The sequence below is a fragment of the Diaphorobacter sp. LR2014-1 genome (genome assembly GCF_002916785.1).
Classification (GTDB): Bacteria; Pseudomonadota; Gammaproteobacteria; order Burkholderiales; family Burkholderiaceae_C; genus Diaphorobacter; species Diaphorobacter nitroreducens.
Window position 1 is genome coordinate 114,125 of record NZ_MTBE01000002.1, and the last position, 53,712, is coordinate 167,836.

Annotated in this window: 59 protein-coding genes (2 of these 59 only partly in view); 26 read left to right on the forward strand and 33 right to left on the reverse strand. The window is 68.1% G+C overall.

Annotation, left to right across the window (positions count from 1 at the left end):
* From prpR to BV908_RS02450, 6 genes are all read left to right on the forward strand, one after another.
* Positions 1-1,806: the 3' portion of a propionate catabolism operon regulatory protein PrpR gene (prpR, locus tag BV908_RS02425; protein ID WP_047349783.1), read on the forward strand. Its footprint begins 204 nt before the window's first position; 1,806 of the gene's 2,010 nt are visible here — the last part of the coding sequence; its start codon lies beyond the left edge, outside the window; it ends in the stop codon at positions 1,804-1,806.
* A gap of 39 nt (positions 1,807-1,845) precedes the next feature.
* Positions 1,846-2,049 carry a DUF3460 family protein gene (locus tag BV908_RS02430; protein ID WP_020230703.1) on the forward strand — a complete coding sequence of 68 codons (204 nt, stop codon included), beginning with the start codon at positions 1,846-1,848 and terminating at the stop codon, positions 2,047-2,049.
* A 62-nt stretch (positions 2,050-2,111) separates the two neighbouring features.
* Positions 2,112-2,939, forward strand: coding sequence for a ScpA family protein (locus BV908_RS02435; RefSeq protein ID WP_103737112.1), 828 nt, complete (start codon positions 2,112-2,114; stop codon positions 2,937-2,939).
* Positions 2,940-2,988: 49 nt separating this feature from the next.
* Entirely contained in the window at positions 2,989-4,578 is a 1,590-nt protein-coding gene (nadB, locus tag BV908_RS02440) for an L-aspartate oxidase (RefSeq protein ID WP_103737113.1), read from the forward strand.
* Positions 4,579-4,605: 27 nt separating this feature from the next.
* On the forward strand, positions 4,606-4,986 hold the full coding sequence (gene panD, locus BV908_RS02445) for an aspartate 1-decarboxylase (RefSeq protein ID WP_011806592.1): 381 nt from the start codon (positions 4,606-4,608) through the stop codon (positions 4,984-4,986).
* A gap of 31 nt (positions 4,987-5,017) precedes the next feature.
* Positions 5,018-5,380: a 5-carboxymethyl-2-hydroxymuconate Delta-isomerase gene (locus tag BV908_RS02450; RefSeq protein ID WP_011806593.1), complete on the forward strand. Its 363-nt coding sequence runs from the start codon at positions 5,018-5,020 to the stop codon at positions 5,378-5,380.
* A 338-nt stretch (positions 5,381-5,718) separates the two neighbouring features.
* Here BV908_RS02450 and BV908_RS02455 read toward each other — a convergent pair whose 3' ends face one another.
* From BV908_RS02455 to nadC, 3 genes are all read right to left on the reverse strand, one after another.
* Complete coding sequence (locus BV908_RS02455) at positions 5,719-7,518, reverse strand: chorismate-binding protein (protein WP_103737114.1); 1,800 nt, start codon at positions 7,516-7,518, stop codon at positions 5,719-5,721.
* Between the two features lie 69 nt (positions 7,519-7,587).
* Positions 7,588-8,712, reverse strand: a complete 1,125-nt coding sequence (gene nadA / locus BV908_RS02460) for a quinolinate synthase NadA (protein WP_103737209.1) — start codon at positions 8,710-8,712, stop codon at positions 7,588-7,590.
* Positions 8,713-8,791: 79 nt separating this feature from the next.
* Positions 8,792-9,670 carry a carboxylating nicotinate-nucleotide diphosphorylase gene (gene nadC, locus BV908_RS02465; protein ID WP_103737115.1) on the reverse strand — a complete coding sequence of 293 codons (879 nt, stop codon included), beginning with the start codon at positions 9,668-9,670 and terminating at the stop codon, positions 8,792-8,794.
* Positions 9,671-9,735: 65 nt separating this feature from the next.
* Between nadC and panB the strand changes: the two genes are divergently transcribed.
* On the forward strand, positions 9,736-10,617 hold the full coding sequence (panB, locus tag BV908_RS02470) for a 3-methyl-2-oxobutanoate hydroxymethyltransferase (protein WP_011806597.1): 882 nt from the start codon (positions 9,736-9,738) through the stop codon (positions 10,615-10,617).
* A 16-nt stretch (positions 10,618-10,633) separates the two neighbouring features.
* Positions 10,634-11,503 carry a pantoate--beta-alanine ligase gene (panC, locus tag BV908_RS02475; protein WP_103737116.1) on the forward strand — a complete coding sequence of 290 codons (870 nt, stop codon included), beginning with the start codon at positions 10,634-10,636 and terminating at the stop codon, positions 11,501-11,503.
* Between the two features lie 304 nt (positions 11,504-11,807).
* On the opposite strand, the gene BV908_RS02480 is transcribed toward panC, so the two are convergent.
* From BV908_RS02480 to BV908_RS02495, 4 genes are all read right to left on the reverse strand, one after another.
* Positions 11,808-12,800 (reverse strand): NAD(P)H-dependent glycerol-3-phosphate dehydrogenase, encoded by a 993-nt coding sequence (locus BV908_RS02480; RefSeq protein ID WP_103737117.1) that lies wholly within the window; start codon positions 12,798-12,800, stop codon positions 11,808-11,810.
* A 72-nt stretch (positions 12,801-12,872) separates the two neighbouring features.
* Complete coding sequence (gene secB, locus BV908_RS02485) at positions 12,873-13,325, reverse strand: protein-export chaperone SecB (RefSeq protein ID WP_011806600.1); 453 nt, start codon at positions 13,323-13,325, stop codon at positions 12,873-12,875.
* Between the two features lie 101 nt (positions 13,326-13,426).
* Positions 13,427-13,684, reverse strand: coding sequence for a glutaredoxin 3 (gene grxC, locus BV908_RS02490; protein ID WP_011806601.1), 258 nt, complete (start codon positions 13,682-13,684; stop codon positions 13,427-13,429).
* Between the two features lie 49 nt (positions 13,685-13,733).
* The gene (locus BV908_RS02495) at positions 13,734-14,141 is read right to left on the reverse strand and encodes a rhodanese-like domain-containing protein (RefSeq protein ID WP_047349768.1); all 408 of its coding nucleotides are present in this window, start codon (positions 14,139-14,141) and stop codon (positions 13,734-13,736) included.
* 73 nt (positions 14,142-14,214) lie between these two features.
* Between BV908_RS02495 and gpmA the strand changes: the two genes are divergently transcribed.
* The 4 genes from gpmA (at position 14,215) to BV908_RS02515 (ending at position 17,861) form a co-directional block, all read left to right on the forward strand.
* Entirely contained in the window at positions 14,215-14,958 is a 744-nt protein-coding gene (gpmA, locus tag BV908_RS02500) for a 2,3-diphosphoglycerate-dependent phosphoglycerate mutase (RefSeq protein ID WP_103737118.1), read from the forward strand.
* A 115-nt stretch (positions 14,959-15,073) separates the two neighbouring features.
* Positions 15,074-16,510 carry a S41 family peptidase gene (locus BV908_RS02505; RefSeq protein WP_011806604.1) on the forward strand — a complete coding sequence of 479 codons (1,437 nt, stop codon included), beginning with the start codon at positions 15,074-15,076 and terminating at the stop codon, positions 16,508-16,510.
* Between the two features lie 67 nt (positions 16,511-16,577).
* On the forward strand, positions 16,578-17,342 hold the full coding sequence (gene moeB, locus BV908_RS02510; RefSeq protein WP_103737119.1) for a molybdopterin-synthase adenylyltransferase MoeB: 765 nt from the start codon (positions 16,578-16,580) through the stop codon (positions 17,340-17,342).
* A gap of 108 nt (positions 17,343-17,450) precedes the next feature.
* Positions 17,451-17,861, forward strand: coding sequence for a response regulator (locus BV908_RS02515; protein ID WP_015914142.1), 411 nt, complete (start codon positions 17,451-17,453; stop codon positions 17,859-17,861).
* A gap of 115 nt (positions 17,862-17,976) precedes the next feature.
* Here the strand turns inward: BV908_RS02515 and BV908_RS02520 are convergent, their stop codons facing one another.
* Positions 17,977-18,609, reverse strand: coding sequence for a response regulator transcription factor (locus BV908_RS02520; RefSeq protein WP_103737120.1), 633 nt, complete (start codon positions 18,607-18,609; stop codon positions 17,977-17,979).
* A 153-nt stretch (positions 18,610-18,762) separates the two neighbouring features.
* Between BV908_RS02520 and BV908_RS02525 the strand changes: the two genes are divergently transcribed.
* The 6 genes from BV908_RS02525 (at position 18,763) to BV908_RS02550 (ending at position 23,060) form a co-directional block, all read left to right on the forward strand.
* A complete protein-coding gene (locus tag BV908_RS02525) occupies positions 18,763-20,106 on the forward strand; it encodes a CHASE3 domain-containing protein (RefSeq protein ID WP_015914144.1) in 1,344 nt (447 codons plus the stop codon).
* A 167-nt stretch (positions 20,107-20,273) separates the two neighbouring features.
* Complete coding sequence (locus tag BV908_RS02530) at positions 20,274-20,438, forward strand: DUF1328 domain-containing protein (RefSeq protein ID WP_011806609.1); 165 nt, start codon at positions 20,274-20,276, stop codon at positions 20,436-20,438.
* Positions 20,439-20,493: 55 nt separating this feature from the next.
* The gene (locus BV908_RS02535; protein ID WP_103737121.1) at positions 20,494-20,886 is read left to right on the forward strand and encodes a hypothetical protein; all 393 of its coding nucleotides are present in this window, start codon (positions 20,494-20,496) and stop codon (positions 20,884-20,886) included.
* Positions 20,887-20,908: 22 nt separating this feature from the next.
* Positions 20,909-21,454 (forward strand): ferritin-like domain-containing protein, encoded by a 546-nt coding sequence (locus BV908_RS02540; protein WP_011806611.1) that lies wholly within the window; start codon positions 20,909-20,911, stop codon positions 21,452-21,454.
* Positions 21,455-21,553: 99 nt separating this feature from the next.
* Complete coding sequence (locus BV908_RS02545; RefSeq protein WP_103737122.1) at positions 21,554-21,868, forward strand: BON domain-containing protein; 315 nt, start codon at positions 21,554-21,556, stop codon at positions 21,866-21,868.
* 91 nt (positions 21,869-21,959) lie between these two features.
* Entirely contained in the window at positions 21,960-23,060 is a 1,101-nt protein-coding gene (locus tag BV908_RS02550) for a putative zinc-binding peptidase (RefSeq protein ID WP_103737123.1), read from the forward strand.
* On the opposite strand, the gene coaD is transcribed toward BV908_RS02550, so the two are convergent.
* The 4 genes from coaD to BV908_RS02570 all read right to left on the reverse strand — a co-directional run bounded on the left by coaD (position 23,061) and on the right by BV908_RS02570 (position 27,176).
* A complete protein-coding gene (coaD, locus tag BV908_RS02555; protein WP_103737124.1) occupies positions 23,061-23,558 on the reverse strand; it encodes a pantetheine-phosphate adenylyltransferase in 498 nt (165 codons plus the stop codon).
* Positions 23,559-23,703: 145 nt separating this feature from the next.
* A complete protein-coding gene (gene rsmD / locus BV908_RS02560; RefSeq protein WP_103737125.1) occupies positions 23,704-24,327 on the reverse strand; it encodes a 16S rRNA (guanine(966)-N(2))-methyltransferase RsmD in 624 nt (207 codons plus the stop codon).
* Complete coding sequence (locus tag BV908_RS02565) at positions 24,324-25,706, reverse strand: pitrilysin family protein (RefSeq protein WP_103737126.1); 1,383 nt, start codon at positions 25,704-25,706, stop codon at positions 24,324-24,326. Before BV908_RS02565 ends, rsmD begins: the two co-directional genes overlap by 4 nt.
* A gap of 15 nt (positions 25,707-25,721) precedes the next feature.
* Positions 25,722-27,176: a pitrilysin family protein gene (locus tag BV908_RS02570; protein ID WP_103737127.1), complete on the reverse strand. Its 1,455-nt coding sequence runs from the start codon at positions 27,174-27,176 to the stop codon at positions 25,722-25,724.
* A gap of 29 nt (positions 27,177-27,205) precedes the next feature.
* Here BV908_RS02570 and ftsY point away from each other — a divergent pair, with 29 nt between their 5' ends.
* On the forward strand, positions 27,206-28,354 hold the full coding sequence (gene ftsY / locus BV908_RS02575; RefSeq protein WP_103737128.1) for a signal recognition particle-docking protein FtsY: 1,149 nt from the start codon (positions 27,206-27,208) through the stop codon (positions 28,352-28,354).
* A 50-nt stretch (positions 28,355-28,404) separates the two neighbouring features.
* Here ftsY and cutA read toward each other — a convergent pair whose 3' ends face one another.
* Positions 28,405-28,767, reverse strand: coding sequence for a divalent-cation tolerance protein CutA (gene cutA / locus BV908_RS02580; RefSeq protein ID WP_011806619.1), 363 nt, complete (start codon positions 28,765-28,767; stop codon positions 28,405-28,407).
* A 190-nt stretch (positions 28,768-28,957) separates the two neighbouring features.
* Between cutA and rpoH the strand changes: the two genes are divergently transcribed.
* The 3 genes from rpoH to BV908_RS02595 all read left to right on the forward strand — a co-directional run bounded on the left by rpoH (position 28,958) and on the right by BV908_RS02595 (position 32,042).
* Positions 28,958-29,893, forward strand: coding sequence for an RNA polymerase sigma factor RpoH (gene rpoH, locus BV908_RS02585; protein WP_103737129.1), 936 nt, complete (start codon positions 28,958-28,960; stop codon positions 29,891-29,893).
* A gap of 127 nt (positions 29,894-30,020) precedes the next feature.
* Entirely contained in the window at positions 30,021-31,031 is a 1,011-nt protein-coding gene (locus BV908_RS02590) for a tripartite tricarboxylate transporter substrate binding protein (RefSeq protein WP_103737130.1), read from the forward strand.
* A gap of 228 nt (positions 31,032-31,259) precedes the next feature.
* A complete protein-coding gene (locus tag BV908_RS02595) occupies positions 31,260-32,042 on the forward strand; it encodes a Crp/Fnr family transcriptional regulator (RefSeq protein ID WP_015914155.1) in 783 nt (260 codons plus the stop codon).
* Positions 32,043-32,063: 21 nt separating this feature from the next.
* Here the strand turns inward: BV908_RS02595 and BV908_RS02600 are convergent, their stop codons facing one another.
* The 6 genes from BV908_RS02600 to BV908_RS02625 all read right to left on the reverse strand — a co-directional run bounded on the left by BV908_RS02600 (position 32,064) and on the right by BV908_RS02625 (position 38,304).
* A complete protein-coding gene (locus BV908_RS02600; protein ID WP_103737131.1) occupies positions 32,064-33,887 on the reverse strand; it encodes an EAL domain-containing protein in 1,824 nt (607 codons plus the stop codon).
* Between the two features lie 215 nt (positions 33,888-34,102).
* On the reverse strand, positions 34,103-34,666 hold the full coding sequence (locus tag BV908_RS02605) for an SCO family protein (protein WP_015914157.1): 564 nt from the start codon (positions 34,664-34,666) through the stop codon (positions 34,103-34,105).
* A gap of 57 nt (positions 34,667-34,723) precedes the next feature.
* Positions 34,724-35,644 carry a heme o synthase gene (cyoE, locus tag BV908_RS02610; protein WP_011806625.1) on the reverse strand — a complete coding sequence of 307 codons (921 nt, stop codon included), beginning with the start codon at positions 35,642-35,644 and terminating at the stop codon, positions 34,724-34,726.
* Entirely contained in the window at positions 35,641-36,840 is a 1,200-nt protein-coding gene (locus BV908_RS02615) for a COX15/CtaA family protein (RefSeq protein WP_210433983.1), read from the reverse strand. Before BV908_RS02615 ends, cyoE begins: the two co-directional genes overlap by 4 nt.
* The gene (locus BV908_RS02620) at positions 36,837-37,586 is read right to left on the reverse strand and encodes a hypothetical protein (RefSeq protein WP_011806627.1); all 750 of its coding nucleotides are present in this window, start codon (positions 37,584-37,586) and stop codon (positions 36,837-36,839) included. The genes BV908_RS02615 and BV908_RS02620 overlap by 4 nt, the downstream gene beginning before the upstream one ends.
* Positions 37,528-38,304 carry an SURF1 family protein gene (locus tag BV908_RS02625; RefSeq protein WP_103737132.1) on the reverse strand — a complete coding sequence of 259 codons (777 nt, stop codon included), beginning with the start codon at positions 38,302-38,304 and terminating at the stop codon, positions 37,528-37,530. Before BV908_RS02625 ends, BV908_RS02620 begins: the two co-directional genes overlap by 59 nt.
* Before the next feature lie 15 nt (positions 38,305-38,319).
* Here BV908_RS02625 and BV908_RS02630 point away from each other — a divergent pair, with 15 nt between their 5' ends.
* Positions 38,320-38,544 (forward strand): twin transmembrane helix small protein, encoded by a 225-nt coding sequence (locus BV908_RS02630; protein ID WP_015914161.1) that lies wholly within the window; start codon positions 38,320-38,322, stop codon positions 38,542-38,544.
* A 177-nt stretch (positions 38,545-38,721) separates the two neighbouring features.
* Here the strand turns inward: BV908_RS02630 and BV908_RS02635 are convergent, their stop codons facing one another.
* The 7 genes from BV908_RS02635 to BV908_RS02665 form a co-directional block, all read right to left on the reverse strand.
* Positions 38,722-39,603, reverse strand: a complete 882-nt coding sequence (locus BV908_RS02635) for a cytochrome c oxidase subunit 3 (RefSeq protein ID WP_103737133.1) — start codon at positions 39,601-39,603, stop codon at positions 38,722-38,724.
* 58 nt (positions 39,604-39,661) lie between these two features.
* Positions 39,662-39,871 (reverse strand): DUF2970 domain-containing protein, encoded by a 210-nt coding sequence (locus BV908_RS02640; protein ID WP_011806631.1) that lies wholly within the window; start codon positions 39,869-39,871, stop codon positions 39,662-39,664.
* Positions 39,868-40,488, reverse strand: coding sequence for a cytochrome c oxidase assembly protein (locus BV908_RS02645; RefSeq protein ID WP_103737134.1), 621 nt, complete (start codon positions 40,486-40,488; stop codon positions 39,868-39,870). Before BV908_RS02645 ends, BV908_RS02640 begins: the two co-directional genes overlap by 4 nt.
* A gap of 15 nt (positions 40,489-40,503) precedes the next feature.
* Positions 40,504-40,614 (reverse strand): cytochrome oxidase small assembly protein, encoded by a 111-nt coding sequence (locus tag BV908_RS22590; RefSeq protein ID WP_011806633.1) that lies wholly within the window; start codon positions 40,612-40,614, stop codon positions 40,504-40,506.
* 17 nt (positions 40,615-40,631) lie between these two features.
* Positions 40,632-42,266, reverse strand: a complete 1,635-nt coding sequence (ctaD, locus tag BV908_RS02650; protein WP_103737135.1) for a cytochrome c oxidase subunit I — start codon at positions 42,264-42,266, stop codon at positions 40,632-40,634.
* Positions 42,267-42,298: 32 nt separating this feature from the next.
* Complete coding sequence (gene coxB / locus BV908_RS02655; protein ID WP_015914165.1) at positions 42,299-43,468, reverse strand: cytochrome c oxidase subunit II; 1,170 nt, start codon at positions 43,466-43,468, stop codon at positions 42,299-42,301.
* A 423-nt stretch (positions 43,469-43,891) separates the two neighbouring features.
* The gene (locus tag BV908_RS02665; protein ID WP_103737136.1) at positions 43,892-44,800 is read right to left on the reverse strand and encodes a biotin synthase; all 909 of its coding nucleotides are present in this window, start codon (positions 44,798-44,800) and stop codon (positions 43,892-43,894) included.
* A 35-nt stretch (positions 44,801-44,835) separates the two neighbouring features.
* Between BV908_RS02665 and BV908_RS02670 the strand changes: the two genes are divergently transcribed.
* Complete coding sequence (locus tag BV908_RS02670) at positions 44,836-45,564, forward strand: ComF family protein (RefSeq protein ID WP_047349750.1); 729 nt, start codon at positions 44,836-44,838, stop codon at positions 45,562-45,564.
* A gap of 89 nt (positions 45,565-45,653) precedes the next feature.
* On the forward strand, positions 45,654-46,142 hold the full coding sequence (locus BV908_RS02675) for a tRNA (cytidine(34)-2'-O)-methyltransferase (protein WP_088888407.1): 489 nt from the start codon (positions 45,654-45,656) through the stop codon (positions 46,140-46,142).
* A gap of 31 nt (positions 46,143-46,173) precedes the next feature.
* On the opposite strand, the gene BV908_RS02680 is transcribed toward BV908_RS02675, so the two are convergent.
* The 3 genes from BV908_RS02680 to BV908_RS02690 form a co-directional block, all read right to left on the reverse strand.
* Positions 46,174-46,638 (reverse strand): MaoC family dehydratase, encoded by a 465-nt coding sequence (locus BV908_RS02680; protein WP_103737137.1) that lies wholly within the window; start codon positions 46,636-46,638, stop codon positions 46,174-46,176.
* Between the two features lie 82 nt (positions 46,639-46,720).
* Positions 46,721-47,341 carry a ParA family protein gene (locus BV908_RS02685; protein WP_103737138.1) on the reverse strand — a complete coding sequence of 207 codons (621 nt, stop codon included), beginning with the start codon at positions 47,339-47,341 and terminating at the stop codon, positions 46,721-46,723.
* Positions 47,342-47,488: 147 nt separating this feature from the next.
* Positions 47,489-48,127, reverse strand: a complete 639-nt coding sequence (locus BV908_RS02690) for a LysE family transporter (RefSeq protein WP_103737139.1) — start codon at positions 48,125-48,127, stop codon at positions 47,489-47,491.
* Positions 48,128-48,413: 286 nt separating this feature from the next.
* Between BV908_RS02690 and kefC the strand changes: the two genes are divergently transcribed.
* Positions 48,414-50,285, forward strand: coding sequence for a glutathione-regulated potassium-efflux system protein KefC (gene kefC / locus BV908_RS02695; protein ID WP_103737140.1), 1,872 nt, complete (start codon positions 48,414-48,416; stop codon positions 50,283-50,285).
* A 122-nt stretch (positions 50,286-50,407) separates the two neighbouring features.
* Here kefC and BV908_RS02700 read toward each other — a convergent pair whose 3' ends face one another.
* The 4 genes from BV908_RS02700 to BV908_RS02715 all read right to left on the reverse strand — a co-directional run.
* Positions 50,408-51,400, reverse strand: coding sequence for a tripartite tricarboxylate transporter substrate binding protein (locus BV908_RS02700; protein WP_103737141.1), 993 nt, complete (start codon positions 51,398-51,400; stop codon positions 50,408-50,410).
* Between the two features lie 88 nt (positions 51,401-51,488).
* A complete protein-coding gene (pcaD, locus tag BV908_RS02705) occupies positions 51,489-52,289 on the reverse strand; it encodes a 3-oxoadipate enol-lactonase (protein ID WP_103737142.1) in 801 nt (266 codons plus the stop codon).
* Between the two features lie 27 nt (positions 52,290-52,316).
* A complete protein-coding gene (gene pcaF / locus BV908_RS02710) occupies positions 52,317-53,528 on the reverse strand; it encodes a 3-oxoadipyl-CoA thiolase (RefSeq protein WP_103737143.1) in 1,212 nt (403 codons plus the stop codon).
* A 75-nt stretch (positions 53,529-53,603) separates the two neighbouring features.
* Positions 53,604-53,712, reverse strand: the 3' end of a protein-coding gene (locus BV908_RS02715) for a 3-oxoacid CoA-transferase subunit B (protein WP_103737144.1). 545 nt of this gene lie beyond the right edge of the window; only the last 109 of its 654 coding nucleotides appear in the window; its start codon lies off the right edge, out of view; the stop codon is at positions 53,604-53,606.

The window sequence follows — 53,712 nt, forward strand, 5'->3', positions numbered from 1 at the left end:
GCGGGCTCCAACGCCAGCATCCTGCGCGCTGGGCTGCATGCGCCGGTGGCGACCATCCAGCTCACGGGCTTCGACCTGCTGCAGGCGCTGATCAAGGCGCGGCGCGTCGCCGACCGCGTGGGCGTGGTGATGTACGGCCACACCATTCCCGAGCTGGACGCGGTGAAGGACCTGCTGAACATCGAGATCAGCCAGCACGCCTACCAGACGCCCGACGACGCGCGCCAGCGCTTCGAGGCGCTGCGGCGCGCGGGCTACCAGGTGATCGTGGGGTCCAGCCTGGTGGTGGAACTGGCGCAGGAGGCCGGCCTGCATGGCCTGCTGGCCTATTCGCTGGCCAGCATCCGCAAGGGCTTCGACGACGCGCTGGAACTGGCGCGCCTGGCACGCCTGGAGGCGGGGCGCTACGAGCAGTTGCAGAGCGTGCTGCACAACCTGCAGGAGGCCGTGGTAGCGGTGGACCAGCGCGGCCGCATCATCGCTGTCAATCCGCCCATGCAGCAGTTGCTGGGAGCGGCCGGCCGGCGGCTGGAAGGCCAGACGCTGGAGGCGCTGGAGCCTGCGCTGTCGCTGCGCGCCACGCTGGAGACTGGGCAGGAAGATCGCGCCGTGGCCACGCGCCTGGCACAGCGCGACTGGGTGGCACACCGCACGGCGATCCGCGAGCACGGCGAGATCGTGGGCGCCGCCCTCACCCTGTACGACGCGCGCACCATCGAAGCGGCCGACACCAGCCTGCGCATGCTGCAGCGCCGCCAGCAGCACGCGGCGCGCCACAACTTCGCCAGCCTGCAGGGCGACAGCCCGGCGCTGCACGAGGCCGTAGCCAGCGCGCGGCGGTTTGCGCGCACCGACCTGAACGTGCTGGTCACGGGCGAGAGCGGCGTGGGCAAGGAGGTGTTTGCCCAGGCCATGCACAACGAGAGCCCGCGCGCGGGCCGGCCCTTCGTGGCGGTGAACTGCGCGTCCTTCCCCGAATCTCTACTGGAGAGCGAGCTGTTCGGCTACGACGAGGGCGCATTCACCGGCTCGCGCCGCGGCGGCAAGCGCGGCCTGTTCGAGGCGGCGCACACCGGCACCCTGTTCCTGGACGAGATCGGAGACATGCCGCTGCCGCTGCAAACGCGCCTGCTGCGCGTGCTGCAGGAGCGCGAAATCATGCGCCTGGGCGGCACCGCACCTATCCCCATCGACATCCGCGTGATAGCCGCTACGCACCAGCCGCTGCCCGAGCTGATCGCGCAGCAGCGCTTTCGCCAGGACCTGTACTACCGACTGAACACCCTGCGCCTAGCGCTGCCACCGCTGCGTGCGCGGCCCGAAGATATTCCCGCCCTGGCAACGCCTCTTGTCGAGCGCTGCCTGTCACGCCTGGGATCGCAAATCGACGCCTCCCAAGCACTGGCCCCGCTGCTGCCGCGCCTGACGGCCTACAGCTGGCCTGGCAACGTGCGTGAACTGGAGAACCTCGCCGAACGCATCGCCGTCTTCCTGTCCCAATACGACGCCCACCACGGCATCCCCTATCAATTGCTGCGGCGTGACTGCCCAGAGCTGTATGCGCACGACTCCACGCCGGCGGCGGCGAACGTGCCCGTTGCCGCCCTCGCCCTGCCCCACGCTTCGGCCGCCCGCCCTCCACCCCTGGCGCCCCGCAGCACGCCGGCTGAGCGCGTGCGCGAGGCGCTGCGGCGATCGAACGGCCGCCGCGCCGAAGCCGCGCTCCTTCTGGGAGTCAGCCGCGCCACCCTGTGGCGCTGGCTGCGCGCCATGCAGGAAGCGGAGGATTTCACGCCCGGCGGCTAAAATACCCGGTTGCCATAAGAACACCCGCCCACCAGAACCATGTCCTTCTTCCGCCGCCCGGACTACGAGTCCGACACCACCCAGTTCATCAACCAGCTCAAGGCCACCAAGCCCGAGCTCGACGCGCAGCAGCGCGCCGGCCGCGCCCTGTTGTGGGACAAGCAGGTGGACCGCGACATCTGGCAGGAATACAACGCGGGCCGCGTGGCGCAGCAGCCCTACGTGTACCAGTCGAAATCCTAGCCAAAATAGCCTCCAGTGCCCGTCCAGCAAGCGCAACCAGCTATTGAATCCATAGCAAACGCATGACAGCGGCTCCGCAGGACGAAGCGCCCATGCCCGAGGTGGTGGACCAGGTGGCGCTGGCGCGCCTGTACGGCGAGCCCCTGTTCGCGCTGCCGCAGGACCTGTACATCCCCCCCGACGCGCTGGAGGTGTTCCTGGAGGCCTTCGAAGGCCCGCTGGATCTGCTGCTGTACCTGATCCGCAAGCAGAACTTCAACATCCTGGACATCCCCATGCTGGATGTCACGCGCCAGTACCTGGGCTACGTGGAGGAGATCCGCAGCCGCAACCTGGAGCTGGCGGCCGAGTACCTGCTGATGGCGGCGATGCTCATCGAGATCAAGTCGCGCATGCTGCTGCCGCCCAAGAAGCAGGAAGGCAGCGCCGAGCCCGAGGACCCGCGCGCCGAACTGGTACGCCGCCTGCTGGAGTACGAGCAGATCAAGCTGGCCGCCATGCACCTGAACCAGGTGCCGCAGTACGGCCGCGACTTCCTCCGCGCGCAGGTCACCATCGAGCAGAGCCTGCAGCCGCGCTTTCCGGACGTGAGCCTGACCGACCTGCAGGAAGCCTGGCGCGACATCTTGAAGCGCGCCAAGCTGGTGCAGCACCACAAGATCACGCGCGAGGAACTCTCGGTGCGCGAATACATGAGCCATGTGCTCAAGGCGCTGCAGGGCCGGCGCTTTGTGGAATTCGAGGAACTGTTCCAGCCCGAGAAGGGCGGCACCGTGCTCGTGGTGACCTTCATCGCGCTGCTGGAACTGGCCAAGGAAACCCTCATCGAGATCACCCAGGCCGAGGCGTTCGCACCCATCTACGTGCGCCTGGCCTATACGCCTGTCTGATCGCCCCCATCCCCCTCGCCACGGCCGCGTGGCTGCGGCGCACATTGCCATGACCTCACACGACTTCGACGTACTCATCGTAGGCAGCGGCCTCGCGGGGCTGACCGCCGCGCTGCAGCTGGCGCCCACCCACCGCGTGGCCGTCCTCACCAAGCGCCAACTGGCCGACGGCGCCAGCGGCTGGGCCCAGGGCGGCATCGCCGCGGTGCTGGCGGAGGGCGACAGCTTCGAGTCGCACGTGCAGGACACGCTGGTGGCCGGCGCCGGCTTGTGCGACCTGGCGGCCACACGCTTCGTGGTGGAGAACGCGCCGCAGGCCATCCGCTGGCTGCAGGGCCTGGGCGTGCCGTTCTCGCAGGAAGAGGGCGCCCTGCACCTCACGCGCGAAGGCGGCCACAGCGCGCGGCGCATCGTGCACGCCACCGACGCCACGGGCGCGGCCGTGCAGCGCACGCTGATCGACGTGGTGCGCGCCACGCCCGGCATCACGCTGTTCGAACACCACACCCTGGTGGACCTGATCACCAGCGCCAAGCTGGGACTGGCTGGCGCGCAGCGCTGCCTGGGCCTGTACGCGCTGGACGAGGCCACCGACGAGGTGCTCACCTTTCGCGCACCGCACACCATCCTGGCCACGGGGGGCGCGGGCAAGGTGTACCTGTACACCACCAACCCCGACACGGCCACGGGCGACGGCATTGCCGCGGCCTGGCGCGCGGGCTGCCGCGTGTCCAACCTGGAGTTCATCCAGTTCCACCCCACGTGCCTGTACCACCCGCATGTCAAGAGCTTCCTCATCACCGAGGCCGTGCGTGGCGAGGGCGGGCAACTCAAGCTGCCGCCGCAGGCCGGCGGCACGCGCTTCATGCCCCAGCACGACGCGCGCGCCGAGCTGGCGCCGCGCGACATCGTGGCGCGCGCCATCGACTTCGAGATGAAAAAGCACGGCCTGGACTGCGTGCATCTGGACATCTCGCACCAAAGCCCCGCGTTCCTGCAGGAGCACTTTCCCACCATCCTCGCGCGCTGCGCGGAGCTGGGCATCGACATCACGCGCGAGCCCATCCCCGTGGTGCCCGCCGCGCACTACACCTGCGGCGGCGTGCTGACCGACCTGGCGGGCCGCACCGACCTGCACGGCCTCTTCGCCATTGGCGAGACCGCCTGCACCGGCCTGCACGGCGCCAACCGCCTGGCCAGCAATTCGCTGCTGGAATGCATGGTGTTCGCGCGCGCCGCGGCCGCGCACATCCAGCAGGCGCAGCGCGCGGACCTGCCCGCGCTGCCCGCGTGGGACGACAGCCGCGTGACCGACGCCGACGAGTGCGTGGTTATCTCCCACAACTGGGACGAGCTGCGCCGCTTCATGTGGGATTACGTGGGCATCGTGCGAACCACCAAGCGGCTGGAGCGCGCGGCGCACCGCATCGCGCTGCTGCAGGGCGAGATCCAGGAGTTCTATGCCAACTTCCACGTCACGCGCGACCTGCTGGAACTGCGCAACCTGGTGCATGTGGCCGACCTGATCGTGAAAAGCGCGCAGATGCGCCATGAAAGCCGCGGCCTGCACTTCAGCCGCGACTGGCCCGACGTGGCCGCCCCCGCCGCGCCCACCATCCTGGTGCCGCCCGCACGCTGACCCCTTTTCACAATCCAAGGAGATTCCATGTACCGCACCCTGCTCAAGTCCAAGATCCACCGTGTGAAGACCACGCACTGCGAGTTGCACTACGAAGGCTCGTGCGCCATCGACGAAGACCTGCTGGAGGCCGCCAACATCTGCGAGAACGAACAGGTGCACATCTGGAACGTGGACAACGGCGAACGCTTCGTCACCTACGCCATCAAGGGCCAGCGCGGCAGCGGCATGATCTCGGTGAACGGATCGGCCGCGCGGCGCGCCTGCGTGGGCGACCTGCTCATCATCGCGGCCTTCGCCCAAGTGGCAGAAGCCGACGTGGCCGCACACCAGCCGCAACTGGTGTTCGTGAACGACCAGAACCGCCAGGTGGAACTGCGCCACCACGTACCCACGCAGGCACTTTGATCCATCACCCTTCCACCACCGGGAACACACCATGCCCCATCTGACCATCGAATACTCCAGCAACCTGCCCGGCTATCCCGAGGCCCAGGCACTGGCCGATCTCAACGCATCCCTGTGCGCCAGCCCTGAGATCCTGGACGAAGCCGACCTCAAGTCGCGTTTCGTGCGCACCAGCGGCAGCTTCCAGATCGGCACGCAGCCCGCCAACCGCGCGTTCGTGCATGCGCAGCTGCGCCTACTGTCCGGCCGTAGCCCCGAAGCCAAAAAGGACCTGGCGGGGCGCATCGCCGAGGTGTTGCGCCGCCACACCCCGCACCCTGCGGGCGTGCTGGTACAGCTCAGCGTGGAGATCGTGGACATGGACCGGCCGAGCTACGTGAAGGAACGCCTGTAAGCACCTGGGGATCCGGAACGTAAAAAAGAAACCGCTGTGCTCTGAGAGTCACAGCGGTTGGGGTGCCTGCCCGGCCCGGCCGTTCCTCACCGGGAGAACGCGGCCGAGGCACGGCGCACGGCATGTGCAGGCTGCTTACGCACGCCCCCGCGCTGCCTCCGTGCGCACGTCCCCACTACCCGGCCAGTCCCTGCGGTGGGGCCGAGCCTATGGAACAAACAACTTCGCGCAATCCTGCACCAGGTGGGACATCCGGCGGGTTCAGCAGGTTCAGCGGGTTTTGCCGTAAACGCCGATATGCGCGGGTGCGGAACCACCGCCTTAGCAGGGGGCCCCGCTTAAGGCGCCCCGTCCAACGTCGCGTCCAGCCAACCGCGCAGGCTGTTGATGAAGGCCCAGCCCTGCACGCGCGGCAGATCCTGCAAGCGCACCACGGCTTCCACCATGCGTCCCTCACGCAGGGCGACGGCGCGGCCCACACCGGGCAGCAGGCCGCAGGCCAGCGGCGGCGTGACCCAGCGACCGTCCAGCAGCAACGCCAGGTTGCCGAAGGTGCCCTCGGTGATCTCACCCGCAGCGTTGTAGAGCACGGTGTCGAACACACCGCCGCCCGCCGCCGGTGCGAAAGCGGCGTAGTGCGCGCGGCGCGTGGTCTTGTGCCGCGTGAATTCGCTGTGCGCCCGGGTGAAGGGGCGATCGGCCAGTGCCAGCCGCACGGGCATGGGCGTCGCGGCCAACGCGAAGGCTTCGGCGCGCGGCACGCCGTGTGCGTTCAGCAGCAGGCGCACGCGCCAGTCGCCCTGCGCATGGGAAGCGGCCAGTGCATCCAGGCAGGCCTGCACGCGCGCGGCATTCCAGGGATAGCCAAAGTGCACGGCGGCGGCCTGCATGCGCGCCAGGTGCTCTGCGCGGTGGCGCAGCACGCCGGCATGCAGCCCCAGCGTTTCCAACAGGTCGAACGGCGCGCTGGCTCGATCCACGAAGGCGCGCTTGGCCGCCCACTCGCCCCACTCGGCCGCCGGGTCGGCGCCCCAGACGATGCCGCTGCCGATGCCGCAGCGCGCGTGGCCGCCCCGCAGCTCCACGGTACGGATAGGGACGTTGAAGGTGGCGGCGATGGCGCCCGCGCCCGCCGCCAGATCGGGCCGCACCACGCCCACCGCGCCGCAGTACACGCCGCGCGGGCCGGTCTCCAGCGCGGCAATCGCGCGCATGGCCTCCACCTTGGGCGCACCCGTGACCGAACCGCAGGGAAACAGTGCGCCGAACACGTCGGCCAGCCGCGTGCCGGTGCGCGTGCGCGCCACCACGTCGGAGGTCATCTGCCAGACAGTGGGCAACTGCTCGGTGTGGAACAGCGCCGGCACGCGCACGCTGTGCGGCGCGGCGATGCGCGAGAGGTCGTTGCGCAGCAGATCCACGATCATCACGTTCTCGGCGCGTTCCTTGGGGCTGCCGCGCAGCGCTGCGGCCTGCGCCGCATCGGCCTCGGGCGTGGCGCCGCGCGCGGCCGTGCCCTTCATGGGACGGGTGAGGATGCCGCCCGCGCCCGTGGACCCGGAGCGCCAATCGAAGAACAGCTCGGGCGACACCGACAGCACCTGCGTGCCTACGCCGTCGTCAAGGTGCGCCGCGTAACCGCCGGGCTGCGCGCGGCGCAACGCCGCGAACAGTGCCTGTGCGTCGCCTTGCCATGTGCCCATGAGCGGTGCGGTGTAGTTGACCTGGTAGTAGCGTCCCGCCGCGATGCCCTGCTGGATCTGCGACAGCGCTGCATCGAATGCGGCGCGTGGCAGCGCCTGCGTCCAGTCGATGGACGCCGTTCCCGCGGCCTCGTGCGCGGGCCAGGGCGCGGGGGCGTCGTACACCGCGAACCAGGCGAGCGCGGGCGCGCCCTCCCCTTGCGCGTCGGCATGCACCGCCAATGCCGGGTCGAACGCGGGCGCGGCCTCGTAGCGCACCCAGCCCACGCACCAGTGGCCGGCGCGCGCCGCGGCTTCCACCGCATGCAACACACCCGTCACTTCCTGCAGACGTGCAGCCACCAGCACCTGGCGCGGCGACGCGAAGGCGTGGCGCAGGCGCGGCGCGGCGGCGTCGCGCGGGTCGGCAAAATCGATCAGCGATGTGGTGGGCATGAAAACAGGCCTTAGCGCTTATCCATCAAGCGCGAACAGCTACTCAATTTATAGCAATCAAACACCCCGTCAGGCCGCCCCGAAATGCGGCACCAGCGCACCCGCGGGCTGCCCGCTCTTGAGCGCCGCGGTGAAGGCCAGCATGCGGTCGATGGGTTGGCGCGCGCGCGGGATCAGCGCGGGGTCCACATGGATGGCGTTGGCGCCGGTCTCCAGCACGCGCGCCACGTCAGCCAGCCCGTTCATGGCCATCCAGGGGCAATGCGCGCAGCTCTTGCAGGTGGCGCTGTTGCCGGCAGTGGGGGCCTCGTGGAAGGTCTTGCCGGGGTTGAGCCTGCGCAGCTTGTGCATCATGCCGTTGTCGGTGGCGACGATGAACTCGCGCGCGTCCATTTCACGCGCAGCCTGGAGGATGGCGGACGTCGAACCCACGGCGTCGGCCAGGGCCACGACCTCGGGCGGGCTCTCGGGGTGCACGAGCACCTTGGCTTGGGGGTGTTCCTTCTTGAGCAACTCCAGCTCCAGCGCCTTGAACTCGTCGTGCACGATGCATGCACCGTTCCAGAACACCATGTCGGCGCCCGTTTCGCGCTCGATGTAGGCGCCCAGGTGGCGGTCGGGGGCCCACAGGATCTTGTGGCCCGCATCCTTGAGCGCACGCACGATGTCCAGCGCGCAGCTGGACGTGACCAGCCAGTCGGCACGCGCCTTCACGGCGGCGCTGGTGTTGGCGTAGACCACCACCGTGCGGTCGGGGTGCTGGTCGCAGAAAGCGCTGAACTCGTCGATGGGGCAGCCCAGGTCCAGCGAGCAGGTCGCGTCCAGGTCGGGCATGAGCACGGTCTTCTCGGGGCTGAGGATCTTGGCCGTCTCGCCCATGAAGCGCACGCCGCTCACCACCAGTGTCTGCGCCGCGTGGTCGCGGCCAAAGCGCGCCATCTCCAGCGAATCGCTGACGATGCCGCCGGTTTCCTCGGCCAGGTCCTGCAGGTCCGGGTGCACGTAGTAGTGCGACACCATCACCGCGTTCTTCTCTTTCAGCAGGCGGCGGATCTTGTCCTTGAGCGCGGCACGCTCGGCGGGCGATAATTCGGGCGGCACACGCGCCCAGGCGTGCTTGGTGGAGCAGGTGGCGCCGTCCGCGCCCGCGAGGGGCTGTTCGTACTCGACGTCCTTGATGGCGGTCGTATTCATGGCAATGCTCTGGCCGCCGGGGCGCGACGGCTTCACGAGGGGGAATCGATTGTCGCGCCTTGGAAGACGCTACGCCGTGTCAGGCCAAATCCTGCAGGCGCATGGAGAAATCCGTGGCCTTCACATCCTTGGTCAGCGTGCCGATGGAGATGCGGTCCACGCCCGTCTCGGCCAGCGCACGCAGGCCTTCCAGCGTGACGCCGCCCGAGATCTCCAGGATGGCGCCCCCGCCGGCATGCGCCGCGTTGATGCGCACGGCCTCGCGCAGTTGTGCCAGCGGCATGTTGTCCAGCAGCACCATCGTCGCGCCCGCATCGAGCGCCTCCTGCAGCTGCGCCAGCGTTTCCACCTCGATCTCGATGAATGCAGCCTGCGCAGCCACCGCCTGGGCGGCCCGCAGCACCGCCGTCACGCCGCCCGCGGCAGCGATGTGGTTTTCCTTGATGAGCACGGCATCGTGCAGGCCGATCCGATGGTTGGTGCCACCGCCTGTGCGCACGGCGTACTTCTGCGCCAGGCGCAGGCCCGGCAACGTCTTGCGCGTGTCCACGATGTGGGCGCGGGTGCCGGCCACGGCATCCACATAGGTGCGCGTCTTGGTGGCCACGGCCGACAGCAGCTGCAGGAAGTTGAGCGCCGTGCGCTCGGCGCTCAGCAGCGCGCGCGCCTGGCCTTCGATCTCCAATACCACCTGGTCGGTAGCGCAGCGCGCGCCCTCGGCCACATGCCAGGTCAGCGTCACACCGGGGTCCAGCGCACGCAGCGCAGCCTCGACCCAAGGAGCGCCGCAGATCACGGCGGCTTCGCGCGCCAGGATGCGCGCACGCACGCGGCGCGCGGGGTCGATCAGGCCGGCCGTCAGGTCGCCGCTGCCCACGTCTTCCTGCAGGGCGCGGTCCACATCGGCACGGGCCAGCGCCGCGAGTGCGTCGGCGCCAAACAAGTCTCTCGTCGTCATGGGGCAAGCATAGCCGCATCGCATAGACTCGCCGCACTTTTGCAACCCGACGGATCCCAAGCGCCATGACCGACTCCCCCACCGCCGGCACGCCCTATGGCACGCTGCCGCCCGCGTCGCCGCTGCCCCAGAGGCGCCCCGTGAGCCTGCCCCGCCTGGCGCAGATGCGCGAGGCGGGCGAGAAGATCACCATGCTCACCGCTTACGACGCCACCTTCGCAGCCGTGGCCGACGCCGCGGGCGTGGAGTGCATCCTGGTGGGCGATTCGCTGGGCATGGTCTGCCAGGGCCTGCCCAGCACCGTGGGCGTGACGCTGGAGCACATGGCCTACCACACGGCCAGCGTGGCACGCGGCCTGCACCGCGTGCAGGGCACGGCCTGGCTGATCGCCGACCTGCCCTACGGCAGCTATGCCGAGAGCCGCGAGCAAGCGCTGCGCAGTGCCTGCCAGCTCATGCAGGCGGGCGCCCACATGGTCAAGCTCGAAGGCGGCGGCTGGACCGCGCCCACGGTGCAGTTCCTCGTGGAGCGCGGCGTGCCCGTGTGCGCGCACCTGGGCCTCACCCCGCAGACGGTGCACGCCCTGGGCGGCTACCGTGTGCAGGGCAAGGGCGATCAGGCCGCCCAGCAGCTGCGCCGCCAGGCACTGGAGCTGCAGGACGCCGGCGCCGCCATGCTGGTGCTGGAGATGGTGCCGACTCCCCTGGCACGCGACCTCACGCAGGCCCTGCCACGCTGCCACACCATCGGCATCGGCGCGGGCAGCGGCACGGCCGGCCAGGTGCTGGTGATGCACGACATGCTAGGCATCAACCTGGGCAAGAACCCGAAGTTCGTGCACGACTTCATGCGGGACGCGGGCAGCGTGCGCGGCGCCATCGAGGCCTATGTACAGGCCGTCAAGCAAGGGCGCTTTCCCGACGACGCACTGCACGCCTGGAACTGACCAAACACCTTCACCCATGATCACCGTCCGCACCATTCCCGAACTGCGCGCCGCCATCGCCGCGCATCCCGGCGCAGGCCGCCCTGGCAAGCGCCCCGCCTTCGTGCCCACCATGGGCAACCTGCACGACGGGCACATCGCCCTGGTGCGCCAGGCCCGGCCGCTGGGCGACGTGCTGGTCGCCAGCATCTTTGTGAACCGCCTGCAATTCCTCCCGCACGAGGACTTCGACAGCTACCCCCGCACCTGGGAGGCCGATTGCGCCAAGCTGGAGGCCGCGGGCTGCGACATCGTCTTCGCGCCGCGCGAGAGCGACCTCTACCCCGAGCCCCAGACCTTCAAGCTGCAGCCCGACCCGCAACTGGCCGACATCCTGGAAGGGCATTTCCGCCCAGGCTTCTTCACGGGCGTGTGCACCGTGGTCATGAAGCTGTTTTCCGCAGTGTTCTTCGCCAGCGGCGGCGGCACGGCCGTGTTCGGCAAGAAGGACTACCAGCAGCTCATGGTGATCCGCCGCATGGTGCAGCAGTTCGCGCTGCCCGTAGAGGTGGTGGCAGGCGAGACGGCCCGCGCCGACGATGGGTTGGCCCTGAGCTCACGCAACGGCTACCTGAGCACCGCCGAGCGCGCCCAGGCCGTGCAACTGTCCGCGGCGCTGCGCGCGCTGGCCCAGGCGGCGCAGGCACCCGGCGCCCCCCCGCTGGCCGCCCTGGAACAACAGGCCCTGCAGACCCTGGCGCAGCAAGGTTGGGCGCCCGACTACCTCACCGTGCGCCAGCGCCACGATCTTCAGCCCCCCGCTGCAGGCGCAGCCGCCGGTACGCTGGTGGCGCTGGGCGCGGCACGCCTGGGCAGCACGCGGCTGATCGACAACCTGGAGTTCTGAGACCGCGCGCGGCGACAGTCCGTGCGTAGGCGCACACGCACAAGCACAGGACCGCGATGACCTACGCGGCGTGGCAGCCTGGACGGACATCGGGGCGTCTGGCCCATCGCTAAGGTGAAGGCATGTTTCAACCATCCCTATAGGAGGCGTACATGCCGATCATTCTTTGGCTTCTGGGTGTCCCGCTGAGTATCGTTTTGCTGCTGATGCTGTTCGGTGTCGTGTGACCCAAGCACCCTGAACCGCGCACGACAAAAAGCGGCCTGCGGGCCGCTTTTTGCAGTTCACGGGAGATGCGTGCGCATCAATGGCGCTCGACGGTAGGCTCGCGCTCCATGAGCCGGGCCACCGCCTCGGCAGCGCGCAGTTCACCGTCGAGCAGCGCCACGACGCACTCCGCAATGGGCATCTCAACGCCCACCGCGCGCGCGCGCTGTACCACGGTGCGGGCGCTGTACACCCCCTCAGCCACATGGCCCAGCGACTCCACCGCCTGTGCCAAGGTCCGCCCCTCGGCCAGCAACAACCCCACACGGCGGTTGCGCGACAGGTCGCCCGTAGCAGTCAACACCAGATCCCCCAGGCCCGACAGGCCCATGAAGGTCTCGGGCCGCGCGCCCAGGGCAAGGCCTAAGCGGGTCATTTCCGCCAAACCGCGGGTAATCAATGCCGCACGCGCATTCATCCCCAGTTGCAGCCCGTCGCACAGGCCGGTGGCAATCGCCAATACGTTCTTGACCGCACCGCCGACTTCCACGCCTACGATGTCCTCGCTGGCGTATACGCGCAATGCGGGCCCGTGGAAGGCTTGCACCAGCGCATCGCGCACCGTGACGCGGGGGCTGGCGGCCACCATGGCCGTGGGCTGGGCGGTGGCGACCTCCTGGGCGAAGCTGGGGCCGCTGAACACGCCACTGTGCAGCCGCGGTGCGACCTGCGCGCACACTTCATGCGCCATCAGCCCCGTGCCGGCCTCGAAGCCCTTGCACAGCCACGCGATGGGCGCCGCACAGCCGTCCAGCCGTTCCAGCATGCCGCGCAGCGCAGCCATGGGCGTGCCGACGACGACGAGGTCGGCGTCAGCGGCCAGCGCGCCCATGTCACCCGACGCCACGTGCAGCCCGGGCGGGAACGCAAGGCCGGGCAGGTAGCGCTGGTTCTGCCGCTTCGCCTGCATGGCCTGCGCCTGCTGTGCGTCACGGGCCCACAGCGTCACCTCATGGCAGGCTGCGTGCGCAGCCGCGCTCATGGCCAGGGCAGTGCCCCAGGCGCCTGCGCCAAGGACTACTATTTTCATAGCTACTCGCGCTTATCAGGCGGGCGCTAGAGCCTTAAATGGCTCTAACACCCGTTACGACCAAGAAGCCGTTTACTGGGCCGTGCTGGTGGCAGCCTCGGCGGCTGCGGCCTGTTGCTGCTCGTACATGGCCTGGAAGTTGATCTCGGCCAGGTGCACGGGCGGAAAGCCCGCACGCGTCACGGTGTCGGCCACGTTGCCGCGCAGATAGGGGTAGATGATCTGGGGGCAGGCAATGCCGATGATGGCGCCCATCTGGTCCTCGGGCACGTTGCGGATCTCGAAGATGCCGGCCTGCTTGGCCTCCACCAGGAACACGGTCTTGTCCTTGATCTTGGTCTGCACGGTGGCGGTCACGGCCACCTCGAAGATGCCTTCGACCACGGGTGTGGCCTCGACCCCCAGCTGGATGTCCACGCTGGGCTGCTCCTGCTCCAGCAGGATCGCGGGCGAATTGGGCTGCTCCAGCGACAGGTCCTTCAGGTACACGCGCTGAATCTGGAACACGGGGGTTTCTTCGGCCATGGTGGTCTCGGTCTTTCGGTCAAAACAAAGCCCGCCCGGGAGAGGCTCCCGCAGCGGGCAACATGGGGCGCATTATGCAACGCGCCAATGGCGGCAAAGGCTCAGGCGCCCAGCAGCGGCACCAGGCCGCCACGGCTGTCCAGGGCCACGAGGTCGTCGTGTCCGCCGACGTGGGTGTCGCCAATGAAGATCTGCGGCACGGTGCGCCGGCCGGTGATCTCCATCATGTGCTGGCGCGCGGCGGGGTCGGTGTCCACGCGGATTTCCTCGATCTGCTCCACACCCTTCAGCTTCAGCAACTGCTTGGCGCGGATGCAATAGGGGCACACGGCGGTGGTGTACATCTTCACGGCTTGCATGGACGGCGACCTTTCTGCGTAACGAACAATGCTGGTAGATGCGGGCGCCTCAGGCCTTTTCAACCGGCAGGTTGGCCTCGCGCCAAGCGGCCAGGCCGCCGGCCAGCGCCTGCGCCTTCTCGTAGCCCAGGCCCTTGGCGATGCCTGCAGCCCGCGAGGCGCGGGCGCCCTTGGCACAGACGAGGATGATGGGCACGGCCTTGTTCTTGGCCACCTGCGGCAGGCGCTCCTGCAACTGCCCCAGCGGGATGTTCTTGGCGCCACCCACGTGGCCCGCGGCGAACTCCTCAGGCTCGCACACGTCGATCACCACCGCCTTCTCACGGTTGATGAGCTGTACGGCCTGCGCCGTGCCCAGGGTACCGGCCCCGGCCCCCTTGAGGGCCGGCAGCAGCAGCATGACGCCCGAGGCCAGCGCGAGGAAGATCAAATACCAATTGTCGAGAACGAAATTCACGGGGTTCCTTGGGGTATGCAAACCGCGCAATTCTAGAATGTCGGGTTTTTGACCTGAAGCCCCAAGGGACACCATGCACAAACTCGTTCTGATCCGCCACGGCGAATCCACGTGGAATCTGGAAAACCGCTTCACCGGCTGGACCGATGTGGATCTGACCCCCACGGGCATCGAGCAGGCCAAGAATGCCGGCCGCCTGCTCAAGGCCGAGGGCTACGATTTTGACCTGGCCTACACCAGTGTGCTCAAGCGCGCCACGCGCACGCTGTGGCACTGCCTGGACGAGATGGACCGCACCTGGCTGCCCGTGGAGCACAGCTGGCGCCTGAACGAGCGCCACTACGGCGCTCTGCAGGGCCTGAACAAGGCCGACATGGCCAAGCAGTATGGCGACGCGCAAGTGCTGGTCTGGCGCCGCAGCTACGACACGCCGCCGCCGGCCCTGGAGCCCACCGACCCGCGCTGCGAGCGCGGCGACATCCGCTACGCGGGCCTGGCGCCCGAGCAGGTGCCGCTGACCGAGTGCCTCAAGGACACGGTGGCGCGCGTGCTGCCCTACTGGAACGAAGCCATCGCGCCAACGATCCGCTCGGGCAAGCGTGTGCTGATCGCCGCGCACGGCAACTCCATCCGTGCGTTGGTCAAATACCTGGACGGCATTTCCGACCAGGACATCGTGGGCCTGAACATTCCCAACGGCATTCCGCTGGTGTACGAGCTGGACGCGGAACTCAAGCCCCTGCGCAGCTACTACCTGGGCGACGCCGAGGCCGCCGCCAAAGCCGCAGCCGCGGTGGCATCGCAAGGCAAGGCCTGAGCCGCCGCCTTCTGGAAAGCGTAGCGCGGTCTTGCTTGAAAAATAGGCAGATCCTGAAGGAACTGCCCAGGCCGCAGCCCTTCCAAGGTGTATATTGAATCGGTAGAGGTGTTCTATGGGCCACAAACTCAAAATTGCTGGATGGATATCGGTGGGCGTGGTGGCCGGAGCGCTCACGACCGTCTCGCTGCAGACCGTGGCACGCGGCGCCATGACCCCGCTGCCGCTGGAGGAAATCCAGCAGCTCTCGGCCGTGTTCGGCCTGATCAAGACCGACTATGTAGAGCCGGTCGATGACCGCAAGCTCATCACCGATGCCATCGGTGGCATGGTCGCCAGCCTCGACCCGCATTCGCAGTACTTCGACAAGAAGTCGTTCAAGGAATTCCGCGAAGGCACCACCGGCCGCTTCGTGGGCGTGGGCATCGAAATCACCCAGGAAGACGGCCTGATCAAGATCGTCTCGCCCATCGAGGGCTCCCCCGCCGACCGCGCGGGGCTCAAGACCAACGACCTCATCACGAAAATCGACGATACGGCCGTGAAGGGCCTGTCGCTCAACGACGCGGTCAAGCGCATGCGGGGCGAGCCGAACACGCAGGTGACGCTAACCATCCTGCGCCGCGACGAGAGCCGCAGCTTTCCCGTCACGATCACGCGCGAGGAGATCAAGACCCAATCGGTCAAGGGCAAGATCGTCGAGCCGGGCTACGCCTGGATCCGCCTGTCGCAGTTCCAGGAACGCACGGTGGACGACTTCGTGCGCAAGGTCGAAGAGGTCTACAAGCAGGATCCCCGCCTCAAGGGGCTGGTGCTGGATCTGCGCAACGACCCCGGCGGCCTGCTGGATGCAGCCGTGGCCGTGTCGGCAGCCTTCCTGCCGGAGAACGTGACGGTGGTCTCCACCAACGGCCAGCTGGCCGAGAGCAAGGCCACCTTCAAGGCCTCGCCCGAGTTCTATCTACGCCGGGGCAGCGGCGACCCGCTCAAGCGCCTGCCCGCCGCCATCAAGACGGTGCCCCTGGTGGTGCTGGTCAACGAAGGCTCGGCTTCGGCCAGCGAGATCGTCGCGGGGGCGCTGCAAGACCACAAGCGCGCCACCATCATGGGCAGCCAGACCTTCGGCAAGGGCTCGGTACAAACCGTTCGGCCGCTGGGCCCCGACACGGGCATCAAGCTCACGACGGCGCGCTACTACACGCCATCGGGCAAATCGATCCAGGCCAAGGGGATCGTGCCAGACGTCATGCTCGACGAGACCGCCGAGGGCGACATCTACGCATCGCTGCGCATGCGCGAAGCCGACCTGGAAAAACACCTGACCAGCGGCCAGGGCGAGGAAGCGAAGGACGCCGGCCGCGAGAAGGCGCGCGAGGAGGCCCGCAAGCGCCTCGAGGAAGAGGCCAAGAAGCCCGTGTCCGAGCGCAAGCTGCCCGAGTACGGTTCGGACAAGGACTTCCAGCTCAGCCAGGCACTCAACCAGCTCAAGGGCCGCACCGTGCTGGCCAGCAAGACCCTCACGGAACGCAAGGAAGAGAAAAAGGACAACTGACGCTGTCTTTCTTGGCAACCAGGCCGGGACTCCCGCGGAGCCCGGCCTTTTTCACGCCCACCACCCCATGAACGACGATCAACTGCTGCGCTATTCCCGCCACATCCTGCTCGACGAGATCGGTATCGAGGGACAGGAGCGCATCCTGGCAGCCCACGTACTCGTCATCGGTGCCGGCGGTCTGGGCTCGCCGGCCGCGCTGTTTCTCGGCTCCGCAGGCGTGGGGACCCTGACGCTGGTGGACGACGACGTGGTGGACCTCACGAACCTGCAGCGCCAGATCGCCCATACCACGGCGCGCGTCGGCACGCCCAAGGTCGACTCCGCGGCCCAGGCCGTGCAGGCCATCAACCCCCTGGTTTCAGTGCGCACCGTGCGCCAGCGTGTGGACGCCGCCGCGCTGGATGGGCTGGTCAGCGCCGCAGACGTGGTGCTCGACTGCACGGACAACTACCAGACGCGCCAGGCCATCAACGCCGCGTGCGTACGCCAACGCAAGCCCCTGGTGGCAGGCGCGGCCATCCGCTTCGACGGGCAGATTTCCGTGTACGACCCCCGCCGGGATGACACGCCCTGCTATGCCTGCCTGTTCTCTCCCGAGGCGCAGTTCGAGGAGGTGCAGTGCGCCACCATGGGCGTGTTCGCGCCCATGGTCGGCATCATCGGCACCATGCAGGCGGCCGAGGCGCTCAAGCTGCTTGTGGGAGTCGGAAGCTCGCTCGCAGGCCGGCTGCTGATGCTGGACGGGCGCGACATGCAGTGGACCGAAGTGCGCACCGAGCGCGACCCGGCCTGCCCCGTGTGCGGATCCCTGCACGCGCCAGCCGGGTAGGAATGCACCTACGGGCACTGCACCCGGCTGCTGGCAGAACCCGCCAGCCTGTTTTCATACAGTAGCGCCGATGCCCTATTTTTCGTTCCCGGCCGAACAGGAAGCACCGTGAAACTGCGCACGTACATCGTCGAAGACAACGCCACCATCCGCGAAAACCTGATCGGAACGCTCGAAGAACTGGCGGAGGTGGAAGCCGTCGGCATCGCCGAGACGGAGGACGAGGGCAAGGAGTGGCTTACCTCGCACACCTCCCAGTGGGATCTGGCGATCGTGGACCTGTTCCTGCGCCAAGGCAGCGGGCTGGGCGTGTTGGCCGCCTGCCGCAACCGCCTTTCAGCGCAGAAGATGGTGGTGCTGAGCAACTACGCGACACCTGACGTGCGCATGCGCTGTGCGCAGCTGGGGGTGGACGCCGTGTTTGACAAATCCAACGAGATCGAGGCGCTGGTGGACTATTGCATCGAACACAGCAACAGCACGCAGCGGGCAGCCGCTAGTTCAGCGGCCACCAATTGAAGGCGCTGCGCGAGCCCATCTGCACTTTGACACGCGCCCATCCTTACTCTCAAACCTCTGCACAAAGCACAAGGGCCAGTCAGTGACTGGCCCTTGTGCTTTGTGCGCTTTGCGCTCAATCGATGAGCTTGTTCTTGAGCGCGTAGTACGTCAGATCGCTGTTGGAGGACAGCCCCATCTTTTCCATGAGCCGCGTGCGGTAGGTGCTCACGGTCTTCACGCTCAGCGAAAGCGACTTGGCGATGTCACCCGCCGTCTCGCCCTTGGCCAGCTTGAGGAACACCTGGAACTCGCGCTCCGACAGCTGCTCGTGGGGCGGCGCATCGTCCTTGCGGTTGAGCTGCTGGGCCAGCAGGTCGGCCACGGACGGGGTTAGGTAGCGGCGACCCAGGGCGATGGTGCGGATGGCCTCCACGATCTCCTTGGGCTCGCATTCCTTGTTCAGATAGCCGCTCGCACCCTGGCGGATCAGATTGATCGCATAGTGCTCCTCGGGGTAGCCGCTGAGGATAAGAATGCCCATGTCGGGCGCCTTGGCGCGCAGCATGGCCAGCGCATCCAAGCCGCTCTGGCCGGGCATGGACAGGTCCATCACCAGCACGTCGATCTCGTGAACGCGCACCAGATCGATGGCTTCCCTGCCGTTGCTTGCCTCGCCAACGATCCGCAGGTCCACATGTTCCGAGAGAAATTGGCGCAGCCCGGCACGGACTATCGCATGGTCATCCACAATGCCAATCTTGATCATTGAGCCTTCTTTCAAGAGGAGAGCGCCTTGCTCCCCGGTAAGGTATGGTCTGAAGATCTGCCCATCTGCTCTGCATTGCACTAGCATGGCAGCGCAAGCCGATGATATGCATTTTCAACCGTGCCCTGCCAGTCCCCGTGGAGAAGCCCAAGCATGAGTTGGTCCCGTTTGCGCAAGATCGCCGTCAGTCTGCCGCTGGCATTGCTGGCTGTGGCCCTGCTGGTCGGCATCAACGAAACCGGGTACATGCGCTCGCACGCGGCCGTGGGCGACCTGGCTCGCTCGCACGCCACGCGCGCTGCGCTCGACCGGCTGCTGCAGAACATGCTCAACGCCGAGACGGGGCTGCGCGGCTACCTGCTCACTGGCGACGAGCGCTATCTGCAGCCCTACGAGCAGGCGGTCGCCACCATCAATACCAACCTTGATGAGCTGCGCCAGACCTACCGGCACGCACCGCAGGACCTGGACGACTTTTCCCAGCTGTCGCAGCAGATCACGCGCAAGCTTTCCGAACTCGACCTCAGCCTCAAACTGCGCCGCCAGGACAACGACGACGCCTGGAAGTTCGTGCTCTCCACCGACGTGGGCAAGGAGAACATGGATGCCATTCGGGCGATCGCAGCCCGACTGGTGGCGCGCAGCGCCCAGCAAACGGAACACAGCACGCAGGAGATCCTGCATTCGCTGATGCTCTCGCGCATCGGCATCGCCGCCGTGGCGGTGGTGGGGCTGCTGGCGTTCTACCTGTACCTGCGCCAGACCAGCGCCTTGCAGGCTGCGCATGCGCGCGAGCAGGAGGTGTTGGCGCGCGAACGCGACCGACTGGAGCAGTTGGTACGTGAACGCACTGCCGCGCTCTCCGAGTTGGCCAGCCATCTGCAGCAAGTACGCGAGGAGGAGCGCGCACACCTGGCGCGCGAGCTGCACGACGAGCTGGGTGCTTTGCTCACGGCCGCCAAGCTGGACGTGGCGCGCCTGAAGTCGCGCATCGATTTGCACACCCCCGAGAACGCCGAGCGCGTGCAGCACCTCACCGAGACGCTCAACAGCGGCATCGCGCTCAAGCGGCGCATCATCGAGGACCTGCGCCCTTCGTCGCTCTCCAATCTCGGGCTCACCACGTCGCTGGAAATCCTCACGCGCGACTTCGCGCAGCGCAGCAACCTGCAGATAGACACCAGCCTGGAGTCCGCCAAGCTGTCCGACGCAGCGCAGCTCACCGTCTACCGGCTGGTGCAGGAGTCCCTGACCAACATCAGCAAGTACGCCAACGCGCGCAAGGTGCTGGTGTCGGTGCACAGCTATCCCAACCATGTATCGGTACAGGTGCGGGATGACGGCGACGGGTTCGACATCTCAAGCATCGCCCCCGACGCGCATGGTCTGTTCGGCATGCGCCACCGTGTCGAGGCGGCGGGCGGCAAGCTCACGGTCACGTCCACGCCCGGCGAGGGCACCCTGGTCAGCGCCGTGCTGCCGCACACGCTGACCTGACGCGTTCGCAGCCCTGCGTCCGGGCTGCTCATCTGATCGGTGGCGTCCTACAGCGGGGTGCGCCAGCCACCGGCACTCATGCAACGCCAGCCTCCCTACAGTCAAGCCATGTGCTCAGGCGCATTCGCAACCACCCGGCGCACCGCGCCGAAAACAAGGAGCTGGTTATGTTGCATTACGCAGTGGTATTCCTGGTCATCGCGTTGGTGGCCGCCCTGTTCGGATTTGGCGGCATCGCCGCCGGTGCCGTGGGCATCGCGAAGATCCTGTTCTTCGTGTTCGTGATCATGGCTGTTGTGACCTTCGTGCTCAGCTTGTTGAAGAGGGGCTGACGCCCCATCAACCTGGCCCGCCAGGCAGATGCCACCACAGAAAGGAAATCCCCCAATGACGATCCAAACCACCACCCAGAAGGCGGCAGAGACGGCGCACAACGTGGCCGAAGGCGTGTTCGACAAGGCGTCCGAAACACTGCAGTCCACCCGCCGGATGACCAATGAATCCATCGACAAGGCCGAGACCCGCATGCAGCGCATGCAAGAGGGCGTGGACCCGATGATCGACGACCTGGCCGCCAAGGCGCAGGATCTGGCCACGCGCGGCATTTCGTACTGCGCGCACACCGGCGAACGCGCGCGGCGCCAGTTCCACCAGGCTGCGGACGCCACGAACCGCTACGTCACCGAACAACCCGGCAAGTCCCTGCTGATCGCCGCAGCCGCGGGCGCCGCCTTTGCCACTGCGTTGATGTGGACACGCCACCGCAGCGAGCGTTATTGAGACCACCGCAGGAACCGACCCGATGATGCACAGCGATACCCACGCCAGCGCGCTTCAGCTTGACGAAGCCGCGCTGCGCCAGGCAGCCACCGCGGATCTGGACGAAGGCGCCGTGACGCCCGCGTACGGCCCACACCGCGATGCCATCATTGCCTTGCTCAACGACGCTCTGGCGACCGAATTGGTCTGCGTGCTGCGCTACAAGCGGCACTATTTCACGGCGGACGGCCGCGAGTCGCCGGCGATCGCCGCAGAGTTCCTGGTGCACGCCAACGAGGAGGCAGCCCATGCCGATCTGCTCGCCCAACGCATCGTGCAGTTGGGCGGATCGCCGGACTTCTCCCCTTCTACGCTGCTGTCGCGCAGCCATGCGCAATACGATGAGTCGTCCGATTTGCAAGACATGGTGCGCGCCAACCTTGTGGCGGAGCGCATCGCCGTGGAGGCCTATCGCCAGATGATCCAGCTGATCGGCGACAAGGATCCCACCACGCGGCGCATGCTCGAAGGCATCCTGGCCGACGAGGAGGAGCATGCGGATGAACTGAAGGACTGGCTGCACCGCTAGCCTCCCCTTCCCAACCGTTGAGGCCACCGGAGGGTGCAACAGGCCGCAGCGGGGTTATCCCAGCACCCGTGTTTTCAACCATAACCCAAGGACACAACCATGAAATACGCACGTGCCATCGCCTTTTCCCTGCTTGCAGGTGCCACCATCGTTTCCACCGGTTGCTCGGTAGCACGCAACCAGCAAACCGTGGGCTCCTACGTGGACGACGCGGGTATCACCACCGCCGTGAAGGCCAAGATGGCAGAGGACAAGAGCGTCTCTGCCACCGCCATCAGCGTGGAGACGCTGAACGGCACCGTCCAGCTCTCGGGCTTTGCCAAGACCCAGGCCGAGAAGGACCGCGCCGAAGCCATCGCGCGCAACACCAAGCATGTGCGCGAGGTGCGCAACAGCATCGTCGTGCGCCCGTGACGCACACGACTGCGCAGGAACGCCGCCCTCTGGGCGGCGTTTTTTTTTCACTGGCAGGTGACGCGCACTACCTGCGTCAGAATCCCTACGCATGCGACTGTTCCACTGCGGCCAATGCGGCTCCCTCGTGTTCTTCGAGAGCGTGCAATGCGTGCACTGCGGCTGCACGCTGGCGTTCTCTCCCGAAGACATGTCCATGTTGGCGCTCGCGCCTGCGGACGAGGGCGACAACGCCCTGTCGCGCACCTGGCAGCGCGTTACTACACGCGGCAGCGACGGTGCTGCGCCGCCGGCCCAGTACCAGCTATGCACCAACCGCACCACCTATGGCGCCTGCACCTTTGCGCTACCGGCCGCAGATGCCCAGGCGCATGGCGGACTGTGCGCCGCCTGCCGCCAGACGCGCGTGCTGCCGGACCTGTCCGTGCCCGACAACCTGCGCCGCTGGTCGCAGATCGAGAGCGCCAAGCGGCACCTGTTCTACACGCTGGCGCGCCTGGGACTGTTGAGCACGCAGCAGCCCGGGCCAGTGTATGAATTCCTGGCGGACGTGGCGGGCGCGCCGCCCGTCATGACGGGGCATGCCCAGGGTGTCGTGACCCTCAACGTGGCCGAGGCCGATGACGACGAGCGCGCGCGCCGGCGCCAGGCCATGCATGAGCCCTACCGCACGCTGCTGGGTCATCTGCGGCATGAATCCGGCCACTACTACTGGGAAGAGTTGGTGCTGCGCGCCGGGCATGTGGACGCCTTCCGCGCACTCTTCGGCGACGAGCGGCGCGACTACGCCCAGGCGCTGCAGGCGCACTACCAGCGTGCCCCCCTGCCCGCTGCGCAATGGCAGCCGCAGCACGTCAGCGCCTATGCCGCCGCGCACCCCTGGGAGGACTGGGCCGAGACGTGGGCGCATTACCTGCACCTGGTCGATCTGCTGGAGACGGCCGCCAGCTTTCAGACCCGCATGGCCATTCCCGGCACGACACCCGATCACGCGCAGCACTACGCCATGCCCGACCCGTTTGCACAGCCGGCGCCCGGTTTTGATGCCATGGTCTCGGCGTGGATGCCGCTGACGCTGCTACTCAACAGCCTGAACCGCAGCATGGGCCAGCGCGATGCCTATCCGTTTGCCCTGTCCACGGGCGCGCTGCGCAAGCTGCGCTTCGTGCACGACACCGTGGCGCGGCGCTGATCACGCCGCGGCGGTGCGGCCCAGCTTGTGCAAGAGGCGCTCGTGCACGCCGGGCGAGACAAACTGCGCCACGTCGCCGCCCAGCGTGCCGATCTCGCGCACCAGCGTGCTGCTGATGAACTGGCACTGGCTCGCGGGTGTGAGAAACACCGTCTCGACACCGGGCACCAGCGCGCGGTTCATGCCGGCAAGCTGGAACTCGTAGTCGAAGTCCGTGCCCGAGCGCAGCCCGCGCACCATGGCCGTGCCGCCGCGCGCGGCAGTGAACTCCGTCACCAGCCCCTCGAAGGACTCGACCTGCACCTGCGGACAGTCGGCAAGCGCCTGGCGCGCCATTTCCATGCGCTCGTCCAGGCTGAACAGGGTTTTCTTGTGGTGGGCAATGGCCACGGCCACGATTACGCGGTCGAACAGTCTTGCCGCGCGGCGCACCAGATCCTCATGCCCCAGCGTGATGGGGTCGAAGGTTCCGGGATAAATGGCGAGCACATGCGCCATGGCGTGGGGTCTCCTTGCAGTGGCGGAGCCCGCACGGGCTCCGTGGGGCGGATTATGCAGCGCAGGCCTGTCCATGGGCCATTGAAGCCAAATCAGCCTCCAGCGCCCTACCAACAAGCGCGAGCAGCTCCTATATCAATAGCAATCAGGCTTTGTGGAGCAGGTGCGCATGCACGGCCCCGGCCTTCAGGTGCCGGTGCAGCGCCAGCCCCAGCGGGCCGAGCTGCTCCTGCGTCCAGGCTGCGGGCGCCTCCAGGTAGATGAAGCCGTCGGGCGCCACGGCCTGTGCGGCGGCCTGCAGCGCAGGGGCGAACAGCTCGCCGCCAAACGGTGGGTCGATGAGCAGCAGGTGCATGCTGGCCGGCGCGCACTGGCGCAGCGCGGCCACGCCGTCGCCACGCTGTACGCGCACGGCGCTCGTCTGCAGGCGCTGGCGCAGCGTCTCCAGTTGCGCGGCCAGTGCGGCGTCGCCCTCCACCAGCAGCACGCTGGCCGCCCCGCGCGAGGCGGCCTCGAAACCCAAGGCGCCGGTGCCGGCGAAGGCATCCAGGCAGCGCCAGCCCGTCAGGTCCTGGCCCAGCCAGTTGAAAAGTGTCTCGCGCACGCGATCGGGCGTGGGACGCAGGCCGGGCTTGTCCAGCACGGGCAGGCGCGTGCGTTTCCACTGCCCGCCGATGATGCGCACCTCGCCGGCGCCCTTGGCGGGCGCACGCACTGCAGTACGTGTGGCTATGCGCGGGGCGGCTGGCGCCGCGGCACGCCGGTTCATGGCCGGGCCTTTGCCGTGGCGGCCGGCTGCGCGCCCACGATAACGGTCACCATGCGCTCGGGCTGCAGCTTGCGCTGCAGGGCGGCGCGGATGTCGGCCACGGTGAGGGCCTCCACGCGGTCGGTCCAGTGCTCCAGGTAGTCCAGCGGCAGGTCGTTCCAGGCGATGTTGACCACGTTCGCCAGCAGCTTGCGGTTGCTGTCGATGCGCAGTGCAAAGCCGCCGACGAGGTTGTCCTTGGCGGCGCGCAGTTCGGCCTCGGTGGGCCCTTCGGCCACAAAGCGGGCGAGGACATCGCGCGTGACCTGCACGGCCTGGGCGGCCTGGTCGGGCCGGGTCTGCAGGCCGACGACGAAGGCCCCGGCGTTCAAGCCAGGCGAGAAGCTGCTGCCCACGCTGTAGGAAAGGCCGCGCTTCTCGCGCACCTCATTGGTCAGGCGCGAGGTGAAGCCACTGCCACCCAGGATGTGGTTGCCCACCAGCAACGCGAGGAAGTCCGGATCCCGGCGCACAAAGCCCGGCTGGCCGATGAGCACATGGGCCTGTGCCGAAGCGAAGGGCACATCCACCTGCACGGCGCGTGCCAGCGGCTGCACCTCGGCCACGGGTGGCAACGGCGCGCAGGCCCCGGCCTGGGGCGCAGGCAGGCGCGACAGCAGCGTCTGCACCAACGTTTGCGCCTGGGAACGCGTGAGGGCTCCCACGATGCTCACCCGCGCACGGCAGGCCTGCAGGTACTGGGCATGGAAAGCCTGCAGATCGGCCGGCTGGATGTTGTTCAGTGTCTCGGCCGTGGCGCGCTGGCCGTAAGGGTGGCCGCCGAACACTGCGGCGTTGAAGGCCTTGCTGGCCACGGTGCCGGGGCGTGTGTCGGCCTCCTTGATGGCGGCGCTCCAGCGCGCCCGCTCGCGCTGCCACACGTCCGGTGCATAGCTGGGCTGGCCCAGCTGGCGCGCGGCCAGGCGCGCGGCACGGTCCAGCAAGTCGGGCTCGGTCAGCGAGCGCAGCGAGAACGCCAGGCCGTCGCGCTCGGCGCCAGCCTCGAAGCTGGCGCCCAGGTCGGCCCAGGCCTCGCCCAGTTCGTTCTCGTCCATCGGGGGCTCGTTCGGCCCGCCCGCATTCACGCCCTTGGAACTCATCAGGGCCGCCGCCGCAGCCAGGCCCGCCTGCGGCGCGGGATCACGGCGCGCGCCGGCATCGAAGTCGACCTGCACGTCCACCATCGGAATGGCCGGGCTTTCCACCAGCCACACGCGCGCGCCGCTGGGCTCGGTCCAGTGCTGGATGGGCAGCAGCGCCCACGCGGATTGGGTATAAAAAATGGCTCCAGCGCTTATCAGAAAGGCGCGAGCAGCTATCGTTTTAAGAGTTTTGTACATCGCTGACACCTTGGCTCAATGCACGCGGCCACCGGCAGCGTCGGGTGCTGGGGCGGCACGCTTGGTGCCTGCCGCCACGGGCTGGGGCAGCAGCGTGGCAACGGTGAGCTGATCGTCGCCGAAGTAACGCGCCGCCACGGATTGCACCTGCTGCGGCGTGACCGCGCGCAGCAGCTTGAGCATGCGCTCGTCCGCGTCCAGCGGCAGGCCCTGCACCCAGTTGCTGCCCAGATCGCTGGCCTGGCTGTAAAGCGAATCGCGCGCGTAGATGGTGGAGGCCGCCCACTGCGTCTTCACGCGCGAGAGCTCGGCCTCGCTCACGCCCTCGCGCGCCACGCGGGCCACCTCGGCGCGCAGCGCCTCCTCGACCTGGGCCGAGGTCTTGCCCGCGGCGGGCACGCCGGTCATGAGAAACAGCGCCGGTCCGCGCCCGAGGATGGACGCCTGGCTGTCCGCGCCGTCGGCCACACGGTCCGCACCCTGCGTGAGGGCTCGCTCCAGGCGCGCGCCGTCGTAGCCGCTGAGCACGGCCGACAGCACCAGCAGCGCCAGGCCGTCACGGTCGGCATCGGTCATGTCCTCCAGGCGCGTGACACCCGGCACGCGGAAGGCCAGCGCCACGTAGGCCTGCTCGGCCGGCGCCTTGAAGGCGATGCGGCGCAGGCCCTGCTGCGCCGGCTCGGTGCGCGGCTTGCGCGCCGGCAGGGCACGTGCGGGAATGGTGCCGTAGGTCTTCTCCGCCAGGGCCAGCACCTGCGCCGGGTCCACGTCACCCGCCACCACCACGGCGGCATTGCCGGGCACGTACCAGTCGCGGTAAAAGCGGCGCACGTCGTCGGGGGTCATGGAGTCCAGGTCGCTCATCCAGCCCACCACCGGGCGGCGGTAGGGCGAAGCGATGAAGGTGGAGGCGAACAGCTGCTCGATGAGCGCGGCGCGCGGCTGGTCCTCGGTGCGCATGCGGCGCTCTTCCTTGACGACCTCGATCTCCTTGGTGAACTCCGCGTCGGGCCACTGGTTGTGGGCGAAGCGGTCGGATTCGAGCTGCATCACGTCGGCCAGCCGCCCGGCCGGGATCTGCTGGTAGTAGCCGGTGTAGTCGCGGCTGGTGAAGGCGTTCTCCTGCCCGCCCAGCGCCGCCACGCGGCGCGAGAACTCGCCCGGCGGCACGGCCTTCGAGCCCTTGAACATCATGTGCTCCAGCACATGCGCCACGCCCGAGGTGCCGTCCACCTCGTCCATGGCGCCTACGCGCAACCAGACCATGTGCACCGCCGTGGGCGCGCGCCGGTCGGGCTGCACGATGAGCTGCATGCCGTTCTTCAGGGTGAATTGCTGCGCACCGCTGGCCGTGGTGGCCTGGGCGTGCGCCGCCGCGGCAGACGCAGCAGGTGGGGATTCATGCGCTGGGTTTTGCGCCCAGGCGTGCAGACAGGCCAGCAGGCCCACAAGGGTGATAGCGCGTTTCATAGAATGGCTGCGATTCTAAGAACCCGCCAATGTTCAGTTTTTTCAAGAAAAAATCGCCCGCCCCCGCCGAACCCGCCCTTGCACCCGAGGACGTGGCCAGCCCTGCGGCGCCGCCCGCGGCCGACGCCCCCGCCAGTGGCGGAGCATTCGGCTGGCTGCGCAAGCCCTTTGGCGCAGGCGCCACCAGCGTGGCGGAGCCGGCTGTCCCTTCGGCCGGTGCCCCCGCAGCCATCGACGTGCCCCTTGCCGTCCCCGAGCCCACGCCGAAGCCCGAGGGCGCACGCCAGGGCTGGATGGACCGGCTGAAATCCGGCCTGCGCAAGACCGGCAGCAGCATCGCCACCGTCTTCACGGGCACGCAGATCAACGACGCGCTGTACGACGAGCTGGAGGAAGCCCTGCTCATGGCCGACACCGGGGTGAAAGCCACGCAGCACCTGCTGGAGGACCTCAAGCGCCGCGTGAAAGAAACCAAGACCACCGAGCCTGCTGCCGTAAAGGGACTGCTGGCCGATGCGCTGGCCGACCTGCTGCGGCCGCTGGAAAAGCCGCTGGTGATCGGCGAGCACACACCCACCGTGATCATGGTGGCCGGCGTGAACGGCGCGGGCAAGACCACCTCCATCGGCAAGCTCACCAAGCACCTGGCCGACCATGGCGAGAGCGTGCTGCTGGCCGCCGCCGATACCTTCCGCGCCGCGGCGCGCGAGCAGTTGGGTGTCTGGGCCACGCGCAACACGGTGGAGATCGTCAGCCAGGAAGGGGGCGACCCTGCCGCCGTGAGCTTTGACGCCGTTACCGCCGGCCGCGCGCGCGGCAAAGATGTGGTGCTGGTGGACACCGCCGGCCGCCTGCCTACGCAGCTGCACCTGATGGAAGAGCTGAAGAAGATCCGCCGCGTGGTCACCAAGGCCGATGCCAGCGCCCCGCACGAGGTGCTGCTGGTGATCGACGGCAACACCGGCCAGAACGCCCTGGCGCAGGTGCGCGCGTTCGACGACGCGCTTCAACTCACCGGCCTGATCGTCACCAAACTGGACGGCACGGCCAAGGGCGGCGTGCTGGCCGCCATCGCGCAGGAGCGGCCCGTGCCCGTGTACTTCATTGGCGTGGGCGAGAAGGTGGAAGACCTGGAGACCTTCAGCGCACGCGAATTCGCCCAGGCCCTGCTGACCTGAGATAGTTACCCCCTGTGGGCGGATGCAGGCGGCATCCGCCAGCCATTGCTTCAACGCGGCGCTTGACCAGGCCCGGCTATCGAGGCCGGGTCCACCTGCTGCGCCACCCACAGCACATAGTCCTGCTCTGCCTGCACGGCGTGGGTGAGCAGTTGCGGCACTTCGTAGGGGTGCTGGGCACGCAGCCAGTCCCGCAAGGCGGGCGCGGCAGACAACAGCGTCTTGCACACCAGCCGCCACTCTGCTTCCGCCTGCTGCACCCCCTGCCAGACATAGTGCGAGGTGATGGCCTCCACCTGCACGCAGGCGGCCAGGCGCGCCTGGACAGCGCCCCTGGCCAGTCGGTGTGCGGCGGCGGCGTCGCCCACGGTGGTGGTCACAACGGCGATCTGGGCGTCTGGGGAAGATGTCATGATTGAAGTCTGGCACAAGGCGTAACTGCACAACGGCCCTTGACGCGCGGGGAAGCAGCCGCACCTGCGTTTTAAGGGCCGTCGTTGCGCCTCTTGGTGGTTATTTCCTACATCCGTAGGGGAACTATGCCTTTAGCACTCTATCCAATGGAGTGCTAATATGATTTGCATGGAAGAAAGGACTACCGATATGGCACTCCAGACTGCAACCTCCGTGACGACCCTCGCGCCCGCGAACCCGTGGGCGCTGGTTCCCCCGCTGGGCAACCTGGATGCCTATATCTCCGCCGTCAACCGCCTTCCCCTGCTCACGCAGGAGGAGGAGCAGCGCTACGCGCGCCAGCTCAAGGATGACAACAATGTCGAGGCTGCCAGCCGCCTGGTGTTGTCGCACCTGCGCCTGGTCGTGTCCATCTCGCGCCAGTACCTGGGCTACGGCCTGCCGCATGGCGACCTCATCCAGGAGGGCAACGTGGGCCTGATGAAGGCCGTCAAGCGCTTTGACCCTGACCAGGGCGTTCGCCTGGTGAGCTACGCCATGCATTGGATCAAGGCCGAGATCCACGAGTACATCCTGAAGAACTGGCGCATGGTCAAGGTGGCAACGACCAAGGCGCAGCGCAAGCTGTTCTTCAACCTGCGCTCCATGAAGCAGGGCTTCAAGGCCGACGCGCTGGACGCCGACACGCACCGCGAAACCTTATCCGATCACGAGATCGACTTGGTGGCCGAGCAGCTCAACGTGAAGCGCGAGGAAGTCATCGAGATGGAAACGCGCCTGTCCGGTGGCGACGTGCTGCTGGACCCCGCTCCCAGCGACGACGGCGAGCAGGCCTTTGGCCCCATCGCCTACCTCGCCGACGCGGGCCATGAGCCCACCGCCATGATCGAGTCGCGCCAGCGTGACGCGCTGGCCACGGACGGTATTGCCACCGCCCTGGACAGCCTGGACGCACGCAGCCGCCGCATCGTGGAGCAGCGCTGGCTGCAGGTGAACGACGATGGCTCGGGCGGCATGACACTGCACGAGTTGGCGGCCGAGTACGGCGTGAGCGCGGAGCGCATCCGCCAGATCGAGGTGGCCGCCATGAAAAAGATGAAGAAGGCCCTGGCCGAATACGCCTGAGCCTTCGCCCAGCAGCCCGGATCGCGGGCAGATAATCCAGGCGCGCAGCCCTCACCGGCTACGCGCCTTTTTCTTTGCCGGCGGGGCCGCACTTCGCTGCCCGGCCCAGACCTAGAGATCGCCACCCATGTTCCCCCACCCCCTCGCCCGCCGCGGCCTGCTGGCACTGGCCCTGGCTTCGGCCTGCGGCGCCGCCGTGGCCCAGAAGGATGCCGCGCCCGCCACCCCCGGCTGGCCCGCCAAGCCCCTGCGCATCATCGTGGGCTTCCCACCGGGTTCTTCGCCCGACCTGACGGCGCGCACCTTCTCCGAGCCACTGTCCCAGGCCCTGGGCCAACCCGTGGTCGTGGAAAACAAGGTGGGTGCGGGCGGCAACATCGGCGCCGATGCGGTCGCCAAGGCGCAGGACGGCCACACCATCGGCCTGTTCATCAACGGCAACCTGACGATCGCCAAGCTGCTCAACGCGCACGTGCCCTACGACCCCATGAAGGACTTCGCGCCGCTGTCGCTGATCGGCGTATCGCCCCTGGTCCTGACCGCTCCCGTAAACCAGCCCGACGTGCCCGCGGGCGCCGACGCACGCGCCTTCTTGCAGGCCGCGCGCACCGCGGGCGACCGCTGGAGCTACGGCACCCCCGGCGTGGGCACCGTAGGCCACCTGGGCACCGAGCTGCTCAAGGCGCGCACCGGCATTGCACCGGTGCACGTACCGTACCCCGGCTACCCGCAGGTAGCCACCGCCATGCTGGGTGGCCAGTTGCAAATGGCGCTGCTGCCGCCCGCGCTCGCGCAGGCCCAGGCACGGGCGGGCAAGCTGCGCCTGATCGGCGTGACCTCCGCGGGCCGCAGCACGCTGGCGCCCGAGGTGCCCAGCCTGGCGGAGGCCGGCGTGCACGACTTCCAGCTGGAGATCTGGAACGCCTTTGCCGCACCCGCGTCCATGCCCGCCCCGGTGCGCGCACGGCTGTCCCGCGTGATCGGCGAGATCGCCCGCAGCCCGGAAGTGCGCGCCAAGCTGTTCCAGCAGGGCTGGCAGGCCATTGGCTCGTCGGCCGAGGGGCTGGCCAACCGGATCCAGGCCGACACGGCCACCATGAGCCGCGTCATCCGCGAACAGGGCATCCGCGCCGAGTGACCGCGCAGCGCGGCGGCCACGCGGGTAAGGGCCGGCCCGGGGCGCGCAGTGCAGGCACTTGGTCCCAAACGTTGACCTAGGTCACGGGGCAGGACGGCCCCGCCTTGCACACTCTCCGCCAATCCCCAGCACTCCGAGGCCGCTGACCGGCCCTCCGCGAGGCGCTACGGTATTCATAGCTTCCACCGCTTGTCAGACAAGCGCTGAAGCCCATTTTGGCTTGTACTCATGACCGACCATCCGTCCTCCGGCGGCCATACCTGCAACGACTGCGCCTGCCAGCAGCAGTGCCTGCTGGGCCGCCTGGACCCGCAAACGCGCGCGGCCTGGCGCGGGCACCTGACGGAGCGGCGCTTTCGCAAGGGCGAGATGCTGCAGCGCCAGGGCGAGAGCATCCACAGTGTGCAGGTGGTCAAGATCGGTACGCTGCTGGTGCAGCGCCGCGGCGACGATGGAGTGGAGCACCCCGTAGGCATGGCGGGCTGCTGCGAGGCCCTGGGCGCCCCCGCGCTGCTGCAGCAGCCGGCGGACCTGTCCTACGTGGCGGTCACGCCGGGGCGCGTCTGCCAACTGGACCTGGCGCCCCTGCTGGGGGCGGGCCGCCAGTCCCAAGGCGAATTCCTGCTGGAACTGGCGCGCGAACAACTGAACGCCAACGCGCGCCTGGCCGACTGGGGCCGCATCGCCCGCATCCGCGGGGTGGTGGGCCAACTGGCGGGCGCGCTGCTGCAACTGGCCGAGCTGCAGCGCAGCACGCTGGTGCGCCTGCCCAGCCATACGGTGCTGGCTGCCCTGCTCGCCACCACGCGCGAGTCCGTGGCGCGCGCCCTGGCGCTGCTGGCGCAGGAGCAAGGCGTGCTGCGGCGCGACCGCTGGCACTGCGAGATCCAGCGCGCGCCGCTGCTGGCGCTCACGCGCGGCGGCCGCCGCTCGGCGGCCAACCTGTACCAGGCGCGTGCGGCTGCGCGCACCACCCCTGCGGCGCAAGCGCCGGTGCACGCCGCGCTGTAAGCCAGCGTCGCTGCCGGCACCTCAGCCCAGCGCGCCTTCCGCCGCCACGTCGGCACCGGCCGCGTACAGCAGGGCCACGTCGTCGGGCGCCAGCGCCTTGGCAAACAGCCAGCCCTGGTAGCAGGCGCACTGCATCTCGCGCAAAAACTGCAGCTGCTCGCGTGTTTCCACGCCCTCCACGACCACCCGCAGCCCCATGGTGTGCGCCAGCGCGACCACGGCGCGCACCAGCGTGGTGTCGACTCCGCTGGCAGGCACGTTGCGCATGAATTCCCGGTCCACCTTGATGTGCGACACCGGCAGGCGCTTGAGGTAGGCCAGCGACGAGTGGCCCGTGCCGAAGTCGTCCAGCGCCACGGCCACGCCCAGCGCGCGCAGCTCGTTCAGCACCTGGCAGGCCTGCTCGGGGTCCGCCAGGGCTTCGGACTCGGTCACCTCCAGTTCCAGCAACTCGGGCGGGACATGGTGGATGCGCAGGTTGCGCGCCACCTGCTCGACGAGGTCGGTCTGCCGCAGCTGCTGGGCGGACAGGTTCACCGCCACGCGCAGGCGCATGCCCTGGCGCTCCCACGCCGCGATCTGGCGACAGGCCGCGGCCATGACCCAGGCGCCCAACTCCAGGATCAGTCCCGTGGCCTCCGCCACGGGCACGAAGCGCTCGGGCGACACCTCGCCCAGCTGCGGGTCGTGCCAGCGCAGCAGGGCCTCCACACCCACCATGCGGTTGGTGGCCACATCGACCTGCGGCTGGTAATGCAGCGTCAGCCCGCCGTAGGCCAGCGCCAGCTTGAGCCGGTCGTGCAACTGGATCTTCTCGGCCATCTTGCGGCCCATGGACGGAGCGTAGAACGCGAAGTTGGCGCGCCCGCGGTGCTTGGCGTGGTACATGGCCATGTCGGCATAGCGCAGCAACGTGGCGGCGTCGCCCGCATCCTGCGGGCACAGCGCGATGCCCATGCTGGCGCCGAAGTTCAGTTCGAACCCCTGCACGCGGCAGGGCACGCACAGCGCCTGCATCAGCCGCGCGGCCACGCCCTCGGCCTGCGCGGCGCAGGCCACACCGGGCAACAGCACGGTGAACTCGTCGCCGCCCAGGCGCGCAAGGATGTCGCCCGTGCCCAGCGCACCCCGCAGGCGCCGCGCAACCTCCTGCAGCACCTGGTCGCCGGCGGCATGGCCGTAGCCATCGTTGATGGCCTTGAAGTCGTCCAGATCGAGCAGCAGCAGCGCGAAGGGCGGGCTTTGCGCTGCCGCCTGCTCCGCGATCGCCTGTTCCAGCCGCTGGCCGAACTTCCAGCGGTTGAGCAGGCCGGTCAGCGTGTCGTGCGTGGCCTGGTAGTGCATGCGCGCCTCCAGGCGCCGCAGGTCGGAGACGTCGCGCACAAAAGCCACCACCGTACCCCCGTGGGAGGAGGAATGGCCGAGGGCGATGTCCACCGGCACCTGGCTACCGTCGCGTCGCTGCAACCACAGGTCGCGCCCCATGCCCATGGGCCGGCGGCTGGGAGACTGGTGGTAGCGCTGCATATGCTGGCCATGCTCGGGCCGCGCGTGCACCGGCACCAGCAGGTCGATGGACTGGCCGCACAACTGCGCGTTGGTGTAGCCGCTGATGGTCTCCATGGGGGCGTTGACCATGAGGATGCGGCCCTGTCGGTCGGCCAGCACGATGCCGTCGGGCGCCGCATCCATGGCAGCGCGCTCCAGCGTTCCCGCGCTCAGGCTGCCGATGCGCTGCAGGAAGGCCGCCGCACTGTCGTCGGCGGCGTCATCGGTCCGATGGGGCGGCGGGTGCGTCACGCCGTCCTCGGACCGGGGGCGGGCGGCAGGGGCAAAGGAATCCATGGCGCGTCGGTAGGGCGTCGGTAGGTTGAGGCCGTGGCCGGCGCCTGCGCCATCACCGTCGATGCGCCTGGCGGCCAGCCACTGTGCATTCTAGGCAGGCGCGACGCTCTCCTGGCGCCTATCGCCACCCAAGGTGACGCGCACGTCAATCCAGGCCCTACGGGCAATGTGGTTTTTGCCACACGCCAGCCCCTGGGCGCGTGGAGCGCGTGGAATCAGCGGGTTTCGTCCAGCAGAGCGCGCACGTCGGCCGCCAGGCTCTGTGCCCCACTGCCGTAGCGGTGGTACACGCGCAGGCGGCCGGCAGGGTCATAGACATAGCTGCCGGCGGAATGGTCCATGGTGTAGCTCGTGGGGGTCTGGCCCTCCACGCGCTTGTAGTAGATCTTGAAGTCCTTGGCCACGGCGGCCAGTTGCTCGGGCGTGCCGCGCAGCGCGAGGAAGCTGGGATCGAAGTTGGCCATGTAGGCCTTGAGTACCTCGGGCGTGTCGCGCTCGGGGTCCACGCTGACGAAGATGCCTTGCAGCTTGTCGCCGTCCGCGCCGAGGGCGCGCTTGACGTCGGCCAGTTCGGACATCGACGTGGGGCAAACGTCCGGGCATTGCGTGTAGCCGAAGAACACCACCACCACCTTGCCCGCGAAGTCCTTGAGGCTGCGCGGCTGGCCGTTGTGGTCGGTCAACTGCAGGTCGCGCGCGTACTCGGCACCCGTGAGGTCCACCCCCTGGAACTTGGGCGCCTTCGGAGAACATGCGGCAAAAGTGCCTGCAACGCCCATCCAGAGAGCGCCAGCAGCTATTTTTTTCAGAGCATCACGTTTATCCATAAGCTTGCTTCACAGGAGGTAGTGGTCCACCAGCAGCGCCGCGAACAGCAGGCTCAGGTGGATCAGCGAGAAACGAAAGGTCTTGCGCGCCAGCGTGTCGGAGTAGTCGCGCCACAGCCGGAAGCCGTACAGGCAAAAGCCCGCGCTCAGCACCACGGCGGCTGCAAGGTAGATCCACGAACTCATACCGTACACGAAAGGCATGAGGCAGCCTGCGAACAGGATCAAGGTATAGAGAAACACCTGCAGGCGCGTGAACTCGTTGCCGTGGGTGACGGGCAGCATGGGCAGGCCGGACTTGCGATAGTCCTCCACGCGGTACAGCGCCAGTGCCCAGAAGTGCGGCGGCGTCCACAGGAAAATGATGAGGAACAGGATCAGTGCCTCGGGGCCCACCTCGCCGGTCATCGCGGCCCAGCCCAGCACGGGCGGCATGGCGCCGCTGGCGCCGCCGATCACGATGTTCTGCGGCGTGAGCGGCTTGAGGATCACCGTGTAGATCACCGCATAGCCGACAAACGTGGCGAAGGTCAGCCACATGGTCAGCGGGTTGACCCACCAGTACAGCAGCGCCGAGCCCGCCGCGCACAGCAGCGCCGAGAACAGCAGCGTCTGCGTGTTGGACAGCTCGCCCTTGGCCGTGGGGCGCCAGGCCGTGCGCTTCATCTTGGCGTCGATGCCCTGCTCCACGATGCAGTTGAACGCCGCCGCCGCACCAGCCACGAGCCAGATGCCCGCGCTGGCCACGGCCATCAACGCCCACTGCGCGCCGCTGGGCATGCCCGGCACGGCCAGCACCATGCCGATGAAGGCGCAGAACACGATGAGCTGCACCACACGCGGCTTGGTCAGCGCGTAGAACTGGGACAGCCGCGACGGCAGAGCGCGCGGCGCTGCGGCGGCGGGGGCGGGAGCAGGAGCGGCACTCATGCGGAAACTCTCTCGACGGAATCGGCACCGGCGCGCGGCTGCGAAGCCGTGGCGCCGGCGGTGGCGCGGCTGGCCGTGAGCGCCCAGGTCAGCACCACCACCAACGCGGCAGCGCCGCCCGTGTGCAGCACGGCGGCCACCAGCGGCCAGTCCAGCACCACGTTGGACAGGCCGGTGACAAACTGCAGCAGCGCCAGGCCTGCGAGCCAGCGCGCCGGGTCGCGCAACACGCCCGCGCGGCGCAGGCGCCAGGCCAGCACCACCAGCGCCGCCAGCACCAGGTAGGCCGCGAGCCGGTGCACGTAATGGATGGCCGTGAGCCCGGCGAAGCTGATGTGGCTGCCGTCCTGCAGCAGGCCCAGCGCGCGCCAGACCTGAAAGCCCTCGGCAAACGCCATGTCGGGCCACCAGCTGCCCTGGCACTGCGGGAAAGTGGTGCAGGCCAGCACCGCGTAATTGGTGCTGACCCAGCCCCCCAGCACGACCTGCAGCGCCACCAGCGCCGCCGTCACGCCCAGCAGCCAGCGCAGGCCGCGTGGCAGCGCCACGGGCACCACGCCCCGCGTCATCTGCGTCTGGCGCACGGCCTGCACGCACAGCAGCGCCAACAGCACCAGCCCGCCGATGAGGTGCAGCGTGACGATGGCCGGGAACAATTTCATGGTCACGGTGAGCGCGCCGAAAGCGCCCTGCAGGCACACCCACACCAGCGTGGCGGTGGGCCACCAGGGGCTCAGCGCGGGCGCCGCCCCTGCCAACTGAGGCAACTGTGCGGCTGCGCGGCGTTGGCGCCACGCGCCCACGGTGAGCGCGATGATCAGCACGCCCACGCCGGTGGCAAGGTAACGGTGGATCATCTCCACCCAGGCCTTGCCGTGGGTGACGGGGCCGGTGGGCATGGCTTCCTGTGCGGCCGAGATCTCCGCACGCGCGCCCACCGGGCTGGCGTTGCCGTAGCAGCCCGGCCAGTCGGGGCAGCCCAGGCCGGAGTCCGTCAGGCGCGTGAAGGCGCCGAACAGCACCAAGTCGAAGGTGAGGAACAGCGTGAGCACGGTGAGCGCCTGCAGACGCCGCACCGGCGTGTTGCCGCGCCCGCGCCACCACACCCAGGCCAGCGGGCCCAGGGCGATCACGATGCCCAGGGCCATCAGCTCCAGGGCCGGCGCCAGGTCGTACAGCGGCTGCATGTCCGTCACGGGGCCTCCTGCAAGCGGCCCGGCTGGTCCCACGATGCCGAGGCGCGCAGCAGCCGGTCCAGGTCGCGCTTGGCCTTGGCCGCGCCAGCGCGGTCCAGCCGCGCGGGAAAGCGCATCATCCAGTGGCCCTGCGGGTCTACGACGTACAGGTGTTCTTCCAGCGTATGGCCGGGCGCGGGTTGCAGCCAGGTGGCCAAGGTGGCGGCATCCACGCGGCGCACGGTGGCGCCCTGCAGGCCGGGGGCGATCTCCGCCGGGGGCACGGCGCCGTCGGACACCAGCCAGACCCAGTCCATGCGCTCCTTCTCGCGGCCCATGGTTTCGCGCAACTGGCGCTGCAGGTACAGGTTGTTGCGGCAGCCGTCGTCGCAGGCGCCGGGTGCGACGCTCACCAGCAGCCACTGGCCACGCAGCTCGCCCAGCGTATGCGCCGTGCCGTCCAATGCGGTGGCTGCGGCCTGCGCGGGCAAGGCGCGCTGGGGTTCGATGAGCTCACCAAAGTTGCGCCGGCCCTCGGGACGCAGCACGTAATAGGTGAAGTACGAAGCGATCACGGGCGCCGCGCACACCAGCAACAGCCCCAGCATCTGCCAGCGGCCGCTGCGCGAGCGCTGCAGCGCCGCCATGGCATCGCCGGCCTGGGGCAGGCTGTGCACCGTGAGGCCCAGCGGCTGCTGGCCGCCGGTCTCAGGCACCACGCTGGCGGCCTGGGCGAAGGAAGCGTCGGACGAATTGGAACCAGACATAGAGGATTGCCACCAGGCCGCAAAGCCCGAACCATTGGAATGCGTAGCCGTAATGCTTGTCGACGCCGCTGTCGATGGGCGCCCAGTCGCGCTGCAGCCCGTCGCTGGCGGCGCCGGTCTGCACGACGGTCAGGGGCGCCAGCGCCAGGCCGGTCTCGGCCCCATAGGCGGCCAGGTCCAGATTCTGCCGGATGCGCGAAGACCCCTCGCCCTGGGCGGTGGGGGTGAACTCGTACAGCCGCGCCGGCGGTCCGGCGAGCCGCCCCTCCAACTGCACTGGTCCGGCAGGGGTGGTGATCTCCGGCAGGCGCGTGCGCTCCAGGAAGTTGCGCGGCGCCCAGCCGCGCTGCACCAGCACCACGCGCGGGCTGTCCGCCAGTTGCAGGGGCGTGAACACGAAAAAGCCCGGACGCCCGTACATCTGGCGGTTCTCCAGGAACACCGTGGCCTCGGGCAGCCACTGGCCGCGCAGCTCGGCGCGGCGGTGCAGCAGCGGCGCGGTGGCCTCCTGCGATGCCGACTGCAGCGCCTGTGCCAGTTCGGCACCCTGCAGCGGTGCGCGGGACTGGCGTTCGTCCATGGCCGCCTGCAGCGCGGTCTTCTGCGCGGCACGCGACAGTTGCCAGCGGCCCAGGGACGCGGTCAACACCATGGCGACCAGCGCCGCGAGGGTCACCAGCCAGAAGCGCAGGCCGAAGGGTTGTCGGGCAGGGTTCACCGGATAATGGGCCTCATGAAGATTCTGGTGGCATTGGCGTTTCTCGCCATCATCGCAAGCTTGGGCTCGGCGCTGTTTTTCATGATGCGCGGCAAGGGCGACGACCGGCAGCAGGGCAAGCGCATGGCCCGCGCGCTGGGGCTGCGCGTGGGGCTGTCCATCGTGCTGTTCCTGTGCCTGCTGCTGGCCTGGAAGCTGGGGTACATCCAGCCAACCGGGCTGCCCGCCGCAGTGCGCTGAGGCGCACGCCGATGGCCATCAAAAAAGTGAGCGCCTTGCGCTTGGTGCACAGGGCTTTCAATACCATTTATATCCAAAGTGCTTATCTATCAAGCGCAGGCAGCTCCTGTTTTTGAAGCACCCGCCTCCGCGTAAAAAAAGCGCCTTGCGGCGCTTTTTCCCGATCCGGAGACGGGATTACATCCAATACACCAGGATGTACAGGCCCAGCCAGACCACGTCCACGAAGTGCCAGTACCAGGCCGCGCCCTCGAAGCCGAAGTGGCGCTCGGCCGTGAAGTGGCCGCTGTGCAGGCGCAGCGTGATGAACAGCAGCATCAGCATGCCCACGAACACGTGGAAACCGTGGAAGCCCGTGAGCATGAAGAAGGTGGAGCCGTACACGCCCGAGGTGAGCTTGAGGTTCAGGTCGGTGTAGAGGTGGAAGTACTCGTAGCCCTGCACGCACAGGAACACGAAGCCCAGCAGCACCGTGACCCACATGAAGCCGATCGTCTTGGCGCGTTGGCCTTCGCGCAGCGCGTGGTGGGCGATGGTGAGCGTGACGCCCGACGTCAGCAGCAGCGCGGTGTTGATGGTGGGCAGCCAGAATGGGCCCACGGTCTGGAACGGCTCCACGGTGTTGGCCGGCGAGGCGGTCGCCCCGGCCGCCAGGCTGGGCCAGACCGCCTTGAAGTCGGGCCACAGCAGCGCGTTGTCCAGGCTGCCCAGGGCCGGCACGGAGTGCGCACGCGCCCACCACAGCGCGGTGAAGAAAGCGCCGAAGAACATCACCTCCGAGAAGATGAACCAGCTCATGCTCCAGCGGTACGAGATGTCGATCTTGCGGCCATACAGCCCGCCCTCGCTCTCGCGCGCGGCATCGCGGAACCACTGGTACAGCACGAACAGCCACCACGCCAGGCCGAAGGCCAGCGAATACTTGCCCCAGTCATGGCCGTTGATCCACTGGCTCGCGCCGAGGAGGACAAAGAACAACCCCGCCGCCGCCAGCACGGGGTGGCGAGACTCCGCGGGGACGTAGTAGTAAGGCGTCGTGCCGTGGGTAGATGCACTCATTTCAGCTCCTCGTTCTCAAAGTTCTCGGTTGTCTCGTTGTTATCAGCGGCGGCAGGCCTCAAGCAATCCAGTTCACCAGTCCGATCAGCAGCAGCACCAGCACAAACAGAGCGACCAATCCCACGAACACGATGTGCAGCGGCTGCAGCGTCTCCTGGTCGCGCTGGTATTGCTCCCCCTTGCGCAACCCGATCAGCGACCATGCCACGGCACGCAGGGTGCGCAACAGCGATCCCTTGCGTGGCGGACGCGGAGGCGTGGGGCTCATGAACCGGCCTCCGCGGAAGTCGCCGGCAGTGCGGCGGCCGTGGACTGGGGCGCGGCCGGCGTCTTGCCGCCGACTTCGAAGAAGGTGTAGGACAGCGTGATCGTGGTGACGTCCTTGGACAGGCGCGGGTCGATCACGAAGGCCACGGGCCATTCCTTCTTCTCGCCGGGCTCCAGGGTGTATTGGTTGAAGCAGAAGCACTCCAGCTTGGTGAAGTGGGCGGCCGCCTGGCGCGGCGCATAGCTGGGGATGGCCTGCGCGGCCATGCGGCGGTCCTGCACGTTCTGGAACTCGTACATCACCGTGGCCAGCTCGCCCGGGTGCACCTGCACGGAGCGCTGCGCGGGCCGGAACTGCCACGGACCACGCGCGTTCGCATCGAACTCCACAGTGATGAGGCGGGTCTTGTCCACCTGGCTGTTGGCGGGCAGTTGCGCGTTGGGGCCGGCCGTGCCGTTGCCGGGCACCTGCCGCTCCGACAGCGACAAGATGTTGATGCCCGTCATCTCGCAAATGTGCTTGTAGATCGGGATCAGCACGTAGCCGAAGGCGAACATGCCGATCGTCACCACGGCCAGCTTGCCCACCATCTTCAGGTTCTCGCTACGCGCACCCATGGTCCCGCCCTTTCGTCAATGCAGCCAGGCGATCTTCACCATGAATCCGATGAAGAACACCGCCGCCACCGACGCCAGGATCAGCGCCATGCGCAGGTTGGATTTTTTTTGCTCCGGCGTGGTCATGGCGATCTCCCGCAATGTCAGCCGATCACCCGCGTGGCCGTAGCGTCCAGCTTGGGCGGCACTTCAAAGGTGTGGAATGGCGCGGGCGACGGCACTTCCCATTCGAGGCCTTCAGCGGCTTCCCAGGGCTTTTGCGGCGCCTTCACGCCCCGCCCGCGCATGGCCGGCAGCACGACGAACAGGAAGAAGTACACCTGCATCAGTCCAAAGCCCAGTGCCCCGACGGACGCCAGCGCGTTGAAGTCGGCAAACTGCATGGGGTAGTCGGCATAGCGGCGCGGCATGCCCGCCAACCCCAGAAAGTGCATGGGGAAGAAGGTGATGTTGAAGGTGATCAGCGAGCCCCAGAAGTGGATCTTGCCGCGCGTCTCCGAGTACATGATGCCCGTCCACTTGGGGCTCCAGTAGTAGTAGGCCGAGAACATGGCGAACAACGAACCGGCCACCAGCACGTAGTGGAAGTGGGCCACCACGTAGTAGGTATCCTGCAGCTGGATATCGATCGGCGCCATGGCCAGGATCAGGCCCGTGAAGCCGCCGATGGTGAACACGAAGATGAAGCCCACGGCCCAGAGCATGGGCGTTTCGAAGGTCATGGAGCCGCGCCACATGGTCGCCGTCCAGTTGAAGATCTTCACGGCGGTGGGCACGGAGATCAGCATCGTGGCGTACATGAAGAACAGCTGGCCCGTGACTGGCATGCCCGTGGTGAACATGTGGTGCGCCCACACGATGAACGACAGGATCGCGATGGACGAGGTGGCGTACACCATGGAGGCGTAGCCGAACAGCTTCTTGCGGCTAAAGGCGGGCACGACCTGGCTGATGATGCCGAAGGCCGGCAAGATCATGATGTACACCTCGGGGTGGCCGAAGAACCAGAAGATGTGCTGGTACATCACCGGGTCGCCGCCGCCGGCGGGGTTGAAGAAGCTGGTGCCAAAGTGGCGGTCGGTCAGCGTCATGGTGATGGCGCCGGCCAGCACGGGCATCACGGCAATCAGCAGGTAGGCGGTGATCAGCCAGGTCCAGGCGAACATGGGCATCTTCATCAGCGTCATGCCCGGCGCGCGCATGTTCAAAATGGTGACGATGATGTTGATCGCGCCCATGATGGAGCTGGCGCCCATGATGTGCATGGCAAAAATGCCGGCGTCCATCGACGGGCCCATCTGCAGGGTCAGCGGCGCATACAGCGTCCAACCCGCGGCAGGCGCGCCACCGGGCATGAAGAACGACGACACCAGCATGATGGCCGCGGGGATCATCAGCCAGAAGCTGAAGTTGTTCATGCGCGCAAACGCCATGTCGGACGCGCCGATCTGCAGCGGGATCATCCAGTTCGCGAAACCCACGAAGGCCGGCATGATGGCGCCAAACACCATGATCAGCCCGTGCATGGTGGTGAGCTGGTTGAACAGCTCGGGGTTGACCAGCTGCAGCCCGGGCTGGAACAGCTCGGCGCGGATCAGCAGCGCCAGCACGCCGCCGATCATCAGCATGGTGAACGAGAACAGCAGGTACAGCGTGCCGATGTCCTTGTGGTTGGTGGCAAACACCCAACGGCGCCAGCCGGTGGGGCCGTGGTGGTGGTCACCGTGGTCGTGTGCGTGGCCGCCGGCGTGCCCGTGATTGTCCAGAACTGCGCTCATGTTCGATTCCTCAATGCGTTGGGCGTTGCGGTTCACTTGCCGCGCTGGGCCACGATTTCAGACGGCTGCACCAGCTGGCCCGTCTTGTTGGACCAGGCGTTCTTGGTGTAGGTCACCACGGCGGCCAGGTCGGTGTCGCTGAGTTGCGCCCAGGCGGGCATGGCGCCGTTGGCAGCGCCCTTGAGCACCACCTGGATCTGCTTGGCGTGGTCGGCGTCGGTGACGATGGCCGAACCGTCCAGCGGCTTGATGGGGCCGGCCCCCTTGCCGTTGGCCTGGTGACAGGCGGCGCAGTTGGCGGCGTAGACCTTCTCGCCGCGCGGCAGCAGCGCGTCCAGCGTCCAGACCTTGCTGGGATCGTCCAGCTTGGCGGCGGCCTTCTTCTTCTCGCCATCCACCCACTGCGTGTATTCCTGTGCGGACACTACCTTGACGTGGATCGGCATGTAGGCGTGCTCCTTGCCGCACAACTCGGCGCACTGGCCGTAGTAGTCACCCACCTTTTCCGCGCGGAACCAGGTGTCGCGCACGAAGCCGGGGATCGCGTCCTGCTTGATGCCGAATGCCGGCACCATGAAGGCGTGGATCACGTCGTTGGCCGTGGTGATCACGCGCACCTTCTTGCCCACCGGCACCACCAGGGGTGCGTCCACCTTCAGCAGGTAGTCGGCTGGTGCATTGGCCACGTTGCCGCTGTCGGACATCCGGCGATGGCTGCTGTCCAGCGTGGAGATGAAAGACAGGCCCTCGCCCTCGCCCGACAGATAGTCGTAGCCCCACTTCCACTGGTAGCCGGTCACCTTCACCGTGAGGTCGGCATTGGTCGTGTCCTTTTGCGCCACCAACACCTTGGTGGCCGGCAGGGCCATGAGGACCACGATGATGAAGGGGATCACCGTCCAAACCACCTCGACGGTGACGGACTCGTGGAAATTGGCGGCCTGGGCGCCGCGCGACTTGCGGTGCTTCCAGATCGAATAGAACATCACCGAGAACACGCCGACGAAGATCACCGTGCAGATGATGAGCATCATCCAATGCAGGAAGTGCTGCTCCTCGGCGATCTTGGTCACGGGGGGGTGCAAGTTCAGCTGGTTCACCGCCGGGCCGCCGGGCAGGCTCTGAACCGCATGGGCCGCCGTGCCCACCCATGCTCCGGCCATCAGCAGCCCAGAAGCCAGCTTGTTGGAAATGCTCTTCATAGTTCTCACTTACTTCTAAGCTCCAATTGACCAATCCCTCGGTGCGCGCCTGCGTGGGGTCAGGCGGCGCACAAAGCCATGCGGGCATGCCGTGCACCCGCTTTCACCAATCAGTCCAGACCGCTTTCCTGGCAGCCTGTTGTCTCCGCAATCCAACACGGACTCTCTTGATCGCATACAGCATGCCCAGCACGGGACATGGCTGCAATACACGTTAGTCCCGAGAGAACACTGCCAAGAAGTGACGCAGAAAGGAGGCCTGAGAGCGCCGCGTGGCGCCATCAGAACTCCAGAAGACGCGACGCCGGCCGCGGGCGACCACCCGATGCAGGCGCGCCAAGAGAGTTCCGAATCTGCAATCTTAAAGAATTGTAGCCTGCATTGATTGAGGTCATTGACAGCGCAAATTGCGCCGCAGCCCCCTCAGCGCGGCGGCGTGCGTCCTGCGTGGAGCATGGCGCGCATGTCCTGCAGCGACACCGCGCTGCTGCCCTCCACGCGCACGCGGGGCGCGGGCTTGAAGGCATGGCCGTAAACGACCTCGAAGGTCAATGCAAGCTGCCCCTCGTGGCGAGGGTCGGCCAGCCGCTGGGCCAGCGCCTCTTCCAGTCGCTGGCGCCAGTGGCGCCCGCGCAACGCGGGAAAGCGCTGCGGATGCAGGTTGCGCCCCAGGCCGCGCAGCTCCTGCAGCAGCCGCTCGGGCGTGGCAAAGGTGAGCGTGATGCGTTCCATGTCCATGACAGGCTCGGCAAACCCCGCATGCACCAGCATGTCGCCCCAGTCGTGCATGTCGGTCATGGCGTGGCCGGCGGCGGGCCAGCCCAGCTCGGCATACAGCGCGTGCAGCTCGCGCAGCGTGTCAGGGCCCAGGCACGAGAACATCAGATAACCGTCCACCGCCAGTGCCCGATGCCACTGGGTGATCAGCGCCTGCGGGTCCGCCGCCATGTGCAGGGCCATGTTGGACCACAGCATCTGGACGCTGCCCTCGGGCGGCACCCCGAAACGCGGCGCCGCAGCGGACCAGCGCGCGGGGCTCCACCAGGGCTTTGCGAAGCGCACGCGCGCCAGCGCCTCCCCCGCGGGCGATGAAGTCTCGGTGATATGGCTGGCGGCTTGTTCGAAATGCTGGCCCACCAGGCCATGGCCCTGCACGCCGCCGCGCAGCGGATCCCAGTCGCACCAGGCCTGCGGCGCCTGCACGATCCACTGCAGCCGCTCCTGCATGCGCTGCGCCACCTCTTCGTGCAACCAGGGCGAGACCTCGGGCACCATGGCATGCCAGCGTGCAGCGGCAACCGGGTCGATGGTGGGCGGAAGGTGTTCGGACATGACGGGCCGCAAATGGCCGCGAGTATATTGAGCCCATGCTGTTCACGCATCTGGCCACGCACCTGGCAGGGATATCGCGCGGCCTGGCCCGCATGGGCGCGGCAGTGCCCAGCCGCTGCGCGGTCTGCCATGCCTGGCCCGCGCGCCCCGTGTGCGACGCCTGCCGCATGCAGTTTGCTCCGCCGCTCCCGCGCTGCGCCACCTGCGCGCGGTTGCTGCCCCACGGCGTCGCGCAGTGCGGCGACTGCCTGCGCCACCCACCGCCGCTGGATGCCTGCGTGGCCGCAGTGAGCTACGCCTTTCCTTGGGCCGACCTGCTGGCCCAGTTCAAGTTCCATGCGGAGCCCGGCTGGGCCGGCGCCCTGGCGCAACTGATGGCGCGTGCCCCAGGCGCGCAGGCAGCGCTGGCCCAGGCCGACCTGGTGTTGCCCGTGCCGCTGTCACCCGAGCGATTGCGCCAGCGCGGCTACAACCAGGCCCTGCTGCTGGCGCGCGCGCTGGGCCACCCACAGGTGCACGCGCGGATGCTGCTGCGCGTGCGCGATACCGAGGCGCAGAGCCACCTGGCGCGTGCCGAACGGCTGCGCAACCTGCGCGGCGCCTTCGTGCCCGACCCGCTGCGGGCCGCGCAACTGGCCGGCAAGCGGGTGCTGCTGGTGGACGACGTGATGACCACCGGCGCCACGCTGCATGCGGCCGCAGCGCCCCTGCGCGATGCGGGTGCGCTGCAGGTCTGCGCGCTGGTGCTGGCCCGCACGCCGTGACGCGCGGGCATGGCCGCCGGTATACGATTCATCACCATCTGCCGCCTCATCCGTCAGCCCGCCACCCGCGGCCGCCGACAATAGCCACCATGTTTCACATCGTCCTCGTCGAGCCTGAGATTCCGCCCAACACTGGCAACGTGATCCGCCTGGCCGCCAATACCGGCTGCATGCTGCATCTGGTGGAACCGCTGGGCTTCTCCATGGAAGACCCTCTCATGCGCCGCGCGGGGCTGGACTACCACGAGTACGCCGAGGTGCGCCGCCACCCGGGCTGGACGGCCCTGCTGCGCGACATGCAGCCCGACCTGTCGCGCATGTTCGCGCTGACCACCCATGGCACGCAGTCGGTGTACGACACGGGCTTCCTGCCGGGCGACTGGTTCGTGTTCGGCGCCGAATCGCGCGGCCTGCCGCCGGAACTGCGCGAGACGTTCCCGCCCGCGCAGCGCCTGCGCCTGCCGATGCTGCCCAACCAGCGCAGCCTGAATCTGTCCAACGCCGTGGCCGTGACGGTCTACGAGGCGTGGCGGCAAAACAGCTTTCTCACTCCGCCCACGCAGACCCAGCCTGCCTGAACCGGACCGGCAGGCCCCCGGCGCAGGCCCTTCAGGCGGGTGCGCCGTAGCTGCGCACCAGCGCCTCTGCCACGCACACGGGCTTGTCGCCACCCTCGCGCTCCAGGGTCACCTCCCAGGTCATCTGCATGCCGTCGGGCGCGATGGGCTCGGCCGCTGCCAGCACCATGTGCGCGCGCAGCCGGCTGCCCACGGGCACGGGAGCGGGGAAGCGCACCCGGTTGAGTCCGTAGTTCACGCCCATGCGCGCGCCGGTGATGGCAAACGATGCCTCCATGAAGCGCGGCAGCAGCGACAGTGTCAGAAAGCCGTGCGCGATGGTGGTGCCGAACGGCCCCTGCGCTGCGCGCTGCGGGTCCACATGGATCCACTGGTGGTCGCCCGTGGCGTCGGCAAACCGGTCGATCTGCGCCTGGGTGACTTCCACCCAGTCGGTGACGGCCACTTCCTGCCCGACGCAGGAGGCCACTTCGGAATAGCTGCGGAAGGTTTTCATGCGGCCACTGTAGCGGCCTGCGCGCGCGGGCGCCTGTCGGCACCGCGACAGCCCAGGCGCTGGAACTCGGCCAGCGCGCGCGTCAGGCGCCGTCCAGCCAGGCGCAGATGCCCTGCCACTGCTCCAGGTCGCGCGCCACGCGGCCGGGCGACAGATCGAACAGCGACAGGCCGTGCGCCGCCAGGTGGATGTAGTTCTGCGTGTCGCGCAGGTAGCCCAGCACCGGCAGGCCCAGGCTGTCCACGAAGGCATGCAGCTTGTCCGCCGCGATGGTGCGCGCGTCCACGCGCATGCCCACGATGCCGATCGGCACGCCCGCGCTGCGACGGTGCGCGGCCAGCTCGTCCAGAAACTGGCGCGTGGCGAAGATGTCGAACACGCTGGGCTGCAGCGGCACGATGACACGGTCGGCCAGCTTGAGCATGTCCTTCAACCGCCAGCCGTGCAGGCCCGCGGGCGTGTCGAGCACGGCGTGGGTGGCGTGCTTGGGCGGCTTGTCGAAGCGATCGGGCTCCACGTCCCACGCGCCGATGGGGCGCGCCGCGGCCGGGCGTTGCTGCAGCCACAGCCGCGCGGACTGCTGGCGGTCCACATCGCCCAGCACCACCGCATGCCCGCGGCTGGCGTAGTAGCCAGCGATGTTGGTGGCCAGCGTGGACTTGCCCACGCCGCCCTTGGGATTTGCAACTGCGACCACGGTCATGCCTGCCTCCTGTGTTCCGTACCCGCGCGGGGCCAGCCCGCATCGTAGTGCCGGCGGTCGCGGCCGCTGGCTCCACATAAGCAAAAACAGGCCTTAGCGCCCGTCCATCAAGCGTTAATAGCTATCATAAAAATAGCAAACCACCGGCTACCCGTGCTGTGTGCCGCGCTTGACGAAAAACAGCCCTGCGCCCACCAGCATCAGCAGGCCGCCAAACACGCGGTTCTGCGTGCGCATGGCGCGGCCGCTGCGCATCAGCGTGCGCAGCGCGCTGGCGCTGTCGGCGTAGCCGTTCATCACGATCAGGTCCACCGAGAGCATGGTGACGGCCATCACCAGCAGCTGGCTCCACAGCGGGCGCGTGTCGGTCATGAACTGCGGCAACACGGCCACCATGAAGATGATGCCCTTGGGGTTGGTGGCATTGGTCAGCAGGCCGGTGAGCACGCGGCGGCGCCAGCTCGCGGGCTGCGCCTGCAGGTCGCCCTGCAGCGTGCCGGCGGCGCCCGCGCGCCACTGCATGAAGCCCAGGTAGATCAGGTAGCACGCACCCAGCACCTTGACGATGCTGAAGGCCAGTTCCGACGCCACCAGCAGCGACCCCACGCCCGCGCCGGCCACCACCAGGATCAGCAGCAGGCCCAGTTCCAGCCCCAGGATCGTGGCGCCCGCCTGGCGCACGCCGTAGGACAGCCCGTGGCTCATGGACAGCACGGCGCCCGAGCCCGGCGAGATGGCGATCACCCACGACGCCGCAAAAAAAGCCATCCAGGTATGCCAGTCCATGTCGTGGTCCGTTGGGAAATGAGGGGGAAGGGAAGCGTCGATTCTATCGGCCGACGCCGCCGGCACGCTGCGCGGCGGCCCCCTGGCGTCTGGCATGAAAACGCGGCCTAGCGCTTCTCCATCCAGCGCTAACAGCTATTAAAACCAGAGCATCCACGGCACCCTGCCCGCCCGGTGCCCCCCCGCGTCTGCGCCGCCCGCGGGCCGGGTGCACAATTTCTGCCCGCGCCCGAGCGCGGCGCACGCACTTCCCCGCATCACTTTTCGCGCCCTCTTCCTGCACACCATGGCCCAAGCCCCCGTCTGGCTCACCTACGGATTCACCTACCTTGCCGCGGCCGTGATCGCCGTCCCCATCGCCCGCGCGCTGGGGCTGGGCGCCATCATTGGCTACCTGGCCGCGGGCATCGCCATCGGCCCCTGGGGCCTGGCGCTGGTGAGCAATGTGCAGGACATCCTGCATTTCGCGGAGTTCGGCGTGGTGCTGATGCTGTTTCTGGTGGGGCTGGAGCTGCAGCCCAGCCGCCTGTGGAGCCTGCGCCGCCCCATCTTCGGCCTGGGCACGGCCCAGATGGTGGGCTGCGCCGCACTGCTGTGGGCCGCGGCCTGGGCCTTCGGGCTGCCGTGGCGCGTGGGGCTGGTGGGCGCGCTCGGGCTGGCGCTGTCGTCCACCGCCATCGCGCTGCAGGTGATCCACGAGCGCAACCTGATGCGCACGGACAGCGGGCAGAAGGCCTTCTCGATCCTGCTGTTCCAGGACGTGGCGGCGATCCCCATCCTGGCGCTGCTGCCGCTGCTGGGCGTGGCCGCGCGCGCGGCCGAGCTGGACCATCCGCACGAAGTGCAGGAGCTGCTGCTGGAGGCGGCCAAGATCCTGGGCGTGGTGGGCGCCATCGTGCTCGGCGGGCGGCTCGCGCTGCGCCCGCTGCTGCGCTGGATCGCCAAGAGCAAGACGCCCGAGATCTTCACCGCCACCTCGCTGTTCCTGGTGGTGGGCATCGCCATGCTGATGCTGTCGGTGGGCCTGTCGATGGCGCTGGGCGCGTTCCTTGCCGGCGTGCTGCTGGCCGACAGCGAGTTCCGCCGCGAGCTGGAGACCGACATCGAGCCCTTCAAGGGCCTGCTGCTCGGCCTGTTCTTCATCGCGGTGGGCATGAGCATCGACTTCGGCGTGATCCTGCGCACGCCCTGGGGCATGCTGGCGCTGCTGCTGGGCTTCCTGGGCATCAAGGCACTGGTGATCTGGACGCTGGCGCGCGTGACCGCCATGCCCTACCAGGAGCGGCCGGTGTTCACGCTGCTGCTGGCGCAGGGCGGCGAATTCGCCTTCGTGGTGTTCCAGGCCGGCGCGGGCTTTCGCGCGATTCCGGCCGAGATGGCGTCGCTGCTGATCGGCGCGGTAGCCTTGTCCATGCTGATCAGCCCGCTGCTGCTGGTGCTGCTGGACCGGGTGCTGCTCAAGCGCTTTGCCACGCTGAAGACCGCCCCGCAGGCGCAGGAGATCTCCGAGCCGCAGTCGGCCCCGGTGATCATTGCCGGCTTCGGGCGCTATGGGCAGATCGTGGCGCGCATGATGCTGGCGCAGGGCGTGCCCGCCACGGTGCTGGACCACAGCGTGGAGATGCTGGAGGTGGCCCACACCTTTGGCTACCGCGTGTTCTATGGCGACGCCACGCGCGTGAACCTGCTGCGCATGGCCGGCGCCGAGCATGCGCGCATCCTGGTGGTGGCGGTGGACGCGCCGGAGCAGTCGCTCAAGATCGTGCAACTGGCGAAGAAGCACTTTCCCCAGTTGCAGATCGTGGCGCGCGCGCGCGACGTGACGCACTGGCACGCGCTGCGCGATCTGGGCGTGGAGCATGTGGAGCGCGAGGTGTTCGAGTCCAGCCTGCGCACCGCACGCACCGTGCTGGAGCTCAACGGCCTGTCGCCGCAAGAGGCCGACACCTTGGCCGAGCGCTTCCGCGCGCACAACATGGCGCTGTCCAACCGCATGTACGAGCACCACAACGACCGCGAGGCCATGATCGCCGTCGCCAAGCAGGGCCGCGCCCAGCTGGTGGAGCAGATGGCCAAGGAACGCCAGGAGCGCCTGGCCGCGGCGGAGGCTGGCGCCGGCCTGCCGCCCGATGTGCCCCAGGCACCCAAGGCTCCATAACAAAAGAGCCTGTAGCGCCCGCCTATCAAGCGCTACAAGCTCTCGTATCAATAGCAGATTACCGCTACCCCTCCACACGCCGTGTGAGGGAGGGGTAAGCGGCTGAACCGCTCAGCGAAGGGTCAGTCGGCCGTCGCGCCGGACTCCTTCACCACCTTGCCCCACTTCACGCTTTCGGCCTTGATGAAGGCGGCAAACTGCTCGGGTGTCTCGGCCACCACGTCACCGCCCTGCTCGGCGATCTTCTTCTTCACGTCGGCCTGGTTCAGCACCTTGATCAGCGCGGCGTGCAGCTTGTCCAGCACCGGCTTGGGCGTGCCGGCCGGCGCAAACATGCCGAACCAGGAGGTTGCCTCGTAGCCGGGCACGCCGGCTTCGGCGATGGTCGGCACGTCAGGCAGCTCGGGCGAGCGCTTGGCGGTGGTCACGGCGATGGGGCGCAGCTTGCCCGAGCGCACATGCTGGATGGCCGAGGGCATGTTGTCGAACATGACGGAGGTCTGGCCGCCCAGCAGGTCGGTCATGGCGGGGGCGCTGCCCTTGTAGGGGATGTGCAGCAGGTCGGTGCCGGTCATGCTCTTGAAGAGCTCGCCCGACACGTGGGGCGACGCGCCGCTGCCGGGCGAGCCAAAGGTGATCTTGCCGGGGTTGGCCTTGGCGTAGGCGATCATTTCCTTCACGGTCTTGAACGGCTGGTTGGGGTGGGCCACCAGCAGATTGGGCACCGTGGCCACGCGCGACAGCGGTGCAAAGTCCTTCACCGGGTCGAAGGGCATCTTCTTGTACAGCGACTGGTTGATGGCGTGCGTTCCCACCGTACCCATGAACAGGGTGTAGCCGTCGGCTGCGGCCTTGGCGGCCAGCGATCCGCCAATGTTGCCGCCCGCGCCGGGCTTGTTGTCCACCACGACGGACTGGCCCAGCTCGGTGGTGAGGCCCTGGCCCACGATGCGCGCCAGGATGTCGGTGGTGCCGCCGGCCGAGAACGGCACGATGATGGTGATGGGCTTGGTGGGGAAGTTCTGCGCCAGGGCGCCCAGGGGCAGCGCGCCGGCGGCGGCCACGGCCAGGGAGGCCAGCAGCGTGCGGCGGGTGGTGTGATGAAGGTGGGTCATGCTTGTTTCCTCTTTCTCTAGGATTGGATGAATGGAAGGGAGCGGCGTGGGCAGCGCAGCAAGCCGCACTGCATCGCCGCCCGCGGTCTCAGCCGCGCAGGAACTGCGCCAGGGCCTCGTCAAAGGCCTGCGGCGCTTCCAGGTTGGACAGGTGCGAAGCCGGCACCTCGGCCAGCCGCGCACCGGCAATGGCCGCCTGTATGAAGCGGCTGTCGGCCACGGTGGTCACGGGGTCGGCGCTGCCAGCCACTATCAGCGTGGGCACGTCGATGCCACCCATCTGCGAGCGCAGGTCGGCCAGCGCCAGGGCTTCGCAGCAGGCGGCATAGCCCTCGGGGGCGATGCCGGCAATCCAGCTCTGCGCGCGCAGCACCACGTCCGGCTCGGCCGCGCAGAAGGCTGGGGTGAACCAGCGCGCGGGTGACGATGCGGCCAGCTCCGCCATGGCGTCACGGCCCTTTTCGCGCACCAGCGCGGCGCGGGCCTGCCAGCCTTCGGCCGTGCCGATCTTGGCGGCGCTGTTGCACACGGCCAGGCTCAGCAGGCGCTGGGGCTGGTGCACGCCCAGCCACAGGCCCGTGAAGCCGCCCATGGAGATGCCGCAGAAGTGCGCACGCTCGATCCGCAGCGCATCCAGCAGCGCGACCACGTCGCCGCCCAGCAGTTCGAAGGTGTAAGGGCCGGGTGTCACCACGCTCGCGCCGTGGCCGCGCGTGTCGTAGCGCACCACGCGGAAGTCCTGGGCGAAGCGCGCGGCCTGCGCGTCCCACATCTCCAGCGTGGTGCCCAGGGAGTTGGAAAACACCAGGGCCGGGGCGCCCTCGGGGCCTTGCACGCACACGCGCAGGCGCCCGCCTTGCACGTCCACCCAGCGTTCTTGCTTGTTCATGCTCGCTCCTCGGGTCACGCCGCGCGCTTACACGCGCTCCAGCACCACGGCGATGCCCTGGCCCACGCCGATGCACATGGTGCACAGCGCGTAGCGGCCGCCCAGCGTGTGCAGCTGGTTCACGGCGGTGGTGGCCAGGCGCGCGCCCGAGGCCCCCAGCGGGTGGCCCAGGGCGATGGCGCCGCCCCACTGGTTGACGCGCTTGTCGTCATCGGCAACACCCAGGTCGCGCAGCACGGCCAGGCCCTGTGCGGCGAAGGCTTCGTTCAGCTCGATCACGTCCATCTGGTCCAGCGTCAGGCCGGTCTGGGCCAGCACCTTGCGCACGGCGGGCGCGGGGCCAAAGCCCATGATGCGCGGCGCCACGCCGGCCACGGCCATGCCCACCACGCGGGCGCGGGGCACCAGGTTGTATTGCTGGGCGGCCGCCTCATCGGCCAGCAGCAGCGCGCAGGCGCCGTCGTTCACGCCGCTGGCGTTGCCGGCCGTGACGGTGCCGCCCTCGCGGACCACGCCCTTGAGCTTGGCCAGCGCCTCCAGCGTGGTGGCGCGCGGATGCTCGTCCTGGCTGACCACGATAGCATCGCCCTTCTTCTGGGGAATGACGACGTTGACGATTTCCTTGGCCAGGTAGCCGGCGGCGATCGCGGCGGCCGCCTTCTGTTGGCTGGCCAGGGCCATGCGGTCCTGGGCCTCACGCTCGATCTTGAAATCGTCGGCCACGTTCTCGGCCGTCTCGGGCATGGAGTCCACGCCGTATTGAGCCTTCATCAGCTTGTTGACGAAGCGCCAGCCGATGGTGGTGTCGTACACCGCGTTGCTGCGGCTGAAGGCGCTTTCCGCCTTGGGCATCACGAAGGGCGCGCGGCTCATGGACTCGACGCCGCCGGCGATCATCAGGCGCGCCTCGCCCGACTTGATGGCGCGCGCGGCGGAGCCCACGGCGTCCAGGCCCGAGCCGCACAGGCGGTTGATGGTGGCGCCGGGCACGTCGATGGGCAGGCCGGCCAGCAGGCTGGACATGCGCGCCACGTTGCGGTTGTCCTCGCCGGCCTGGTTGGCGTTGCCATACAGCACGTCATCCACCGCGGCCCAGTCCACGCCGGGGTTGCGCTCCATCAGCGCCTTGATGGGCAACGCGCCCAGGTCGTCGGTGCGCACGCTGGAGAGGGCGCCGCCGTAGCGGCCGAAGGGGGTGCGGATCGCGTCGCAGATGAAGGCTTGGCGGGCGTTGCTCATGGTGTCTCCGAGGGGAATATCAAAAAAGTGAGCTGCCAGCGCTTGTCCATCAAGCGCTGGAGGCCGTTTTGGTACTTATTGCTGTGCGGGCTGGATCGGCAGGCCGACGATGCGCTCCAGCTCCTCGTGCGAGAGGCCGGGCACGGTGTCGATCAGGCGCAGGCCCTGGGGCGTGCATTCCAGC

Coding starts and splice junctions, on each gene's coding strand:
- coaD (WP_103737124.1), bottom strand. CDS start 23,558: ATGGCGCATGTGCTCGCCATTTATCCCGGAACCTTCGACCCCATCACG.
- BV908_RS02670 (WP_047349750.1), top strand. CDS start 44,836: ATGCTGTTCACGCATCTGGCCACGCACCTGGCAGGGATATCGCGCGGC.
- BV908_RS02570 (WP_103737127.1), bottom strand. CDS start 27,176: ATGAAACGCGCTATCACCCTTGTGGGCCTGCTGGCCTGTCTGCACGCC.
- BV908_RS02525 (WP_015914144.1), top strand. CDS start 18,763: ATGAGTTGGTCCCGTTTGCGCAAGATCGCCGTCAGTCTGCCGCTGGCA.
- BV908_RS02450 (WP_011806593.1), top strand. CDS start 5,018: ATGCCCCATCTGACCATCGAATACTCCAGCAACCTGCCCGGCTATCCC.
- BV908_RS02435 (WP_103737112.1), top strand. CDS start 2,112: ATGACAGCGGCTCCGCAGGACGAAGCGCCCATGCCCGAGGTGGTGGAC.
- BV908_RS02620 (WP_011806627.1), bottom strand. CDS start 37,586: ATGTCTGGTTCCAATTCGTCCGACGCTTCCTTCGCCCAGGCCGCCAGC.
- BV908_RS02600 (WP_103737131.1), bottom strand. CDS start 33,887: ATGGATTCCTTTGCCCCTGCCGCCCGCCCCCGGTCCGAGGACGGCGTG.
- BV908_RS02530 (WP_011806609.1), top strand. CDS start 20,274: ATGTTGCATTACGCAGTGGTATTCCTGGTCATCGCGTTGGTGGCCGCC.
- pcaD (WP_103737142.1), bottom strand. CDS start 52,289: ATGAACAAGCAAGAACGCTGGGTGGACGTGCAAGGCGGGCGCCTGCGC.
- rpoH (WP_103737129.1), top strand. CDS start 28,958: ATGGCACTCCAGACTGCAACCTCCGTGACGACCCTCGCGCCCGCGAAC.
- BV908_RS02545 (WP_103737122.1), top strand. CDS start 21,554: ATGAAATACGCACGTGCCATCGCCTTTTCCCTGCTTGCAGGTGCCACC.
- BV908_RS02675 (WP_088888407.1), top strand. CDS start 45,654: ATGTTTCACATCGTCCTCGTCGAGCCTGAGATTCCGCCCAACACTGGC.
- grxC (WP_011806601.1), bottom strand. CDS start 13,684: ATGCAAGCCGTGAAGATGTACACCACCGCCGTGTGCCCCTATTGCATC.
- cutA (WP_011806619.1), bottom strand. CDS start 28,767: ATGACATCTTCCCCAGACGCCCAGATCGCCGTTGTGACCACCACCGTG.
- BV908_RS02550 (WP_103737123.1), top strand. CDS start 21,960: ATGCGACTGTTCCACTGCGGCCAATGCGGCTCCCTCGTGTTCTTCGAG.
- BV908_RS02685 (WP_103737138.1), bottom strand. CDS start 47,341: ATGACCGTGGTCGCAGTTGCAAATCCCAAGGGCGGCGTGGGCAAGTCC.
- BV908_RS02480 (WP_103737117.1), bottom strand. CDS start 12,800: ATGAAAATAGTAGTCCTTGGCGCAGGCGCCTGGGGCACTGCCCTGGCC.
- panC (WP_103737116.1), top strand. CDS start 10,634: ATGATCACCGTCCGCACCATTCCCGAACTGCGCGCCGCCATCGCCGCG.
- BV908_RS02520 (WP_103737120.1), bottom strand. CDS start 18,609: ATGATCAAGATTGGCATTGTGGATGACCATGCGATAGTCCGTGCCGGG.
- panD (WP_011806592.1), top strand. CDS start 4,606: ATGTACCGCACCCTGCTCAAGTCCAAGATCCACCGTGTGAAGACCACG.
- BV908_RS02455 (WP_103737114.1), bottom strand. CDS start 7,518: ATGCCCACCACATCGCTGATCGATTTTGCCGACCCGCGCGACGCCGCC.
- BV908_RS02565 (WP_103737126.1), bottom strand. CDS start 25,706: ATGTACAAAACTCTTAAAACGATAGCTGCTCGCGCCTTTCTGATAAGC.
- secB (WP_011806600.1), bottom strand. CDS start 13,325: ATGGCCGAAGAAACCCCCGTGTTCCAGATTCAGCGCGTGTACCTGAAG.
- cyoE (WP_011806625.1), bottom strand. CDS start 35,644: ATGAGTGCCGCTCCTGCTCCCGCCCCCGCCGCCGCAGCGCCGCGCGCT.
- BV908_RS02590 (WP_103737130.1), top strand. CDS start 30,021: ATGTTCCCCCACCCCCTCGCCCGCCGCGGCCTGCTGGCACTGGCCCTG.
- BV908_RS02640 (WP_011806631.1), bottom strand. CDS start 39,871: ATGAGCCCCACGCCTCCGCGTCCGCCACGCAAGGGATCGCTGTTGCGC.
- BV908_RS02635 (WP_103737133.1), bottom strand. CDS start 39,603: ATGAGTGCATCTACCCACGGCACGACGCCTTACTACTACGTCCCCGCG.
- coxB (WP_015914165.1), bottom strand. CDS start 43,468: ATGAAGAGCATTTCCAACAAGCTGGCTTCTGGGCTGCTGATGGCCGGA.
- BV908_RS02505 (WP_011806604.1), top strand. CDS start 15,074: ATGGGCCACAAACTCAAAATTGCTGGATGGATATCGGTGGGCGTGGTG.
- nadC (WP_103737115.1), bottom strand. CDS start 9,670: ATGACGACGAGAGACTTGTTTGGCGCCGACGCACTCGCGGCGCTGGCC.
- rsmD (WP_103737125.1), bottom strand. CDS start 24,327: ATGAACCGGCGTGCCGCGGCGCCAGCCGCCCCGCGCATAGCCACACGT.
- BV908_RS02630 (WP_015914161.1), top strand. CDS start 38,320: ATGAAGATTCTGGTGGCATTGGCGTTTCTCGCCATCATCGCAAGCTTG.
- BV908_RS02690 (WP_103737139.1), bottom strand. CDS start 48,127: ATGGACTGGCATACCTGGATGGCTTTTTTTGCGGCGTCGTGGGTGATC.
- BV908_RS02665 (WP_103737136.1), bottom strand. CDS start 44,800: ATGTCCGAACACCTTCCGCCCACCATCGACCCGGTTGCCGCTGCACGC.
- BV908_RS02700 (WP_103737141.1), bottom strand. CDS start 51,400: ATGACCCACCTTCATCACACCACCCGCCGCACGCTGCTGGCCTCCCTG.
- BV908_RS02535 (WP_103737121.1), top strand. CDS start 20,494: ATGACGATCCAAACCACCACCCAGAAGGCGGCAGAGACGGCGCACAAC.
- BV908_RS02430 (WP_020230703.1), top strand. CDS start 1,846: ATGTCCTTCTTCCGCCGCCCGGACTACGAGTCCGACACCACCCAGTTC.
- BV908_RS02595 (WP_015914155.1), top strand. CDS start 31,260: ATGACCGACCATCCGTCCTCCGGCGGCCATACCTGCAACGACTGCGCC.
- kefC (WP_103737140.1), top strand. CDS start 48,414: ATGGCCCAAGCCCCCGTCTGGCTCACCTACGGATTCACCTACCTTGCC.
- BV908_RS02605 (WP_015914157.1), bottom strand. CDS start 34,666: ATGGGCGTTGCAGGCACTTTTGCCGCATGTTCTCCGAAGGCGCCCAAG.
- gpmA (WP_103737118.1), top strand. CDS start 14,215: ATGCACAAACTCGTTCTGATCCGCCACGGCGAATCCACGTGGAATCTG.
- moeB (WP_103737119.1), top strand. CDS start 16,578: ATGAACGACGATCAACTGCTGCGCTATTCCCGCCACATCCTGCTCGAC.
- BV908_RS02680 (WP_103737137.1), bottom strand. CDS start 46,638: ATGAAAACCTTCCGCAGCTATTCCGAAGTGGCCTCCTGCGTCGGGCAG.
- pcaF (WP_103737143.1), bottom strand. CDS start 53,528: ATGAGCAACGCCCGCCAAGCCTTCATCTGCGACGCGATCCGCACCCCC.
- BV908_RS02540 (WP_011806611.1), top strand. CDS start 20,909: ATGATGCACAGCGATACCCACGCCAGCGCGCTTCAGCTTGACGAAGCC.
- ctaD (WP_103737135.1), bottom strand. CDS start 42,266: ATGAGCGCAGTTCTGGACAATCACGGGCACGCCGGCGGCCACGCACAC.
- nadB (WP_103737113.1), top strand. CDS start 2,989: ATGACCTCACACGACTTCGACGTACTCATCGTAGGCAGCGGCCTCGCG.
- BV908_RS22590 (WP_011806633.1), bottom strand. CDS start 40,614: ATGACCACGCCGGAGCAAAAAAAATCCAACCTGCGCATGGCGCTGATC.
- ftsY (WP_103737128.1), top strand. CDS start 27,206: ATGTTCAGTTTTTTCAAGAAAAAATCGCCCGCCCCCGCCGAACCCGCC.
- nadA (WP_103737209.1), bottom strand. CDS start 8,712: ATGAATACGACCGCCATCAAGGACGTCGAGTACGAACAGCCCCTCGCG.
- BV908_RS02645 (WP_103737134.1), bottom strand. CDS start 40,488: ATGGGTGCGCGTAGCGAGAACCTGAAGATGGTGGGCAAGCTGGCCGTG.
- panB (WP_011806597.1), top strand. CDS start 9,736: ATGACCGACTCCCCCACCGCCGGCACGCCCTATGGCACGCTGCCGCCC.